The organism is Mycobacterium neumannii, assembly GCF_002245615.1.
Taxonomy (GTDB): Bacteria; Actinomycetota; Actinomycetes; order Mycobacteriales; family Mycobacteriaceae; genus Mycobacterium; species Mycobacterium neumannii_A.
Genome location: NZ_NKCO01000011.1, coordinates 110,834 through 159,082 on the forward strand (window position 1 = coordinate 110,834; position 48,249 = coordinate 159,082).

Annotated in this window: 44 protein-coding genes and 1 pseudogene (1 of these 45 running past the window's edge); 28 read left to right on the top strand and 17 right to left on the bottom strand. The window is 67.0% G+C overall.

Annotation, left to right across the window (positions count from 1 at the left end):
- Positions 1-207, top strand: partial view of an acetoacetate decarboxylase family protein gene (locus CEX88_RS14940; protein WP_094294055.1) — the end only. Its footprint begins 513 nt before the window's first position; 207 of the gene's 720 nt are visible here — the last part of the coding sequence; its start codon lies off the left edge, out of view; it ends in the stop codon at positions 205-207.
- Positions 204-1,412 carry a cytochrome P450 gene (locus CEX88_RS14945; protein ID WP_094294056.1) on the top strand — a complete coding sequence of 403 codons (1,209 nt, stop codon included), beginning with the start codon at positions 204-206 and terminating at the stop codon, positions 1,410-1,412. Before CEX88_RS14940 ends, CEX88_RS14945 begins: the two co-directional genes overlap by 4 nt.
- Positions 1,413-1,517: 105 nt before the next feature.
- On the opposite strand, the gene CEX88_RS14950 is transcribed toward CEX88_RS14945, so the two are convergent.
- The gene (locus CEX88_RS14950) at positions 1,518-2,318 is read right to left on the bottom strand and encodes a crotonase/enoyl-CoA hydratase family protein (protein WP_064347973.1); all 801 of its coding nucleotides are present in this window, start codon (positions 2,316-2,318) and stop codon (positions 1,518-1,520) included.
- A gap of 69 nt (positions 2,319-2,387) precedes the next feature.
- Between CEX88_RS14950 and CEX88_RS14955 the strand changes: the two genes are divergently transcribed.
- Positions 2,388-4,040 (top strand): acyl-CoA synthetase, encoded by a 1,653-nt coding sequence (locus CEX88_RS14955; RefSeq protein ID WP_094294057.1) that lies wholly within the window; start codon positions 2,388-2,390, stop codon positions 4,038-4,040.
- 5 nt (positions 4,041-4,045) lie between these two features.
- Positions 4,046-5,167: an NAD(P)H-dependent flavin oxidoreductase gene (locus CEX88_RS14960; RefSeq protein ID WP_094294058.1), complete on the top strand. Its 1,122-nt coding sequence runs from the start codon at positions 4,046-4,048 to the stop codon at positions 5,165-5,167.
- A 90-nt stretch (positions 5,168-5,257) separates the two neighbouring features.
- Here CEX88_RS14960 and fadD17 read toward each other — a convergent pair whose 3' ends face one another.
- From fadD17 to CEX88_RS14975, 3 genes are read right to left on the bottom strand one after another with little or no spacing between them, the layout of a single operon-like run.
- Positions 5,258-6,763, bottom strand: a complete 1,506-nt coding sequence (gene fadD17 / locus CEX88_RS14965) for a long-chain-fatty-acid--CoA ligase FadD17 (RefSeq protein ID WP_094294059.1) — start codon at positions 6,761-6,763, stop codon at positions 5,258-5,260.
- A 1-nt stretch (position 6,764) separates the two neighbouring features.
- On the bottom strand, positions 6,765-7,862 hold the full coding sequence (locus tag CEX88_RS14970) for an acyl-CoA dehydrogenase family protein (protein WP_094294060.1): 1,098 nt from the start codon (positions 7,860-7,862) through the stop codon (positions 6,765-6,767).
- An 8-nt stretch (positions 7,863-7,870) separates the two neighbouring features.
- Positions 7,871-9,052, bottom strand: a complete 1,182-nt coding sequence (locus CEX88_RS14975; protein WP_094294061.1) for an acyl-CoA dehydrogenase family protein — start codon at positions 9,050-9,052, stop codon at positions 7,871-7,873.
- 145 nt (positions 9,053-9,197) lie between these two features.
- Here CEX88_RS14975 and CEX88_RS14980 point away from each other — a divergent pair, with 145 nt between their 5' ends.
- The 12 genes from CEX88_RS14980 to CEX88_RS15035 all read left to right on the top strand — a co-directional run bounded on the left by CEX88_RS14980 (position 9,198) and on the right by CEX88_RS15035 (position 21,141).
- Positions 9,198-9,389, top strand: a complete 192-nt coding sequence (locus tag CEX88_RS14980; RefSeq protein ID WP_064399180.1) for a ferredoxin — start codon at positions 9,198-9,200, stop codon at positions 9,387-9,389.
- 45 nt (positions 9,390-9,434) lie between these two features.
- Positions 9,435-10,349: a 3-oxoacyl-ACP reductase gene (locus tag CEX88_RS14985; protein ID WP_094294062.1), complete on the top strand. Its 915-nt coding sequence runs from the start codon at positions 9,435-9,437 to the stop codon at positions 10,347-10,349.
- A 263-nt stretch (positions 10,350-10,612) separates the two neighbouring features.
- The gene (locus CEX88_RS14990; RefSeq protein WP_064347984.1) at positions 10,613-11,377 is read left to right on the top strand and encodes an MlaE family ABC transporter permease; all 765 of its coding nucleotides are present in this window, start codon (positions 10,613-10,615) and stop codon (positions 11,375-11,377) included.
- 28 nt (positions 11,378-11,405) lie between these two features.
- Positions 11,406-12,248 carry an MlaE family ABC transporter permease gene (locus CEX88_RS14995; RefSeq protein ID WP_094294063.1) on the top strand — a complete coding sequence of 281 codons (843 nt, stop codon included), beginning with the start codon at positions 11,406-11,408 and terminating at the stop codon, positions 12,246-12,248.
- A 9-nt stretch (positions 12,249-12,257) separates the two neighbouring features.
- On the top strand, positions 12,258-13,460 hold the full coding sequence (locus CEX88_RS15000; protein WP_094294064.1) for an MCE family protein: 1,203 nt from the start codon (positions 12,258-12,260) through the stop codon (positions 13,458-13,460).
- Positions 13,460-14,497: an MCE family protein gene (locus tag CEX88_RS15005; protein WP_094294065.1), complete on the top strand. Its 1,038-nt coding sequence runs from the start codon at positions 13,460-13,462 to the stop codon at positions 14,495-14,497. The genes CEX88_RS15000 and CEX88_RS15005 overlap by 1 nt, the downstream gene beginning before the upstream one ends.
- Positions 14,487-15,548: a virulence factor Mce family protein gene (locus tag CEX88_RS15010; RefSeq protein WP_064428214.1), complete on the top strand. Its 1,062-nt coding sequence runs from the start codon at positions 14,487-14,489 to the stop codon at positions 15,546-15,548. Before CEX88_RS15005 ends, CEX88_RS15010 begins: the two co-directional genes overlap by 11 nt.
- Positions 15,545-16,990: an MCE family protein gene (locus tag CEX88_RS15015; RefSeq protein ID WP_094294066.1), complete on the top strand. Its 1,446-nt coding sequence runs from the start codon at positions 15,545-15,547 to the stop codon at positions 16,988-16,990. Before CEX88_RS15010 ends, CEX88_RS15015 begins: the two co-directional genes overlap by 4 nt.
- Positions 16,987-18,147 (top strand): MCE family protein, encoded by a 1,161-nt coding sequence (locus CEX88_RS15020; RefSeq protein ID WP_094294067.1) that lies wholly within the window; start codon positions 16,987-16,989, stop codon positions 18,145-18,147. Before CEX88_RS15015 ends, CEX88_RS15020 begins: the two co-directional genes overlap by 4 nt.
- The gene (locus CEX88_RS15025; protein ID WP_094294068.1) at positions 18,148-19,896 is read left to right on the top strand and encodes a virulence factor Mce family protein; all 1,749 of its coding nucleotides are present in this window, start codon (positions 18,148-18,150) and stop codon (positions 19,894-19,896) included.
- A 19-nt stretch (positions 19,897-19,915) separates the two neighbouring features.
- Positions 19,916-20,623, top strand: coding sequence for a mammalian cell entry protein (locus tag CEX88_RS15030; RefSeq protein WP_094294069.1), 708 nt, complete (start codon positions 19,916-19,918; stop codon positions 20,621-20,623).
- The gene (locus CEX88_RS15035; protein ID WP_094294070.1) at positions 20,623-21,141 is read left to right on the top strand and encodes a mammalian cell entry protein; all 519 of its coding nucleotides are present in this window, start codon (positions 20,623-20,625) and stop codon (positions 21,139-21,141) included. The genes CEX88_RS15030 and CEX88_RS15035 overlap by 1 nt, the downstream gene beginning before the upstream one ends.
- 20 nt (positions 21,142-21,161) lie before the next feature.
- On the opposite strand, the gene CEX88_RS15040 is transcribed toward CEX88_RS15035, so the two are convergent.
- The 4 genes from CEX88_RS15040 to CEX88_RS15055 form a co-directional block, all read right to left on the bottom strand.
- Positions 21,162-22,625 (bottom strand): alpha,alpha-trehalose-phosphate synthase (UDP-forming), encoded by a 1,464-nt coding sequence (locus tag CEX88_RS15040; RefSeq protein WP_094294071.1) that lies wholly within the window; start codon positions 22,623-22,625, stop codon positions 21,162-21,164.
- The gene (locus tag CEX88_RS15045; RefSeq protein WP_090279904.1) at positions 22,626-22,790 is read right to left on the bottom strand and encodes a hypothetical protein; all 165 of its coding nucleotides are present in this window, start codon (positions 22,788-22,790) and stop codon (positions 22,626-22,628) included.
- Positions 22,791-22,841: 51 nt separating this feature from the next.
- Positions 22,842-23,198 (bottom strand): hypothetical protein, encoded by a 357-nt coding sequence (locus CEX88_RS15050; RefSeq protein WP_202931505.1) that lies wholly within the window; start codon positions 23,196-23,198, stop codon positions 22,842-22,844.
- 99 nt (positions 23,199-23,297) lie between these two features.
- On the bottom strand, positions 23,298-23,651 hold the full coding sequence (locus CEX88_RS15055; protein ID WP_094294072.1) for a hypothetical protein: 354 nt from the start codon (positions 23,649-23,651) through the stop codon (positions 23,298-23,300).
- 244 nt (positions 23,652-23,895) lie between these two features.
- Here CEX88_RS15055 and CEX88_RS15060 point away from each other — a divergent pair, with 244 nt between their 5' ends.
- From CEX88_RS15060 to ctaD, 7 genes and pseudogenes are all read left to right on the top strand, one after another.
- The gene (locus CEX88_RS15060; protein ID WP_094294073.1) at positions 23,896-24,828 is read left to right on the top strand and encodes an enoyl-CoA hydratase; all 933 of its coding nucleotides are present in this window, start codon (positions 23,896-23,898) and stop codon (positions 24,826-24,828) included.
- A 44-nt stretch (positions 24,829-24,872) separates the two neighbouring features.
- Positions 24,873-25,709 (top strand): SDR family oxidoreductase, encoded by an 837-nt coding sequence (locus tag CEX88_RS15065; protein WP_094294074.1) that lies wholly within the window; start codon positions 24,873-24,875, stop codon positions 25,707-25,709.
- 44 nt (positions 25,710-25,753) lie between these two features.
- On the top strand, positions 25,754-27,280 hold the full coding sequence (locus CEX88_RS15070) for a PucR family transcriptional regulator (protein ID WP_094294075.1): 1,527 nt from the start codon (positions 25,754-25,756) through the stop codon (positions 27,278-27,280).
- Positions 27,281-27,431: 151 nt separating this feature from the next.
- The gene (locus CEX88_RS15075; RefSeq protein WP_094294076.1) at positions 27,432-28,697 is read left to right on the top strand and encodes an NAD(P)/FAD-dependent oxidoreductase; all 1,266 of its coding nucleotides are present in this window, start codon (positions 27,432-27,434) and stop codon (positions 28,695-28,697) included.
- Positions 28,698-28,819: 122 nt separating this feature from the next.
- Positions 28,820-29,310 (top strand): annotated as a pseudogene (locus CEX88_RS15080) (GreA/GreB family elongation factor).
- 20 nt (positions 29,311-29,330) lie between these two features.
- Positions 29,331-29,816, top strand: a complete 486-nt coding sequence (locus CEX88_RS15085; protein ID WP_094294077.1) for a GreA/GreB family elongation factor — start codon at positions 29,331-29,333, stop codon at positions 29,814-29,816.
- A 176-nt stretch (positions 29,817-29,992) separates the two neighbouring features.
- Positions 29,993-31,681: an aa3-type cytochrome oxidase subunit I gene (ctaD, locus tag CEX88_RS15090; RefSeq protein ID WP_094294078.1), complete on the top strand. Its 1,689-nt coding sequence runs from the start codon at positions 29,993-29,995 to the stop codon at positions 31,679-31,681.
- A gap of 30 nt (positions 31,682-31,711) precedes the next feature.
- On the opposite strand, the gene CEX88_RS15095 is transcribed toward ctaD, so the two are convergent.
- The 6 genes from CEX88_RS15095 to CEX88_RS15120 form a co-directional block, all read right to left on the bottom strand.
- Positions 31,712-32,698, bottom strand: coding sequence for an NAD-dependent epimerase/dehydratase family protein (locus CEX88_RS15095; protein WP_094294079.1), 987 nt, complete (start codon positions 32,696-32,698; stop codon positions 31,712-31,714).
- 76 nt (positions 32,699-32,774) lie between these two features.
- Positions 32,775-33,245 (bottom strand): (2Fe-2S)-binding protein, encoded by a 471-nt coding sequence (locus tag CEX88_RS15100; protein ID WP_094294080.1) that lies wholly within the window; start codon positions 33,243-33,245, stop codon positions 32,775-32,777.
- Positions 33,238-34,113 (bottom strand): FAD binding domain-containing protein, encoded by an 876-nt coding sequence (locus CEX88_RS15105; protein ID WP_094294081.1) that lies wholly within the window; start codon positions 34,111-34,113, stop codon positions 33,238-33,240. The genes CEX88_RS15100 and CEX88_RS15105 overlap by 8 nt, the downstream gene beginning before the upstream one ends.
- Positions 34,110-34,817, bottom strand: a complete 708-nt coding sequence (locus CEX88_RS15110) for an SRPBCC family protein (RefSeq protein WP_094294082.1) — start codon at positions 34,815-34,817, stop codon at positions 34,110-34,112. The genes CEX88_RS15105 and CEX88_RS15110 overlap by 4 nt, the downstream gene beginning before the upstream one ends.
- A gap of 14 nt (positions 34,818-34,831) precedes the next feature.
- Positions 34,832-37,195 (bottom strand): xanthine dehydrogenase family protein molybdopterin-binding subunit, encoded by a 2,364-nt coding sequence (locus CEX88_RS15115; RefSeq protein WP_094294083.1) that lies wholly within the window; start codon positions 37,193-37,195, stop codon positions 34,832-34,834.
- Positions 37,196-37,269: 74 nt separating this feature from the next.
- Complete coding sequence (locus CEX88_RS15120) at positions 37,270-38,391, bottom strand: XdhC family protein (RefSeq protein WP_094294084.1); 1,122 nt, start codon at positions 38,389-38,391, stop codon at positions 37,270-37,272.
- Positions 38,392-38,524: 133 nt separating this feature from the next.
- Between CEX88_RS15120 and CEX88_RS15125 the strand changes: the two genes are divergently transcribed.
- Complete coding sequence (locus CEX88_RS15125; RefSeq protein WP_231987574.1) at positions 38,525-39,397, top strand: alpha/beta fold hydrolase; 873 nt, start codon at positions 38,525-38,527, stop codon at positions 39,395-39,397.
- Between the two features lie 4 nt (positions 39,398-39,401).
- Complete coding sequence (locus CEX88_RS15130) at positions 39,402-40,865, top strand: WS/DGAT/MGAT family O-acyltransferase (protein WP_094294085.1); 1,464 nt, start codon at positions 39,402-39,404, stop codon at positions 40,863-40,865.
- Here the strand turns inward: CEX88_RS15130 and CEX88_RS15135 are convergent.
- Entirely contained in the window at positions 40,822-42,066 is a 1,245-nt protein-coding gene (locus tag CEX88_RS15135) for a cytochrome P450 (protein ID WP_094294086.1), read from the bottom strand. The genes CEX88_RS15130 and CEX88_RS15135 overlap by 44 nt on opposite strands.
- A 94-nt stretch (positions 42,067-42,160) precedes the next feature.
- Here CEX88_RS15135 and CEX88_RS15140 point away from each other — a divergent pair, with 94 nt between their 5' ends.
- Entirely contained in the window at positions 42,161-42,820 is a 660-nt protein-coding gene (locus CEX88_RS15140; RefSeq protein ID WP_094294087.1) for a M15 family metallopeptidase, read from the top strand.
- A gap of 207 nt (positions 42,821-43,027) precedes the next feature.
- The gene (locus tag CEX88_RS15145) at positions 43,028-44,329 is read left to right on the top strand and encodes a spinster family MFS transporter (RefSeq protein ID WP_094294088.1); all 1,302 of its coding nucleotides are present in this window, start codon (positions 43,028-43,030) and stop codon (positions 44,327-44,329) included.
- On the opposite strand, the gene CEX88_RS15150 is transcribed toward CEX88_RS15145, so the two are convergent.
- Together CEX88_RS15150 and CEX88_RS15155 are read right to left on the bottom strand one after the other, a co-directional pair.
- Positions 44,297-45,973 (bottom strand): alpha-amylase family protein, encoded by a 1,677-nt coding sequence (locus CEX88_RS15150; protein ID WP_068198662.1) that lies wholly within the window; start codon positions 45,971-45,973, stop codon positions 44,297-44,299. The two genes, CEX88_RS15145 and CEX88_RS15150, sit on opposite strands and share 33 nt — an antisense overlap.
- Complete coding sequence (locus CEX88_RS15155; protein WP_066841012.1) at positions 45,970-46,944, bottom strand: TIGR03885 family FMN-dependent LLM class oxidoreductase; 975 nt, start codon at positions 46,942-46,944, stop codon at positions 45,970-45,972. Before CEX88_RS15155 ends, CEX88_RS15150 begins: the two co-directional genes overlap by 4 nt.
- Before the next feature lie 69 nt (positions 46,945-47,013).
- Between CEX88_RS15155 and CEX88_RS15160 the strand changes: the two genes are divergently transcribed.
- A complete protein-coding gene (locus tag CEX88_RS15160) occupies positions 47,014-48,048 on the top strand; it encodes an NADP-dependent oxidoreductase (protein ID WP_094294105.1) in 1,035 nt (344 codons plus the stop codon).
- The last annotated feature ends 201 nt before the right edge of the window (positions 48,049-48,249 follow it).

Here is a 48,249-nt window from a genome sequence, read left to right on the forward strand (position 1 = left end):
TCTCGCGACGGCGTGGTGCGCCGGACCGTCGGCGAGATGAAGCTGAGCGACGTGCGCTACCGGCCGGGCGGAGCCAGGGTCCGGCTCGGCGAACATCCCTATGCGAAGGAGCTGGCCTCGCTAGGCTTTCCCAAACGCGCTTTGTTCTCCGGTTCGGCTGGGAACGTGGAGATGTCGTTCGCGGATGCAGAGGAGCTTCGATCGTGACCGTTACGGCGCCGCAGACCAAACCCGATGTCGATCTGACCGACGGCGCCTTCTACGCCGGCGACTCGCGGTCGGTCTACAAGTGGATGCGCGAGAACGAGCCGGTCTTCCGCGACCGCAACGGATTGGCTGCTGCGGCAACGTATGCCGCCGTGATCGAGGCCGAGCGCAACCCCGAACTGTTCTCCAACGCCGGTGGCATCCGACCCGACCAACCGGGTGTCGAGATGATGATCGAGATGGACGATCCGCAGCATCTGCTGCGACGCAAGCTCGTCAACTCCGGCTTCACGCGTAAGCGGGTCAAGGACCTCGAGGGCTCGATCGAGAACCTGTGCGACACGCTGATCGACAACGTGTGTGAGCGCGGCGAGTGCGACTTTGTCTGGGACATCGCGGCGCCGCTGCCGATGGCCGTCATCGGCGACATGCTCGGGGTCCGTCCCGACGAGCGCGAGATGTTCCTCAAGTGGTCCGACGACCTGGTGGGTGCCCTCAGCAGCACCGCGGACCCGGAGGAATTCCAGGTCACCATGGACGCCTTCGCGGCCTACAGCGAATACATGATGGGCATGATCGCGGCCCGTAAGGAGACCCCGACCGACGATCTGGTGAGCGTGTTGGTGCACGCCGAGGTCGAGGGCAGCAAGCTCGAGGACCATCAGATCGTCACCGAGGTGCTGCTGCTGTTGATCGGCGGCGACGAGACCACTCGGCACACCCTGTCCGGCGGCACCCGACAGTTGCTGTTGCACCCCGATCAGCATCGGCGCCTCGCGGGCGATCTGTCGTTGCTGCCCAACGCGATCGAGGAGATGTTGCGCTGGACGGCGCCGGTGAAGAACATGGCGCGGACCATCACCGCCGACACCGAGTTCCACGGTACGGCCCTCAAAGAGGGCGAGAAGATGATCCTGCTGTTCGAGTCGGCCAACTTCGACGAGAAGGTTTTTGAGCGTCCTGAGTCTTTTGATATCGAGCGCTATCCGAACAACCACCTCGCGTTCGGCTTCGGCACGCACTTCTGCCTCGGTAACCAGCTCGCGCGACTCGAGCTGTCGATCATGCAGACCAAACTGCTGCAGCGACTGCCCGATCTGCGGCTGGCCTCCGGAGACGAGTTGCCGTTGCGCCCCGCCAATTTCGTGAGTGGTCTGGAGAAGATGCCGGTGGCGTTCACGCCGACGGCGAAAGTGCTCGGCTGACGGTCCTGCCCGGTCTGCCCGTCGGCCACCGATTGTGAAACGACCGACGGAAATCCGCGAAACAGCGACGCACGTTTCACAATTGGAGGCGGCGACGCCGCGGTCCTACTTCATCTGGAAGTTCGGGGCCCGCTTCTCCTTGAACGCCCGCGGGCCCTCCTTGGCATCCTCGCTCAAAAACACCGGGATGCCGTTGGCGGTGTCGGGCTTGAACGCCTCGTTCTCATGCATGCCCTCGGTCTCGCGGATGGTCTTGAGGATCGCCTGCACGGCCAGCGGCCCGTTGTTGTTGATCACCTCGGCGATCTCCAGCGCCTTGTCCAGCGCGGTGCCGTCGGGCACCACATAGCCGATCAGCCCGTACTCCTTGGCCTCAGCGGCGGTGATGTGCCGTCCGGTCAACAGCAGATCGCACGCGATGGTGTACGGAATCTGGCGCACCAGGCGCACCGCCGAGCCGCCCATCGGATACAGGCTCCACTTGGCCTCGGAGATGCCGAACTTGGCGCTCTCGCCCGCGATGCGGATGTCGGTGCCCTGAAGGATCTCGGTGCCGCCAGCGATGGCCGGGCCCTCGACGGCGGCGATCAGCGGTTTGGTCAGCCGGCGGCCCTTCAGCAGCGCGTCGATGCGCGACGGGTCGTAGCTGCCGTCCTTGAACGAGTCGCCCGGCGGCTTGGCCGTCGCCGCCTTGAGGTCCATACCCGCGCAGAAGTAGCCGCCGGCGCCGGTCAGGATGCAGGTGCGGATCTCGGGATCGTTGTCGACGCGGTCCCAGGCGTCCACCATGATCGAGAGCATCTCGGTCGAGAGCGCATTGCGTGCCTCGGGCCGGTTGAGCGTCAGGATCAGGGTGTGTCCGCGCTGCTCAATGAGGGCGTCGGGGCCCTTCTGGGGATCACTCACGAGGGTTCGCCTTCCAGCGTCGATGCCACAGACTTGTCTGGAAATGTAACACGTTCTAGTTTAGGTCTCGTGGCCCTGAACATTGCCGATCTCGCCGAGCACGCCGTCGACGCCGTGCCAGACCGTGTCGCCCTCATCTGCGGCGACGACCAGTTGACGTACGCCCAGTTGGAGGAGCAGGCCAACCGGTTGGCCCACTACCTCATCGACCAGGGCGTCAAGAAGGACGACAAGGTCGGCGTGTACTGCCGCAACCGCAACGAGATCGTCGTTGCGATGCTCGGCATCGTCAAGGCCGGCGCCATCCTGGTCAACGTCAACTTCCGATACGTCGAGGGCGAGCTGAAGTACCTGTTCGAGAACTCCGACATGGTCGCGCTGGTACACGAGCGCCGCTACGCCGACCGCGTCGCGAACGTGCTTCCCGAGACCCCTGCCGTGAAGACCGTACTGGTGGTGGAGGACGGCAGCGACGACGACTTCGAGCGTTACGGCGGCGTCGAGTTCTACACCGCACTCGAACAGGCCTCGCCGGAGCGCGATTTCGGCCCGCGCAGCGAGGACGACATCTACCTGCTCTACACCGGCGGCACCACCGGTTTCCCCAAGGGCGTGATGTGGCGCCACGAGGACATCTACCGGGTGTTGTTCGGCGGCACCGACTTCGCGACCGGCGAGTTCGTCAAGGATGAATACGACCTTGCCAAGGCGGCTGCAGAGAACCCGCCGATGATCCGCTACCCGGTCCCGCCCATGATTCACGGCGCCACCCAATCGGCGACCTGGATGTCGCTGTTCTCCGGCCAGACCACCGTGCTGGCACCGGAATTCGACGCCGACGAGGTCTGGCAGACCATCGAGAAGCACAAGGTGAACCTGTTGTTCTTCACCGGCGACGCGATGGCGCGCCCGCTGCTGGACGCGCTGACCAAACTGCACGACGCCGGCCACGAGCCCGATCTGTCGTCGCTGTTCCTGCTCGCGAGCACGGCCGCGTTGTTCTCGACCAGCATCAAGGAGAAGTTCCTCGAACTGCTGCCCAACCGGGTGATCACCGATTCGATCGGATCCTCGGAGACCGGCTTCGGCGGCACCAGCATCGTGGCCAAGGGGCAGTCGAACACCGGCGGGCCGCGGGTCACGATCGATCACCGCACCGTCGTCCTCGACGAGGACGGCAACGAGGTCAAGCCGGGATCGGGTGTGCGCGGGTTGATCGCGAAGAAGGGCAACATCCCGGTCGGGTACTACAAGGACGAGAAGAAGACGGCCGAAACGTTCAAGACGTTCAACGGGATTCGCTACGCCATCCCGGGTGACTACGCCGAGGTCGAGGCCGACGGCACCGTCACGATGCTCGGTCGCGGCTCGCAGTCGATCAACAGCGGCGGCGAGAAGATCTACCCCGAAGAGGTCGAGGCCGCGCTCAAGGGTCATCCCGACGTGTTCGACGCGCTCGTGGTCGGGGTGCCCGACGAACGCTACGGCCAGTGCGTCGCGGCGGTCGTGCACCGCCGCCCGGGCACGAACCCGACACTGGCCGAACTCGACACGTTCATCCGCCGGGAGATCGCGGGATACAAGGTGCCGCGCAAGATCTGGTGGGTCGACGACATCCATCGCACACCGGCCGGTAAGCCGGACTACCGGTGGGCCAAGGACATCACCGAAGAGCGCCCCGCCGACGAGGTGCACGCCAACCATGTGGGATCGGCGTCGTGACGGGAATGCGCACTGAGCTGTGCGATCGGTTCGGCATCGAGTATCCGATCTTCGTCTTCACGCCGTCGGAGAAGGTTGCCGCCGCGGTCAGCAAGGCAGGCGGTCTCGGCGTGCTGGGCTGCGTGCGGTTCAACTCGGCCGACGATCTCGAAGACGTGCTGTGCTGGATGGACTCCAACACCGACGGCAAGCCCTACGGCGTCGACGTGGTGATGCCCGCCAAGGTGCCCCAGGAAGGCACGGCGGTCGACATCAACAAGCTGATCCCGCAGAGCCACCGCGACTTCGTCGACAAGACGCTCGCCGATCTCGGAGTTCCGCCGCTGCCGGAGGACGGGGACCGTAACGAGGGTGTGCTCGGGTGGCTGCACTCTGTGGCGCGTTCACACGTCGAGGTCGCCCTCAAGCACCCGATCAAGCTGATCGCCAACGCCCTCGGGTCACCACCCAAGGACGTCATCGACCAGGTGCACGCCGCTGGAGTTCCGGTCGCCGCGCTGGCGGGCAGCGCCAAACACGCTCAGCGCCACGTGGACAACGGCGTCGACATCGTGGTGGCGCAGGGGCATGAGGCCGGTGGTCACACCGGTGAGATCGGTTCGATGGTGCTGTGGCCGGAAATCGTTGACGCGCTTGGCGGTAAGGCCCCGGTGTTGGCCGCCGGCGGTATCGGCACCGGCAGGCAGGTGGCCGCGGCGCTTGCGCTCGGTGCCTCCGGGGTGTGGATGGGATCGGCGTTCCTGACGGCGGCCGAGTACGACCTCGGGCACCGCAAGCCCGGCGGCATCTCGACGATCCAGGAGGGGTTGCTGCGGGCGACGTCGGCCGACACCGTGCGCCGGCGGATCTACACCGGTAAGCCCGCCCGTCTGCTCAAGACGAAATGGACCGACGCCTGGGATGCGCCCGAAGCCCCCGAGCCGTTGCCGATGCCGCTGCAGAACATCCTCGTCAGCGAGGCGCATCAGCGCATGAACGAGTCGGACAACCCCGACACCGTGGCGATGCCGGTCGGCCAGATCGTGGGGCGGATGAACGAGATCCGCCCGGTCGCCGACATCATCGCCGAATTGGTGGCCGGCTTCGAGGAGGCCACCCGTCGGCTCGACGGCATCCGCGGAGACTAGCTTTCGGCCGAGCGTGGGCTCGAGTCACGCTAATTCGCGGACTGCGTGACACGACCCCACTTTCGGCGCAGGAGGAGTCACCCACCAGCGCTAGCGCGGAATCGGATACACGGGTTCGGAGCAGCCTGTACCCTCGGCCGCCAACTGACGTTTGATCACCTTGAACGTCTCGGTGCGCGGCAGCGCCGTGCTGACCCGTACGAAGGCGGGCCACTGCTTGGGCCCGAGATCGGTTTGTTCGCATAGGAATTCGCGGAACGCATCGGCATCGAAAGCCACACCGTCGGTGAGGGTCAGTGCGGCCATCACCTGGTCACCGACGTCGGGTGCGGGTATTCCGTAGACCGCGACCTCCACGACGTGGGGGTGCCGCAGCAGCACCCGCTCGATCGGTGCCGCGCCGAGGTTCTCGCCGTCCACGCGCATCCAGTCACCCAGCCGGCCCGCGAAGTAGGCGTAGCCCTTCTCGTCACGGTAGGCCAGGTCGCCACTGTGGTAGACCCCGCCGCGCATCCGCTCTGCGTCGGCCTCCGGATCGTTGTAATAGCCCTCGAAACGCCCTGCGTCCGAGACGTTGACGAGCTCACCGGTGACACCGGGCGGGCACGGTTCGCCGGTGTCGACATCGACGATCTCCGTTCCCGGCGGGAGCGGGCCCAGCGAGCCGGGCGGAGTGTCGGGCGTGCGGGCGATCGCGATACCACCCTCGGTGGAGCCGAAGCCGTCCATCACCACCGTGCCGAACCGCGTCGCGAACCGCTCGACGTCGGCGGGCGCACCCTCGTTGCCGTACACCGCTCGCAACGGATTGTCCGCGTCGTCGGGGCGCTCGGGTGTCGCGAGAACATACGACAGCGGCTTGCCGACGTAGTTCGCATACGTCGCACCGAAGCGACGGACATCGGGGAGGAACTGTGAAGCGGAGAACTTGCGGCGCAACGCCAACGAACTCTGCGACGCCAGCGCCACCGCCCAGCCGACCAGCACCGCGTTGGAGTGGAACAGCGGCATCGACACGTAGCAGACATCGCCGGGTCCGAGGTCGAAGCGCTGCGTCATCGTCACACCGGCCACCGCGACCTTGCCGTGGCTGCACTTGACGGCCTTCGGGTCCCCGCTCGTACCCGAGGTGTAGATCAGCATGAACAGGTCTGCGGGTTCGGCGTCGCGCACGACGACCGGCTCGTCGGCGAACGCCGCCACCTCGGCCGCCCAGCCCGGCGAGTCGACATCGATGTGGTCGATACCGCCGATCACGTCTTGTGATCCCGAATCAGCAAGCACGAGTTGGCAATCGGCATGCGCGATGTCACGCTGCAGCGCCGCGCCCCGGCGGACGGGGTTGAGGCCGACCGGCACGATCCCGGTCAGCCCCGCGGCGGCCAGGACCGCCGAGAAGAACGGCGTGTTCTGCAGCAGCACCCCGATGTGAGGGGGCCGGTCCGGATCGAGACGGACCCGCAACGCGGCGGCGACGGCCGCGGCGTACCGCAGGTGCTCGCGCCAGGGGGTGAAGGTCTCCTCGAAAAGCACGCCGCGATCGTCGAAGTCGACCAGCGGCGCCAGCAGTTCGGCGACCGTGGGCAGCCTGTTCACATCACGCGGGCGTATCGGCCAGCTCCCGACCGATGCGCAGCAGTTGACCCGTCGCGCCGCCCACCGCGAACTCGGTCTGCTTGGCCGCCAGGAAATATCGGTGCACAGGGTGGTCGATGTCGATCCCGACTCCGCCGTGCACGTGCACGGTGGTGTGGGCGACGCGGTGGCCGGCGTCGGCGGCCCAGAACGCGGCGGTGCTGACGTCGACGTCGGCGGGCAGATCCTCGGAGAGCCGCCATGCGGCCTGGGTCAGGGTTAACCGCAGGGCCTTGACGTCGATGTAGCCGTCAGCCAGTCGTGACGACACCGCCTGGAAGCTGCCGATCGGCCGGTCGAACTGTTCGCGTTCGCGGGCGTACTCCGCGGTGAGCTCCAGCGCGCGTTCGAGCACTCCGAGCTGAAAGGCGCTGCGGCCCAGCGCGGCCCGCACGGTCAGCCACGCCGCGACGTCACCGTCGCCGACGACCCGGCCGACGTCGACTTCGGTGCCCTGCAGCTCCACGTGGGCGACGCTGCCGTGACCGGTGGTGCTCAACGACTCGATCGTCACGCCGGGATCGGTCGCCGCGACCAGGAAAACCTTGAGGCCCGAGTCTGTTTCGGCCGGGATCAGGAACGCATCGGCGACCGGACCGTAGGGGACCTGGGTGCGGGATCCGGTGAGCCGGTAGCCCGCACTGGACGACTGCGCCTGCACCGGGCCCTGACCCATCTCGCCGTCGAGCGCGACGGTGAGGACCTTGTCACCCTTGATCGCGGGCACCGCCCACTCCTGCTGCAGTGCCTCCGAGGCGAACCTGGCCAGCGCGCCGGCGCCCAGCACGACCGACTCGAGGTACGGCACCGCCGACAACTGCCTGCCGAGCGCGACCAGGATCGCCACCTGCTCGAGCGCCCCGAATCCGCCACCGCCCACCGACTCCGGAGCGGCAGCCGAGAGCACATCGGCCTCGATCAGCTTCCCCCACAGCGTCTTGTCGAACCTTTGGTCGAGGCCGTCCAGTTCGCGCTGGCGCTCGGGGGTCACGACGGAGTCGACGATCGTGCGGACCAGTCCGCCGAGATCCTCTGACGCTTCGGTTGTCTTGAAATCCATGTCGAGTCCTATCGGTTCACTCGGGGCAGGCCGAGCGCGACCATGCCGATGATGTCGCGCTGAATCTCGTTGGTGCCGCCGCCGAACGTCAGGATCAGGCAGCTGCGGTGCATCCGTTCGATCCGCCCGCGCAGCAGGGCCCCCGGCGTGCCCGGCCGCAGCGTGGCCGCGGTGCCCAGCACCTCCATCAGCAGGCGGTAGGCCTCGGTGGCCAACTCGGTGCCGTACACCTTGGCAGCCGACGCGTCCGCCGGGGAGGGCGCGGCGTCGTCTGCTGAAGCCAGTTCCCAGTTGATCAGCTTGAGCACCTCGGCCTTGGCGTGCACCCGGGCCAGGTTGAGCTGGACCCACTCCGAATCGATCAGCCGGTTGCCATGCACATCCTTGGTGTTCTGCGCCCACTCGCGAACCCCGTTGAGCGCCAGAAAGATCGGTTGAGCCGACACCAGTGCGACCCGCTCATGGTTGAGCTGGTTGGTCACCAGCTTCCAGCCGGCGTTCTCCTCGCCGACCAGGTTGGTCGCGGGCACCCGGACGTCCTGGTAGTAGGTGGCGCTGGTGTCGACGCCTGCCATGGTGTGCACCGGCGTCCAGGAGAACCCCTCGGCGGTGGTGGGGACGATCAGCATCGAGATTCCGCGGTGCTTCTTGGCCTCGGGATTGGTGCGCGCGGCCAGCCACACGTAGTCCGCGTAAGCGATCAGGCTCGTCCACATCTTCTGGCCGTTGATGACGTAGTCGTCGCCGTCGCGGACCGCGGTGGTGCGCAGCGACGCCAAGTCCGTGCCTGCGCCCGGTTCCGAGTAGCCGATCGAGAAGTGCAGATCCCCCGCGGCGATCTTGGGGAGGAAGAACTTCTTCTGCTCCTCGGTGCCGAAGTGCATGATCGTCGGCGCGACGCTGTTGATCGTCAGGAACGGCACCGGCACATTCGCGATCGCGGCCTCGTCGTTGAAGATCAGCCCGTCGATGGGAGGGCGCTCCTGGCCGCCGAACTCCTTGGGCCAGGACAACGTCAGCCAGCCGTCCTTGCCCATCTGCGCGACGGTCTCGCGGTAGACGTTGCCGCGTCCCATCTCGCCGTCATTGGATGCGAGCGCTTCGGCGCGCTCGGGCGTCATCAGCTTGGTGAAGTAGGAGCGCAGCTCGCGGCGCAGCTCTTCCTGCTCTGGGGTGTAGCCGATCCGCATCGCCTTGTCCTAACTTCTCTAGAGGCACGAAGTGGCGTACCGGGAGCCAGCCCCGATTCCCTCCCGGTTGTAACACGTTCTAGTCTTGGGGTCCAGGCCGGTGCCACACTGGGCTCGGAGCAGCTTTGACCGCGAGGAGGTTGTGATGAGGGTGGAAGTGGACCGGGACCGGTGCGAAGGCAACGCCGTTTGCGTGGGAATCGCGCCCGACCTGTTCGATCTCGACGACGAGGATTACGCGGTGGTCAAGCTTGATCCGGTACCCGCCGACCAGGAGGACCTGGCCGAGCAGTCCATCGCGGAGTGCCCGAGAGCGGCGCTGCTTCGCCGAGACTAGAGGCATTCATAAATTGACGACGCACGCGGGCACCCGAGGAGTGGCATGAGTACAGACCCCAACGACCTGTCCGGCCGCGTGGCGGTGGTAACCGGCGCGGCGGCAGGGCTGGGGCGCGCGGAGGCCATCGGCCTTGCCCGGGCCGGCGCGACCGTCGTCGTCAACGACATCGCCCCCGCGCTCGACAAGTCCGACGTGCTCGACGAGATCTCCGCGGCGGGCGCCAAGGGCGTCGCGGTGGCCGGTGACATCAGCGAGCGCTCGACCGCCGACGAACTGGTCGAAACGGCCGACGGACTCGGCGGCCTCGGCATCGTCGTCAACAACGCGGGCATCACCCGCGACCGCATGCTGTTCAACATGTCCGACGAGGACTGGGACGCGGTGATCGCCGCGCACCTGCGCGGGCACTTCCTGTTGACCCGCAACGCGGCCACCTACTGGCGCGCGAAAGCAAAGGAAAACAACGGTCAGGTCTACGGCCGGGTCATCAACACCTCGTCGGAAGCCGGGCTGGTGGGACCGGTCGGGCAGGCCAACTACGGCGCCGCCAAGGCCGGGATCACCGCGTTGACGCTGTCGATGGCCCGTGCGCTGGAACGCTACGGCGTGCGGGCCAACGCGATAGCACCTCGCGCCCGCACCGCGATGACCGCGGACGTGTTCGGCGAAGCGCCGGAGTTGACCGAGGGTCAGATCGACCCGCTGTCGCCCGACCACGTCGTGAAACTGGTGCGCTTCTTGGCCTCCCCGGCGGCCGAAGGGGTCAACGGTCAGCTCTTCATCGTCTACGGTCCTACCGTGACACTGGTGGCAGCGCCGACGGTCGAGGCACAATTCAGCGCCGAAGCCGATGCCTGGGACCCGTCGAAGTTGTCCGCAACCCTCCAGGAGTACTTTGCTGGACGCGATCCGCAGAAGTGCTTCTCGGCCACCGCGCTGATGAATCAGCAAGACTGACGGTCTCGTTCGTTACGGCCGAGCTCGACTAGAACACGTTCTAGAATGAGCTGGGTCACACTTGCCCTGACCAGCACAAAAATCACATTTGTGACTCCATTTTCGGGGCTTTGACACTCCGAACGTGTTCTAGTTAGTATGATCCGGCTCACCGAGAGCAACGCTGAGCCAAGGGGTGGGAAGTCCGCCGTGACAACGTATTTCACCTCTTCGCCACGAAGACGACGCGCCGAACATCCCTTCCCCCGAGAACGGAGCAAAGGTTGATCGAACAGCTCGCGGCACCGGCACGGGCCGTGGGCGGGTTCGTCGAGATGTCGTTTGACACGTTCGCCAAGACGTTCCGGCGGCCGTTTCAGTTCCGTGAGTTCCTCGACCAGACCTGGATGATCGCGCGGGTTTCGCTGGTTCCGACCCTGCTGGTGGCCATTCCTTTCACGGTGTTGGTCGCGTTCACCCTCAACATCCTTCTGCGCGAGATCGGCGCCGCCGACCTGTCCGGCGCGGGTACCGCCTTCGGCACCATCACCCAGCTCGGGCCCGTCGTGACCGTGCTGGTGGTGGCGGGCGCGGGCGCGACCGCCATCTGCGCGGACCTGGGCGCGCGCACCATCCGCGAGGAGATCGACGCCATGCGGGTGCTGGGCATCGACCCCATCCAGCGGCTGGTGGTGCCGCGCGTGCTCGCCTCGACATTCGTGGCGCTGCTGCTCAACGGCCTGGTCTGCCTGATCGGCCTGTCCGGTGGATATGTGTTCTCGGTCTTCCTGCAGGGTGTGAACCCCGGCGCGTTCATCAACGGGTTGACGGTGTTGACCGGCCTCGGTGAGCTCGTCATGGCCGAGATCAAGGCGCTGTTGTTCGGAGTGGTGGCCGGGCTGGTGGGCTGCTATCGCGGGCTGACCGTCAAGGGTGGCCCCAAGGGCGTGGGCACCGCGGTCAACGAAACCGTCGTCTACGCGTTCATCTGCCTGTTCGTGATCAACGTGGTGATGACCGCGATCGGCGTGAGGGTGCTCGAGCGATGAACGCTTGCGTGAAGAGCAAAGGGCTGCGATGAGCTACGACGTCACCCTTCGCTTCCGGCGCTTCTTCAGCGGTGTGCCGAAGATCGTCGACAACATCGGCGAGCAGGCGCTGTTCTACGGCGAGACGATGCGCTACCTGCCCAACGCGGTGCGGCGGTACCGCAAGGAGACGGTCCGCAACATCGCCGAGATGACGATGGGCACCGGCGCGCTGGTGATGATCGGCGGCACGGTCGGCGTCGCGGCCTTCCTGACCCTGGCGTCCGGCGGCGTCATCGCCGTTCAGGGCTACAGCTCACTGGGCAATATCGGCATCGAGGCGCTGACCGGCTTCCTGTCGGCCTTCCTCAACGTCCGCATCGTGGCCCCGGTGATCGCGGGCATCGCGCTGGCGGCGACGATCGGCGCGGGCACGACCGCGCAACTGGGCGCCATGCGGGTGTCCGAGGAGATCGACGCCGTCGAGGCCATGGCCGTGCACTCGGTGTCCTACCTGGTGTCCACCCGCCTGATGGCCGGCATGGTCGCGATCATCCCGCTGTATTCACTGTCGGTGCTCGCCGCCTTCTTCGCCGCGCGATTCACCACGGTGTTCATCAACAAACAGTCCTCAGGCCTCTACGACCACTACTTCAACACCTTCCTGGTGCCGACGGACCTGCTGTGGTCCTTCCTCCAGGCGATCGTCATGGCGGTCGCGGTCATGCTGGTGCACACCTATTACGGCTACACCGCGTCCGGCGGCCCCGTCGGCGTCGGCATCGCGGTGGGCCAGGCCGTGCGGACCTCGCTGATCGTCGTCGTCACCATCACCCTGTTCATCTCACTCGCCGTCTACGGCGCGTCCGGCAACTTCAACCTCTCCGGGTAGGCGGGGACGATGTCAGACACCGAGGCCAAGCGCAGCCACGTGAGGATCGCCGCGGCGATCCTCGCCACGATCCTGCTCGCGGCGACGGTGTTCACCTACCTGGCCTACACGGCGGCCTTCACGCCGGTGGACACCGTGAGCGTCACCGCTCCGCGGGCGGGTCTGGTGATGGAGCGCGACGCCAAGGTCAAGTACCGGGGCGTGCAGGTCGGCAAGGTCGAGGCGATCGAGTACGCCGGCGACGAAGCCAAGCTGACGTTGGCCATCAACCGCGGCGAGATGCGCTACATCCCGTCCAACGCCAACGTGCGCATCGGCAGCACGACGGTTTTCGGCGCCAAGTCCGTCGAGTTCCTGCCGCCGGCGCAGCCCTCGGGTCAGCAGCTGAAGGCCGGCGCGACCGTGGCCGCCAAGGATGTGCAGCTCGAGGTCAACACGCTGTTTCAGACGTTAAGCGATGTGCTCAACAAGATCGACCCGATCAACCTGAACGCCACGCTGAGCGCGGTGGCAGAAGGCCTGCGCGGCAACGGTGACGATGTCGGCGCGCTGCTCGCCGGGCTGAATTACTACCTGCAGCAACTCAATCCAAAGCTGCCCACGTTGCAGGAGGACCTGCGCAAGACCGCGGTAGTAGCCAACATCTACGGCGACGCCGGTCCAGATCTGGCTCGGATCATCGACAACGCGCCCGCGATCAGCGACACGATCGTCGACGAGAAGGACAACCTCAACGCGGCGCTGTTGGCCGCTACTGGGCTGGCCAACAACGGCACGGCCACCTTCGAACCCGCCGAGGACGACTACATCGCGGCGATCCAACGACTCCGTGCGCCTCTGAAGGTGGCCGGTGAGTATTCCCCGGTGATCGGCTGCATGTTGGAGGGCACGGCGCTGGCGGTCGACCGGTTCGCGCCCGTGATCGGCGGCATTCGGCCCGGTCTGTTCGTGGCGTCGAACTTCCTTCCCGGTTCGCCCGGCTACACGTACCCCGAAAGCCTGCCCATCGTGAACGCCACCGGTGGCCCTAACTGCCGTGGTCTGCCCAACGTTCCGAGCAAGCAGTTCGGCGGATCCTGGTACCGCTCACCGTTCCTGGTCACCGACAACGCCTATGTCCCGTATCAGCCGAACACCGAGTTGCAGTTCGACGCACCGTCGACGCTGCAGTGGCTGTTCAACGGGGCCTTCGCAGAACGGGACGACTTCTAATGCGCGGCGACAAGACGTTGCTCAACGTCAGCATCTTCACCGTGGTCATGCTTCTGGTGGCCGCGGGGCTTGTGGTGGTTTTCGGCGAGTTCCGGTTCACCGCCGAGAAGGGCTACCACGCGACCTTCACCGACGCCTCCCGGTTGAAGGCGGGTCAGGACGTGCGGATCGCCGGGGTCCCGGTCGGAACCGTCGGAGACGTGAAGCTCAACCCCGACAACACGGTCGACGTCTCGTTCGATGTCGACAAGCGCTACCAGCTCTACACCTCCACGCGTGCGGTGGTCCGCTACGAGAACCTGGTGGGAGACCGCTATCTGGAGATCACCTCTGGACCTGGTGAGCTGCGAAAGTTGCCGCCCGGCAGCACCATTCCCAAGGAGAACACCCAACCCGCGCTCGATCTGGACGCGCTGCTTGGCGGTCTGCGGCCGGTGCTCAAGGGTCTCGACGGTCAGAAAATCAACGAGGTCAGCAACGCGGTGATCGAGCTGTTGCAGGGCGAGGGCGGTGCGCTGTCGAACCTGCTGTCGACCACCAGCGCGTTCGCCCAGAACCTGGCGGCAAGGGACCAGCTCATCGGTGACGTCATCGGCCATCTGAACACCGTGCTGGCGACAGTCGACGAGAAGGGCACGCAGTTCGACGCCAGCGTCGACCAACTGCAGCAGCTCATCACGGGTCTGGCCGAAGGCCGCGATCCGATCGCCGGCGCCATCGAGCCGCTCGCGTCGGCGGAGAACGACCTGACCGACATGCTGCAGAAGTCCCGCAGGCCCATTCAGGGCGTCCTCGAGAATGTCCGTCCCTTCGCCCAGCGGATGGATGAGCGCAAGGCCGACGTGAACAAGGTGATCGAGCCGCTCGCGGAGAACTACCTGCGGCTCAACGCACTTGGCGCCTACGGGTCGTTCTTCAACATCTTCTATTGTTCGACGCGATTGAAGATCAACGGGCCGGCGGGCAGTGACATCCTGATCCCGCTGGGCGGTCCGCCCGATCCGTCGAAGGGGAGGTGTGCGCCGAATGTCGAGTAGAGCTGGTGATTCGAACCCGTTGCGCACAGGCATCTTCGGGATCTTCCTGGTGGCTTGCCTGGTGCTGGTGTCGTTCGGCTACAGCAGCCTGCCGTTCTTTCCGCAGGGCAAGCCCTACGAGGCGTACTTCAGCGACGCGGGCGGCATCATTCCTGGCAACGACGTCAACGTGTCGGGCATCAAGGTCGGCAAGGTCACCGGTGTCGAGCTGGCCGGAGACGCGGCCAAGGTGCTGTTCACGGTCGACCGCGACATCAGGGTGGGCGACCAGTCGATGGTCTCGATCAAGACCGACACGGTGCTTGGGGAGAAGTCGTTGGCGGTGACCCCGCAGGGGACGGGTGAGGCGACGGTCATTCCGTTGGCGCGCACCACGACCCCGTACACGCTGGCCACGGCGCTGCAGGACCTCGGGCAGACCGCGGGCGAGCTGGACAAGCCGCGGTTCGAGCAGGCGCTGCAGGCGATCACCGACTCGCTGCGCGACGCCACCCCGCATCTGCGCGGTGCGCTGGACGGGGTGGCGAACCTGTCGCGCAGTCTGAACAAACGTGACGAGGCGCTCGCGCAGCTGCTCGGCCACGCCAAGCGGGTGTCGGACACACTGGCGCAGCGCGCCGGGCAGGTGAACCAGCTGATCGTCGACGGAAACCAGCTGTTCGCCGCGCTCGACGAACGGCGCCAGGCGCTGAGCAATCTGATCGCCGGGATCGACGATGTGTCAGAACAGCTTTCCGGTTTCGTCGCCGACAACCGCCGTGAGTTCAGGCCCGCGCTGGAGAAGCTCAACCTGGTGCTCGACAACCTTCTGGAGCGGCGCGAACACATCAGCGAAGCGCTCAAGCGGTTGCCGCCGTACGCCACGGCCCTGGGCGAGGTGGTCGGCTCGGGCCCCGGATTCCAGATCAACCTGTACGGTCTGCCGCCGGCACCGATTGCCGAGGTGCTTCTCGACTTCTACTTCCAGCCGGGCAAGTTGCCCGACAGCCTCGCCGACATGCTGCGCGGATACATCTCCGAGCGCCTGATCATCAGGCCGAAGTCACCATGACCCAAGCGACTTCGACCTTGACCCGCAGCCGCTGGCTGCGGCCGACACTGGCCGCCCTGCTGGTGATCACGCTCGCCGTCGGCCTTTACCTGGTGTGGCCGACGCGGGTCGGCAACAAGGTGACGGCGTACTTCACCTCGGCGATCGGGCTCTATCCCGGCGACGAGGTCCGCATCGTGGGCGTCCCTGTCGGCACGGTCGACTCGATCGAACCGCGGGTCGGCGACGTGAAGGTCACGATGACGCTGGATCACGGGATTCAGGTCCCGGCCGACGCCAAGGCGCTCGTGATCGCACCGAATCTGGTGTCGGCCAGGTTCGTTCAGCTCACACCGGCCTACACCGGCGGCACGGCGATGGCCGACGGCGCGGAGATCGGGCTCGACCGCACCGCGGTGCCGGTCGAGTGGGACGAGGTCAAAGAGCAGCTCACCGCACTGAGCGCGCAACTCGGGCCCAAGCCCGGTTCGATGCAGGGCCCGCTGTCGGTCGTCGTCAACCAGGCCGCCGACACCTTCGACGGCAACGGGGACACGTTCCGCAAGGCGCTGCGGGAGCTCTCGCAGACCGCGGGCCGGCTCGGCGACTCGCGCACCGACCTGTTCGGCACGATCCGCAACCTGCAGGTGCTGGTCAACGCACTGTCGAACAGCAACGAGCAGATCGTGCAGTTCTCCAACCACGTCGCATCGGTATCGCAGGTCCTCGCGGACAGTTCGGCGGGCCTGGACAACACGCTGGCCACGCTGAACCAAGCGCTGGGCGACGTGAGGGGCTTCCTCAACGAGAGCAACAGCGCACTGATCGATCAGGTCACCAAGCTGGCCGACTTCACGAGCATCCTGACCGAGCGCAGCGAGGACATCGAACAGATCCTGCACATCACGCCCAACGGCCTGTCGAACTTCTACAACATCTACAACCCGGCCCAGGGCACGGTGGGCGGCCTGCTGACGCTGCCGAACTTCGCCAACCCGGTGCAGTTCATCTGCGGCGGTGCATTCGAGGCGGCTCCCACACCGGACAACTTCAAACGCACCGAGATCTGTCGCCAGCGCATGGGCCCGGTGTTCAAGCGCATCGCGATGAACTTCCCGCCGTTGCTGTTCCACCCGATCAACAGCATCACCGCCTACAAGGGCCAGATCATCTACGACACCCCCGCAACCGAGGCGAAGTCCGAGACCCCGATGCCGTATCTGCAATGGCAACCCGCACCCGGGGTCACACCGCCACCGGTGTCGGCGGACATGGACCTCAGTTCGCTGATGGTGCCCCCCGCACCGGACACGGCTCCCGGTACCGCGCATGCCGGTGGACCCCTCGCGGAGGCTCCGGCCGCGCACGCTCCGGTCGAGGGGCCAGCCGAGGCGGCCGAACCCGGCGATCCCGTCGCCCCCGTGCCGATGCCTGCCCCGCTGCCGGGTGGAGGTGCACCGTGATCCGCAAGATCGGGGCGATCCTGTCGCTGGCCGTGCTTCTGGCCGGCTGCTCCTTCGGCGGGCTCAACTCCCTGAACATGCCGGGCACCGCCGGGCACGGCCCCGGTTCCTACAAGATCACCGTGGAACTGCCCGATGTCTCGACGCTGCCGCAGAACTCGCCGGTGATGGTCGACGACGTCACCGTCGGAAGCGTCTCGGGTATCGAGGCGGTGCAACGTTCCGACGGTACGTACTACGCCGCGGTCCAGTTGTCGCTGGACGAGAACGTCAACCTGCCCGAGAACGCGACCGCGAAGGTGGCGCAGACCTCGCTGCTCGGTTCGCAACACATCGAACTGGCCCCACCCGCCGACGGTCCCGGCGTCGGGAAGCTCAAGAACGGCTCGCACATCCCGCTGGACCGGACCGGCCGCTATCCGACCACCGAGGAAGTTCTGTCCACTCTCGGCGTCGTGGTCAACAAGGGCAATCTCGGTGCGCTACAAGACATCACGGACGAGACGTACAACGCGATCGCCGGACGGCAGGGCTCGTTCGCCGACCTGATCCCGCGGCTTGCCGAGCTGACCAGCTCGCTGGACCGCCAGACCAACGACATCATCGCCGCGATGGAAGGCATAGACAGGTTCGCCGGGATCCTCGCGCGTAGCAAGGACAGCCTGGGGCTGACGCTTGACCGCCTTCCGGCGGCGTTGCAGGTGCTCAACGACAACCGCGCCAACATCGTCGAGGCGTTCACGGCGCTGCGGAGCTTCGCCACCATCGCGTCCCGTGTCCTCGAGCAGACCAAGGACGACTTCGCCGCGGACTTCAAGGATCTCTACCCGGTGGTCAAGGCGTTCAACGACAACGCCGACTTCTTCATCAAGGATCTCGAGCTGTTGCCGACATTCCCGTTCCACTACAAGTACCTGCGGAACGCGGTCCGCGGTGACTACCTGAACGTGTACACCACCTTCGACCTGACCCTGCGGCGCACGGGTGAGTCGATCTTCACCACATCGTGGGGATTCGACCCGAACATGAAACGGATGCACGAGCTGATCACGCCACCGGACTTCATGACGGGATCGCTGGCGAACCTGTCCGGCCAGGCCGCCGACCCGTTCGAGATTCCGCCGGGCACGGCGACCCAGCATGGGGAGGGGCCCTAGATGCTGTCGCGCCTGACTCGTATCCAGCTGTCGATCTTCGCCATCGTCACCGTGTTGACGGTGGGCGCGATCTCGATCTTCTATCTGCAGCTACCGGCCGCGGTCGGCATCGGCACGTACCGGGCGACCGCGAATTTCGTTGCCGCAGGCGGGCTGTACGAGAACGCCAACGTCACCTACCGCGGGGTGACGATCGGCCGGGTCGAGTCGGTCGGTCTCTCCGATGACGGTGTCGTCGCCAAGATGCGCCTCAACAGCGGTACACCCGTGCCCGAGAACGTCACCGCCACGGTCAAGAGCGTGTCCGCGGTTGGCGAACAGTACGTCGACCTGGTGCCGCCCGCGGACGCGTCGAGCGCCACGCTGCGCGACGGATCCAACATCGGCGTTGATCGCACGGCGATCGGACAAGACATTGCGGGCCTGCTGGAGGAGGCGCAGGCGCTCGTCACGAGTGTCGGGGACAGCCGCATCCAGGAGCTGCTGCGCGAAACCTTCAAGGCCTTCAACGGGTCCGGACCCGAACTGGCGCGGATGATCCAGTCGGCGCGCATGCTCGTCGACGAGGCCAACGCCAACTACGGCCAGGTGAACCAGCTCATCGACCAGGTCGGTCCGTTCCTCGACGCGCAGATCCGCAGCGGCGACGACATCCGCTCGCTGGCCGACGGGCTGGCCCGCTTCACCACCGAGGTGGCCAACGCTGACCCGCAGTTGCGCTCGACGCTGCAAACCGTGCCCGGGGCGGCGGCCGAGGCCAACGAACTGTTCAGCGGCATCCGGCCGTCCTTCCCGGTGCTGGCCGCCAACCTCGCGAACTTCGGCCGCATCGGCGTCATCTACCGCAAGTCGCTCGAGCACGCGCTCGTGGTGTTCCCGGCGTTGATGGCGGCGCTGCTGACGGTCGGCGGCGGTCTGCCCGCCGACGAGGGCGGCAAGCTCGACTTCAAGATCGACCTGCAAGACCCGCCGCCGTGCCTGACCGGGTTCGTACCGGCGAGCGAGATGCGCAGCCCGGCCGACGAGACGCTGCGCGAACTGCCCAAGGACCTGTACTGCAAGGTGCCGCACAACGATCCATCCGTCGTTCGTGGCGCGCGCAACTACCCCTGCCAGGAGTTCCCTGGCAAGCGTGCGCCGACCGTGCAGCTGTGCCGCGACCCGCGCGGTTACGTCCCGATCGGCAACAACCCGTGGCGCGGTCCGCCGGTCCCGCTCGGAACACCGATGGACGTGATGGAGGACGACACCCCCGAGGACGGCCGCAACATCCTGCCGCCCAACAAGTTCCCCTACATTCCGCCGCAGGTGGATCCGGACCCCGGCCCACCGGCGGTGCAGCTGCCGCCCGGCGTTCCGCCGGGGCCGGGCCCCGCGCCGCATGCGCCGTTCCCGCTTCCGGTGCCGCCGAACGAGGTCCAGCCGAGCCTGCCGCCCGCGTGGCCGTTCTTCAGTCCGCCGGACCATGTGGTGCCGCCGTACGGCCGCACACCACCGCCCCCGCCGGCAGGCACCGTTCCGCCGCCTCCGGCGCCGCCGGGGTCTCCGCCACCGGCCGGTGGTCCGCCGCTGCCTGCGGAGGCGCCGCCGATGGCGTCGGGTTCGACCGGACCGCGTTTCACGACATACGACCGGAACGGGCAGTTCGTCGACCCCCAGGGCGGAACTGGCGTCATCGCGGCCGCGACTGACAAACTGGCGCCTGCAGAAAACTGGGTCGATCTGATGTTGGCCCCAAGGCAGGCGTAATGACGGAGGTTCGGCTTCGGTGAGCACGAGCGAAGCGACGAGCGAAACGGCACCGACGGAGACCAGGTCGAGGTCGGCGCGGCGTCGGCGGGCATCGCGGGCCGCCGGCCCGGCGAGCGGTGACTCCACGGCGACGGCCGTTCGGGTCGAGGCGCCCAAACCGGTGACGGTCCGGCTGGCGAAGCCGGCGGCCCCGCCGCCCCGCAGACAACCCAACCGAAGGCTCGTCGCGACGGTCTTCCTGGCCGCCGCCGCCGTCGCCACGGCCGTGCTGGTGGGGTTGGGCGCTTTGATGGTCGTTCAGCAGCGCGACACCGACGCGACGCTGGCGCGCGAGCAGCGCTTCGTCGACACGGCATCGCAGCTGGTGGTGAACATGTTCAGCTACGAGCAGGACACCATCGACTCCAGCGTCGACCGGTTCGTCAACAGCACCAGCGGACCGCTTCGCGCGATGATGACCGAAGGCAACAACACCGAGAACCTCAAGATGCTGTTCCGCGACACCAACGCCAGCGCCGAAGCCGTGATCAACGGCGCAGCCCTGGAGAAGGTCGACGAGGTCGCGAACAACGCCGCGGTGTTGGTGTCGGCGCGGGTCACTGTGACCGACCTGGACGGCAACAACCAGCCGTCGCAACCGTATCGGTTGCGGGTCATCGTGCACGAGGACGACAACGGGCACATGACGGCCTACGACCTCAAGTACCCCGACGGTGGGAACTGATGCCCGCATCGTCAAGTAGCACCAAGTCGCCGTGGACCGCGCGGATCATCGGCGCGCTGTCGGTTCTGTTGGCGGTCGCGTTCGTGGCGTCGGCCGGTGTCGGTGGCTGGCTCTACTGGAACCGCGTTGAGCAGCGCGGCGAGCTGGCCGCGCGCAGCGAGTTGGCGCCGTTGGCCGAGCGACAGATCCCGAAGGTGTTCGGCTACGACTACCAGACCGTGGAGCGCACGCTCAACGAGGTCTACCCGATGCTCACCCCGGATTACCGCCAGGAGTTCCGCGACCGCGCGGACAAGGACATCATTCCGCAGGCGCGCGAACGCCAGTTGGTCAGCCAAGCCCACGTCGTCGGGGTCGGCGTGCTCGACGCGCATCGTGAATCGGCTTCGGTGATGGTGTATTTGAACCGCACCGTCACCGACAAGTCGAAGGAACCCGTCTACGACGGCAGCCGCCTGCGGGTCGACTATCAGAAGGTCGACGGCAAGTGGCTGATCCAGTACATCACCCCGATTTAATCGGGAGCAGGTTACTGGCTTCAGGACCGCCCGTCGGCGGACTCCGTGGAAGCCAGCGCATCGAGGAACGCCCGCGCCCACCGGTCGACATCGTGTGCGAGCACCTGTCTGCGTAGCGCCCGCATGCGGCGCCTGCCCTCTTCCGGCGCTTGGGTCAGCGCGGCCTCGATGGCGTCCTTGACACCCTCGAGATGATGCGGATTGGCCAGGTAGGCCTGACGCAATTCCGCTGCCGCACCGGTGAACTCGCTGAGGACCAACGCGCCGCCCAGATCGCTGCGACACGCCACGTACTCCTTGGCGACGAGGTTCATGCCGTCGCGCAGCGGGGTCACGAGCATGACGTCTGCCGCGACGAAGAACGCGATCAACTCCTCGCGCGGCACCGGGCGATGTAGATAGTGCACGATGGGATGGCCGACCTCACCGTATTCGCCGTTGATGTGGCCGACCTGGCGTTCGATGTCCTGGCGCATCTCGATATAGCTCTCGACCCGCTCCCGACTGGGTGTCGCAAGCTGGACGAGTACGGTGTCCTCGCGGCTGGCCCGGGCCTCGGCGAGCAGTTCCGACAGCGCCCTGAGCCGGACGTCGATGCCCTTCGTGTAGTCGAGACGGTCCACACCCAGAAGGATCTTGCGGGGATTGCCCAACTCGGTGCGGATCTCCTTGGCGCGCTGGCGGATCGACCGGGACCGTGCCTGCTGGTCGAGCGAGGTCGAGTCGATCGAGATGGGGAAGGCGCCGACCTTCACCGTGCGGAAGCCGAAATTCACCTCACCGAACCGCGACCGGACCCCGATCGTCGCCCGAGAAGTGTTGGCGCCGACCAACCTTCGGGCCAGGATGAGGAAGTTCTGCGCACCACCGGGCAGATGGAACCCGACCAGATCCGCACCGAGCAGGCCCTCGATGATCTCGGTGCGCCACGGCATCTGCATGAACAACTCGACCGGCGGGAACGGAATGTGCAGAAAGAACCCGATGGTGAGGTCCGGACGCAGCATCCGCAGCATCTTGGGCACCAACTGCAGTTGGTAGTCCTGGATCCACACGGTGGCGCCCTGCGCGGCGTGTTTTGCGGTGGCTTCCGCGAAGCGCCGGTTCACCACCACGTAGGTGTCCCACCACTCGCGGTGGTAGATCGGCTTGACGATCACGTCGTGGTAGAGCGGCCACAGGGTCGCGTTCGAGAAGCCTTCGTAATAATTCGCGACGTCGTCGGCGGACAGCTTGACCGGGCACAGGGTCATGTCGTCCTGTTGGATCGGCTCGTCGTCGGCGTCGGGTACGCCGGGCCAACCGATCCACGCCCCGCGCCGGCGGCGGAGCAACGGTTCCAGGGCCGTGACCAATCCGCCCGGACTTCTCTTCCAGGTGGTGCTGCCGTCAGGCAGCCGCTCCATGTCGATCGGCAGGCGGTTGGCCACCACCACGAAATCGGCGTTGCCGGAGTCGGCCCGTGGACCGCCCCCTGAAGTCACTTAGGCCTCGAGTTTCGAGGGCCCAATGCCGAGCATCGAGAGAAACACCCGGCATTCGTCGGCGTCTTTCGCGTACGCGGCGACGACGCGTCGCGCCTGGCGGGCGGTGCTGTCGGCGAGTGGTTCGACGTCGCCGAGCTCAGCGGGGTCTGATTTCGCAGGCATACGACAACTGTATGCGAAAGGGTGACCGCGCCGGTCGGTTAACCCCTTTGACTAGGGGCTGTGGCTGAAGACGGGGGCCGGGGGCGGTGTCACCGTCTGCGCCTGGGCTTCCTCTTCCAGGCCGATGCAGCCGCCCTGGTTGTGGCCGATGCACGGGATACCCATGACCTCTGGGACGTCGGGGTTACCGGGTTGTGTGGTGAACACCGAGCCGGCGTTGGGCACCGTGTGGGGTACGCAGTTGCCGGTGAACTGGTCCGGTTCCTCCCCGCCCGAACAGCCCTGAGCCTGCGGCGCAACCGGGGCCGTGGGTGTGAGGAAGACCGAGGCCACCGGCGCCGCAGCGATCGCAACCGCGAAGCCGCCGGCAAGGATCAGCCGTTGTACAGGAGACTTCAAGCTCGCCATTGTCACGCTTTCTGTAGTGATCAACCGTGCTCTTGGCAGGGATTCTATGGAAGCCGAAAGCTTTCTGCACAGCTTCGCAAAATGGCCAGCCTGCCCCGACTACGGGCTGGCGCTGATGGTGGAGCGAGGCTGCGCGGGTGGGCCCGCCGCGGCTTCGTCCTCGGCCAACCCCAGACAGGCGCCGGCGTTGTGCCCGATGCAGGGGATGCCTTGAATCTCCGGGACATCCGGGTTCGCCGCGGTGGTCTGGAAGAGAGGGGGCGAGTTCGGGACCATGAACGGCACACACGTCATGGTGAATTGGTCTTGCTCCTCACCCCCCTGACAGCCCTGAGCCAGCGCAACGCTCGGTTCCGACATCACGTGCAGGGCGGCCATGGGACCTGCTGCGGCCGCGACCACGAAAGCGCCGGTGAGAACGAGTCTCCGGAGCCGCACCGAATAATTCGCCATTCCGCGATTCTAGGAGCCGATCGGTTGATTCGTGCATCTTTGCACCGCTGGCGGGCCTCGAACCGCCGAAGGTGGATAGCTGCACGAGTGCCGGTTGGGCCGTGACAGCCTTACCCAGCAACGGAATACGCCGCACCGACTGCCATCTGTAGATCCACTCACCGGTGCTGTGGCACCGCTGGTCAAGCGATGCGGGCCGCACCGTAATGTGCAGGTGGTCGAACTACAAGCGAGGTGATCCGCGATGGCGAGCCCTGATCTGACGAGCGCCGATTCCGGAGGCGGTGCAGCGCAACAGGTGACGTACGAAACCCTCGACGACGGCCAGATCGCCCGCATCTGGCTGAACCGTCCGGACGCGCAGAACGCCCAGTCCCGCACGCTGTTGGTGCAGCTGGACGAGGCGTTCGGCCGCGCAGAAGCCGATGACAATGTGCGGGTGGTGATCCTGGCCGCGCGCGGCAAGAACTTCTCGGCGGGACACGACCTCGGGTCGGAAGAGGCGATGCTGGAGCGCAAGCCGGGCCCGGGCCAGCATCCGACGTTCCAATCGCAGGGCGCCACCGTGCCGGCGATCGCCGAGCGCACGTATCTGCAGGAGTGGCACTTCTTCTTCGAGAACACCCGCCGGTGGCGGGATCTGCGGAAGATCACGATCGCGCAGGTGCAGGGAAATGCGATATCGGCCGGGCTCATGCTCATCTGGGCGTGCGATCTGATCGTCGCCGCCGACGATGCCAAGTTCAGCGATGTGGTCGGCGTGCGGATGGGAATGCCCGGCGTCGAGTACTACGCGCACCCATGGGAATTCGGCGCCCGAAAGGCCAAAGAACTTCTGCTGACCGGTGATTCGATCGACGCCGAGGAGTCATACCGCCTCGGCATGGTGTCGAAGATCTTCGCGCGCGACGAACTCGAAGACAAGACACTCGAATTCGCCCGCCGGATCGCCGAGCGGCCGACGATGGCGGCGTTGCTCATCAAGGATTCGGTCAACGCCGCCGCGGATGCGATGGGCTTCACCGAGGCATTGCGCCATGCGTTCCACATTCACGAACTCGGGCATGCGCACTGGGCGGCGCACAACGAGAACCGCTACCCGGTCGGGCTGCCGCCGAATGTGCCGGACTGGCGCACACTCGGCCCACCGAAGCCCGCCCGCCCTGACGAGCCGTGACGTATAACTAGAACCTGTTCTAGCTATAGCGAAGGGGTTTTGCGGTGGAGTTGTCCCTGACGGGTCGGACGGTGTTGGTGACGGGCGGCGGCAGCGGCATCGGCAAGGGTGTGGCTGCCGCTGTGGTGGCAGCCGGCGGTAACGCGATGCTCGTCGGCCGCAACGCCGACAGGCTGTCCACCGCGGCCGACGAGATCAAGGCCCAGGGCGGTCCTGGTTCCGTGCTCTACGAGCCGGCCGACGTGACGAACGAGGACGAGGTGGTACGGGTCGTCGAGGCCACCACGGCATGGACCGGCCGCCTCTACGGTGTCGTGCACTGTGCAGGCGGCAGCGAGACGATCGGGCCGATCACCCAGATCGATTCCGAACTGTGGCGACGCACCGTCGATCTGAACATCAACGGCACCATGTACGTGCTCAAGCACTCGGCGCGCGAAATGGTACGTGGTGGCGGCGGATCGTTCATCGGCATCTCGTCGATCGCGGCGAGCAACACGCACCGCTGGTTCGGCGCATACGGCGTTTCCAAGGCGGGCATCGACCACATGATGCAGCTCGCCGCCGACGAACTCGGCGCCTCCTGGGTGCGCGTGAACTGCATCCGGCCCGGCTTGATCCGCACCGAGCTTGTCGCACCGGTACTCGAATCCCCGGAGCTCAGCGGCGACTACGCCGCCTGCACGCCGTTGCCGCGGCCCGGTGAGGTGGAGGACATCGCCAATGCCTCGCTCTTCCTGCTCAGCGACGCCGCCAGCTTCATCACCGGTCAGGTCATCAACGTCGACGGCGGTCAGTTGGTGCGGCGTGGACCCGACTACTCATCGATGCTCGAGCCGCTCTTCGGGGCAGAGGGTCTGCGGGGAGTCGTCTCCACCTGACCAGTGAAGCCCCCACCCTCCTGACAGCGCGGTAACGTCGGCCCGTGGTCACCTTGGACCGACTGGTCAACGTGCTTGGGAGCTACGGCGTGCGCCTGCGCTTCTGCCCGATCCCGCGCTCGACGGAGTTGGGCAGCGTGGTGATGCACGAGGTGACCGAGGGCCGCACGATCACCGGCGACGTGCTGCTGGCGATCGGCGCGCGAACGGTCAACGAGGCGCTGCGATGGGCGGTTTCGGCGCGCGCGATGGTGGTGCTGCTTCGAGACGGCGACAACGACACGACATTCGCGGGCATGGTCGAGGGCGTCGCGGTGCTGGTCGTCGATCCGGCGGTGCCGTGGAGCGAACTCTCCGCGATCGTCTACGGGCTGGTGCTGGAGGGCAGGGAGACGGAATCCGGCCGCGGCCCAACGGATTTGTTCGCGCTCGCCGACAGCTTGGCCGAGTCGGCGGGCGGTGCGGTGACCATCGAGGACCCGCTGTCACGCGTACTCGCGTACTCGACGATGCAGGAGAACGCCGACCGCGCCCGTGTCGCGACGATCATGAACCGGCAAGCGCCGGAGTGGTTGCGTGAATACTTCGCGTCGCAAGGCGTGTTCACCCATCTCACCTCCTCGGACGATCCGATGTTCGTCGCGCCCAACGCCGATCAGGGCCTGTCCGGGCGCACGGTTGTCGCGGTGCGGTCGGGGCGAGAGCTGATGGGCGCGGTGTGGGTCTCCTCTCCGAAGCCGTTGGTGGACCCCGAACTAACGGCGCTGACCGACAATGCCAGAACCGTCGCCCTTCACCTGTTGCGCTCGCGCGCCAGTGCCGATCTCGAACGGCAGGTCGAATCCGATCTGGTGCTGCGGCTACTCGACGGAAGTGCCGACGCCGCAGCGTCGGCCAGCAGGCTGGGGCTGTCGCAGGGGCCGGTGCGGGTCATCGCCGTGCAGGCGTCGATCGGCGGTGAACGGGATGCGGCGCTGCTGTTGGCGTTCGAACGCGCGACCGCCGGCTTCGGTTGGTCGCGTCCGGGTCGCAGCGCGCTGGCCGGCAACACGATCTACACGTTGATGCCGGGCGAACGGGTCGTAGGTGCCCGCAAGTGGGTCGACGCGTTGAAGGCCGCGCTGCCGGACCGGGTGACGGTGGTGGCCGGCATTAGCAAGGCGGCCGTGGCCGTCGACCTGCCGGCGGCGCGGCAGGAGGCCGATGAGTGCCTGGCGCTGCACGAGGTCGAGCCGCACGACGCCGTGCCGCCCGCCTACGACGAGTCGTGGGACGAGATCCTGCTGCAACGTCTGCGGACCGCCGCACGCGCGGGACGTACGCCGGACAGGGGACCGGTCGCCGAGCTGCGCCGCCACGACCAGGACCACGCCTCCGAGTACATCCCGACGTTGCGGGCGTATCTGGAGGCGCTGGGCGATCCCGCCCAGGCAGGGCTTCGCCTCGGCGTCCACGAGAACACCGTCCGCTACCGCCTGCGCAAGATGGGCGAGGTCACCGATCTGCCGCTCGAGGACGCCCGCAAGCGGCTCGCCATGATGATCGAACTCGCCGCGATGGACACCGACTGAGCCGCCTCCATCGGATCCGGTCCGACCAGGTCATTGTCGGATCACCACAACGGCCCCCCGGCGGATTGTCCTGCACGGGCAAGTCGGAACGCGCCCGTCCGGCCGACCATGGAGTCAACGAACAGACTTTTTCGGTGATGGAGGGATGGCAATGGTCGGCGGCGAGCGGATTGACGGTGGACCGCGGTCTGCGATCGTGGTCGGCGCCGGCATCGTCGGCTTGTCCACGGCGTGGTTCCTGCAGGAGCGCGGTGTCAACGTCACCGTCGTGGACCGCAGCGGGGTCGCCGCAGGCGCCTCGTGGGGCAACGCCGGATGGGTCGCGCCCGCGCTGACGCTGCCGTTGAACTCGCCGAAGACGCTGCGGTACGGCCTGCGCTCGTTGCGTGACCGCAACGCCCCGCTGCACATCCCGTTGACCATCGACGGCGCATTGTGGCTGTTTCTGATCCAGTTCGCCGCGAACTCCCGTTCGTCGGTGTGGAACCAGGCGGTGGCGGCCAACGTGCCGCTGAACCAGGAATGCATCGAAGCGTTCGACGTCTTGATCTCGAACGGGGTGGACGCCCCGGTGACCGACGCCCCGATCACCGCGATCTTCCGCACCACCGAGGACGCCGAGAAGATGATGCGGGAACTGCGTGCCCTCGAACGCGCCGGACAGGAGCTGTTCGTCACCGGCTTGTCCGGTGAGGCGTTGCGCGAGCAGGTGCCGTTGGCTTCGCCTGCGATCACCGCCGGCATCAACATCAACGGTCAGCGCTTCGTCGACCCGGGCCGTTTCGTGCAAGCCCTGGGCCGTGCGGTCGAGGAGCGTGGCGGAAGCATCCTGACCCATGACGTGCGCGGCGTGTTCAGTTCCGGTAACGGCGTGGTGGTGCAGCCCTACAGCGGAAAGCATCTGACCGCCGACAGCGCGGTGATCGCGACCGGCGCGTGGATGTCGCGGCTGGCAGGGCACCGGCTGCGCGTGCCCGTAGAGTCTGGTCGCGGTTACTCGTTCACCGTGCCGGTGGATCGCCCGATCCCCGGACCGATCTATCTGCCGGACGCACGCATCGCGTGTACGCCATACAAGGGCGCGCTGCGAGTGGCCGGCACGATGGAGTTGCGCGATCCGCACGAACCGGCGATCCCCGAGCGCGTCGGTGCGATGGTCGAATCGGCGAGCCCGCTCCTGGAGGGAGTCAGGTGGGCCGAACGCAGCGACATCTGGGTGGGTCCGCGGCCGATCACCCCGGACGGCCGACCGCTGATCGGTGAGATGTCGCGCAACGTCTACGTGGCAGGCGGGCACGGCATGTGGGGGTTGGCTCACGGTCCGGTCACCGGCCGGCTCCTGGCCGAACAGATCACGACCGGCAAGCAACCCGAGGCGCTGCGGCCCTTCGATCCTCTCCGCCGCGCAGTCGCATAGGCCGAGCACACGATTCTTCTGCCCTTCGCGGGCACTGCGAGTCGTCAGGGGCGGCGCTGTCACAGCCCGTGGCCCGCCCCTGACGGCAACACCCTTCGAGAAAGGACCGAAACATGACGAGCATGACGAGCACCAACCGCGTCTGGATGACGCGACGTGCCTACATCAAACTTCAGGCCGAACTGGCCGAGCTGAGGGCCAAACATCGATCCGAGGTGTCCGACGACGCCACCGACGATGACGCCACCCGCACTGCGGAGGACCGAATGCGGTCCAACCGGATCCACCGGATTGAAGACCTGCTCGCAAACGCCGTCGTCGGCGAGAACCCGCCCGACGATGGCGTGGCCGAGCCGGGCATGGTCTTGACCATCCGCTATGACGACACCGGGGTGACACCGAGACGTTCCTGCTCGGGATCCGCGGTATCGAACCCGCCGAGATCGAGGTCTACTCGCCGCGGTCGCCGCTGGGCGTCGCGATCCTCGGCGCACGACCGGGGGATCGGCGTACGTATGAGGCCCCCACCGGTAAGGAGTTACGAGTGACGCTCCTGGAAGCCACGCCCTACGAGGGCGCCATCGACTCGGCAGCCGGCCGACTCCCAGCTTGATTGCACGGAAGGACCGAAAAATGACAAGTGCGCAGCGGATCTGGATCTCGCGGGCGGCCTACGAGCGGTTGCAAGAAGAGCTCGCCACACTGCGCGAGCTGTGCGCGAACGCGGTAGGCGACGAAGAAGCCGACGAGAACGCGAGCGCGATCAAGCGGGCACGTCAAGCACGTATCCAGCAGATCCACGAGATGCTCATCAACGCTGTCGTCGGTGAAGATCCGCCGGACGACGGTATCGCCGAACCGGGCATGGTCGTCACGGTGCGGTTCGACGACACCGCTGAGATCGAAACGTTCCTGCTCGGCGTGCGCAGCGCCGAGCACGGCGACATCGAGGTGTACTCCACCCAGTCGCCGCTGGGCGCGGCCATCCTTGGTGCCCGCCCCGGTGAGCAGCGCGGCTTCCGGACACCGAGCGGAACCGAGCTGTCGGTCACGATGCTGACGGCGGTGCCGTACGGCATGCACAGCGACGACGGGACACCTGTGAACGCGGCCGGCTGACCGCCCCGGCCGCGCCGCTTCGCTGAATGGCTTTCGATCCGTTTCGGCGCTACCTAAGATCGAGGTCACGACATTTGGGTACATGACCCCTGGCCCCGCGCCGAAGGGAGCGTTACGTGACCGCCGAAGTGACCTCAGTTCCTCAGCTGGAGGTGCGTCGCCCGTTCCCGGCCCGAATGGGCCCGAAGGGCGCGCTGATCTACAAGCTCATCACCACGACCGATCACAAGCTGATCGGCATCATGTACGTGGTCACCTGCTTCGTGTTCTTCTTCATCGGCGGGTTGATGGCCCTGTTCATCAGGGGCGAGCTGGCGATGCCGGGGCTGCAGTTCCTGTCCAATGAGCAGTACAACCAGTTGTTCACCATGCACGGCACGATCATGTTGCTGTTCTATGCGACGCCGATCGTGTTCGGGTTCGCCAACCTGGTGCTGCCGCTGCAGATCGGCGCGCCCGACGTGGCGTTTCCGCGGCTCAACGCGTTCTCGTACTGGCTGTTCCTGTTCGGCGGGCTCATCGCGGTCGCGGGCTTCATCACCCCCGGCGGTGCGGCCGACTTCGGTTGGACGGCGTACGCACCGCTGAGCAACGCCATGCATTCACCGGGCGCCGGCGGTGACCTGTGGATCATGGGCCTGGCCGTGGCCGGTCTGGGCACCATCCTCGGCGGGGTCAACATGATCACCACCGTGGTGTGCATGCGCGCACCCGGTATGACGATGTTCCGGATGCCGATCTTCACCTGGAACATCCTGGTGACATCGGTCCTGGTGCTGATGGCCTTCCCGATCCTGACCGCCGCACTGCTCGCCCTGGCCGCCGACCGCCATCTCGGCGCGCACGTCTACGACCCGGCCAACGGCGGACCGATCCTCTACCAGCACCTGTTCTGGTTCTTCGGCCACCCCGAGGTGTACATCGTGGCGCTGCCGTTCTTCGGCATCGTCACCGAGATATTCCCCGTCTTCAGCCGCAAGCCGATCTTCGGCTACACCACCTTGATCTACGCCACCCTGGGCATCGCTGCGTTGTCCATCGTGGTGTGGGCGCACCACATGTACGCGACGGGCGCCGTACTTCTCCCCTTCTTCTCGTTCACCACCTATCTGATAGCCGTGCCCACCGGGATCAAGTTCTTCAACTGGATAGGCACGATGTGGAAGGGCCAGTTGACCTTCGAGACACCGATGCTGTTCTCGATCGGGTTCATGCTCACCTTCCTCCTCGGTGGACTCACCGGCGTGATGCTGGCCAGCCCGCCGCTGGACTTCCACGTCTCCGACACCTACTTCTTGATCGCGCATTTCCACTACGTGTTGTTCGGGACCATCGTGTTCGCGACCTATGCGGGGATCTACTTCTGGTTCCCGAAGATGACCGGCCGTCTGCTCGACGAACGGTTGGGCAAGCTGCACTTCTGGCTCACGTTCATCGGTTTCCACACCACGTTCTTGGTGCAGCACTGGCTGGGTAACGAAGGCATGCCTCGTCGCTACGCCGACTACCTACCGGCCGATGGGTTCGTACCGCTCAATGTGGTGTCGACGATCGGGGCGTTCATCCTGGGTATCTCGATGCTGCCGTTCGTTTGGAACGTATTCAAGAGCTGGCGCTACGGCGAGCCGGTCACGGTCGATGATCCGTGGGGATATGGCAACTCGCTGGAGTGGGCGACGTCGTGTCCGCCGCCCCGACACAACTTCACCGAGCTGCCCCGGATCCGTTCGGAGCGGCCGGCTTTCGAGCTGCACTATCCCCACATGGTGGACCGGATGCGCGCCGAGTCGCATATCGGTAGGCACGCCACGGCGGGTGAATCGCCGTCCGGTTTCGGCCCCCGCACAGAGCCCGACCGCAGCTGACCGGTCGGCTGCTCAGCCGGTCCGAACCGGTTACGGAACCGATTGCTGCCGTTCGAAAGTCGCGATGATGGCCTCGACCGGCGACCGCCACGTCACGCCGAGGTCGCCGGTGGTGGCAGAGTCGTCGGTCGGCGTCGCGGCGGTGAGCAAAAGTGCCGCCTCATAGGTGAGACCGTCGCCAAGGTCGACGACGCCGGACAGCGCCTCTCCGACGATGCTGAGGCCCCGAAACATGCCTTGGCTGATCGGAATTCGCCGGAATCGACGCTTCGTGCCCTTCTCCAGGGCCGAGATCATGTCGTCGAACGCGATCAACTCGCCACCGCACACGTAGCGGCGTGGTCCGCGGCCGGGAACGAACAACGCGGCGTGCACGTCGGCGACATCGCGAACGTCGATCATCTGCATCCCTCCGCGCAGTCGCGGCGCGACGCCCCATCGGACCAGGGGCGCCCAGCCACGCTCGGTGACGCCCGCGGCGGTGTGGAACGCCGGACCCACCACACTCGACGGGTAGGTGATGACGACCGGCGCGCCCTGCTCCTGGAGCCGCCGTGCCACGCGATCGGCGTAGGCCTTGGTCTGCGCGTAGGGACTGCGACCGGGCGCGGTCGGCGTATCGGGACCGATCACCCCGTCGGGTGGCGGGAACAGCGCGCTGTAGCTGCTGACCAACACGACGGGGTCCAACCCGCCGGCCACCGCGCGCGTCAGCACCGCTTCGGTGGCATGGGCGTTCACTTCCCACATCAGCGTGCTGCGGCGCTTGTCGGTGCCGACGACGCCGGCGCCGTGCAGCACCGCGTCGCAGCCGTCGAGGAGCCCCTCGACTGTGGCGGTCTGCCGGATGTCGCCGCTGACGGTCTCGACGTCACCGATTTCGGCGAGTTTGGCCAGGACCGGCGCGCCTTCCGCGTCGGGCGCGATGAGCAGGCGCACGCGGTGGCCGGCAGAAAGCAGGGCACGCACGCAGTGGGCGCCGACGTAGCCGGTGCCCCCGGTGACGGCGATCAGCATGGTTCTCCTCGGGTCTCGAAGAAGGTGCCGATCGTATCGGAGTCGTCGCGGCGGCCCGCCGACGACATGGGCGGCCTCAGGTCATCTCGGCGGCACGGTGTACCGCGTTGACGATCCCCTGATAACCCGTGCACCGGCAAAAGTTGCCCGACAAACCCTCGCGGATCTCTTCGTCGCTGGGCTTGGGATTGTCACGCAGCAACGCGGTGATAGAGGTGACGAAGCCCGGGGTGCAGAAACCGCACTGCAGCCCGTGGCATTCGCGCAGGGCGGCTTGCACCGGCGACAGTTCGCCGTCGGCGCCGCCGATGCCCTCGACGGTGGTGACCTCCATACCCTCGGCCTGCACGGCGAAGATCAGACAGGCGCGCACCGCGTCGCCGTCGAGCAACACCGTGCAGGCACCACAGGCGCCGTGCTCACACCCGAGGTGTGTCCCGGTCAAGCCACACTTCTCACGCAGGAAGTCCGCGAGTGTCAGGCGCGGTTCCACGGTCGCTGCGAACGTGCGCCCGTTGACCGTCACTTCGACCGGCATCTCATGCATCGCGTGCCTCCGTGATGGCGCCGGACCAGGCGCGGGCGACCATCGTCGCCCCGACCTTGGCCCGGTAGGTGGCCGACCCCTGCAGGTCGGATGGGATGTCCTCGAGCCCGGACAGTGCGAGCCGCCCGACTTCTTCGGCGCTGATCTCGTCGACCGGTCGACCGGTGACCGCCTCTTCGGCGGGGCTGCCCCGCAGCGGTGTCGAGCCCAGACCCAACAAGCCGACGCCGCAACGACTTACCCGGTCATCGTCGTCGAGTTCGACCGCCACCGCGGCGCCGGCGATCGCGAAATCACCGTGGCGGCGGGCGAATTCCTCCAGCGCGAAACCCGACCGCCCACCCCAGACGGGGAAGTGCACCGCGGTCAACATCTCCCCGGGCGCCAGCGAGGTCTCCCAAAGACCGGTGAAGAAGTCTTTCGCCGCGATCTGCCGGAATCCCGTCGACGAGACGACATCCATCTGCGCGTCGAGCGCGAGCGCGACCGCCGCGTACTCCGCCGCGGGATCGGCGTGCGCGATGGCGCCGCCGAGTGTGCCCCTGGTGCGGATCTGGAAGTGGCCGATGTGCGGGGTGGCCAGCGTCAGCAGCGGAACCGATTCCGCCACTTCGTCATCCATTCCGACGAACGAGTGCGGGGTGCCCGCCGCGACGCGTACCGCGCCGTCGACCAGGTCGATGCTGCGAAGCTCGTCGATGCGGGAGATGTCGATGAGGTTGTCGAAGTGCGTCAGGCGCATCGCCAGCATTGGCACCAGACTCTGCCCGCCCGCAAGGATTTTCGCGTCCTCGCCGTATTCGGCGAGCATGTCCACCGCCTCCTTCACCGATTCGGGGCGGTGGTAGGTGAACGGAGCGGCTTTCACGGCCGCAGCCGCTCGGTCGGCGCGCTCAGCAGTCGCAGCAGGGCGGACTGCAGGTCGTCGGCCAGTACGGCAGTGGGGCTCTTCCTGCGGCGCCGCCCGATCAGGAAGCCCATCGCCAAGCCGCCGGCGACGGCGGCCGCGACGGGTGCGGCCCGCTTGGCCATCGGCAGCGCAACGACTTTGAGCATGTCGATGGAATCGCCGGCATCGGGCTGAGCCGCAACCGCGGCCGTCTCCGTGGTCGGTGCGGTCGTCGCGGCGCCGCCGAGAAGATCCGATTCGAGGTTCTTGGCGAATTGTCCGATCAGGTTCGTCGACACGTCGGCCAGTACGCCGCGGCCGAACTGAGCGGCCTTCCCCGAGATGGTCAAGTCCGTGGTGATCGTGACGCTGGTCGCGTCACCCTCGTCCTTGAGTTGCGCGGTCACGAGCGCGGCCGCGTTACCACTGCCGCGGGTCTCCTTACCCTGCGCCTTGATGACAACGCGGCGAGCGGCCTTGTCGCGCTCCTCGAACGAGGCATCCCCCTTGTAGGACACCGTGATCGGACCGACCTTAACCTTCACCGCGCCGGTGAAGGCGTCGCCGTCGACCGACAACAGCTGAGCACCCGGAATGCACGGCGCGACGCGTTCGACGTCGTTGAGTGCCTCCCATGCCGTGTCCACCGGCACGGCGACCCGGAATTCGTTGTTGAGTTCCACTGTGGCTGCGTTCCTTACTTCTGGGCGTTCTCGATGGCCTCGACGATCGCGGCGGGGCTGGCGGGTAGGCGGGTCAGCGTGACACCGAGCGGTGCCAGGGCATCGTTGATCGCGTTGATGACGGCAGGTGTCGAACCGATCGCGCCGCCCTCGCCGACGCCCTTGTATCCGCCGACGCCGGGTCCGGGGATCTCCACGTGCCCGTACTCGACCGGGGGCACCTCGGTGGCCGTCGGCAGCAGGTAGTCGACGAAAGTGCTCGACAGCGGGTTGCCGTCGTCGTCGTAGGCCATATCCTCGAGCAGCGCACCGCCGATGCCCTGCACGGTGCCGCCGGCGATCTGACCCTCGACGACGTTGGGGTTGATCATCGGGCCGACGTCCTCGCTGACGATGTAGCGGGTGAGGGTGACCCGCCCGGTCTCGATGTCGACCTCGCACGTGCAGGCATGGGTGGCGTTCGCCCAGTGGATCATCGCCTCCGGTGGTGAGGCGAACCGCGCGGTCGCCTCCAACGACGACGAGACACCGGGCGGCAACTGCTGCGGCTCGTAGTACGCCCGGTAGGCGAGATCAGCGAAAGTCACGCTCTTGTCCGGGTTTCCGGCCACCACGGCGCGCGAGCCGGTCAGCTCCACCTCGGCCTCGTCGACCTCCAGGCGCGGTGCGGCCATCGCGATGATCTGCTTGCGCAGCAGCGCTCCCGCCTCGGCGACCGCACCCGCAGTCATCGGACCGCTGCGGCTGCCCTGGGTGCCCGCGCCGTACGGGGTGACCGCGGTGTCGCCCTGGATCGTCGACACGTCGGCGATCTCGGCGCCCAGCGCGTCGGCGGTCAACTGCACGACGGTGGTCTCGAGGCTGTTGCCGGTCGACCCGCCGTTGACGTAGACGTTGATCTTGCCGGTGGGCTCCATCCGGATGGTGCAGCCCTCGGTGCCCAGGTGTCCGGTCGCGGCGCCGGTCGGTTCGATGTAGGCCGAGAACCCCAGGCCGATGTAGCGGCCCTCAGCCAGCGCATCGGCCTGTTCCTTGCGGAAGCCCTCGTGGTCGAGGATCTTCACCGCCTGCTCGAAGGTGTCGGCGGGCGCGACGTGGTCGTAGGGCATGCCGTTGGGGTTGAAGTAGGGCATCTCATCGCCGCGCAGGATGTTGCGCCTGCGCAGTTCGACGGGATCCATGTCCAGCTTGCGCGCGGCGATGTCGAAAAGCACCTCGCGGGCCAGGGTTTCGTACTGCCAGGGGCCGCGGTACGCGTGCAGGCCGGCGGTGTTGGAGAACACGGTCTTGTAGTTGAAGCTGGCCTTCGGCACCCGGTACGGGCCCGGGAAGAACATGCCGACCGCGGCGGTGGTCAGCACCGGGTACGGGGTGGGGTAGGCGCCGACGTCATAGGCGAAGTCGATGTCGACGGCGAGGATGGTGCCCTCTTCGTCGAGGGCCATCCGCGCGGTGCCGTCGACGTGGCGCGCCTGACCCGCCGACATCAGGTTCTCGCGGCGGTCCTCGATCCACTTCAGTGCCGCGGAGCTCAATTGCGCGTTCGACGTCGCCGGGACCTTCCGAGCCGCCAGCATGATGCACATGTCCTCGCGCATCGGCACGACCTTCTGGCCGAAGCCACCGCCGGTGTCGCGCATGATGACTCGCACGTTGTGCGCAGGAATGCCGAGCAGCCGCGCGCAGAACGCGCGCAACTCGTGGGGCGTCTGCGTCGATGCCCACAGGGTCAGTTCCTCGGTCGCAGGCGTCCACTCCACGACCATGCCGCGGCACTCGATAGGCACCGGCGCGTGGATCTGCTGATAGACGTTCGCCGACGCGACGCAGGCGGCGGTGGCGAACGTCTCCTCGTCGGGCGGCGCTCCGCCCATGCCGCCCGCGACGTTGTCGGGGTAGGCCTCATGCACGACCACCGACGACCCGACGGCTTTCGTGAAGTCGGCGACCGCAGGCAATGGCTCGTAGTCGACGTCGACGAGATCGACTGCGTCCTCGGCGAGATAGCGGCTGTCGGCCACGACGAGCGCGACCGGATCGCCGACGAACTTCACCTCACCTTCGGCCAGCGGCGGGCGCGGGGTGTCGGGGATGTCCTTGCCCGCGACCGCGTGCCAGGCCTCCTTGACGTCGGGATTGAGGTCGTCGGCGGTGAACACCGCGTGCACCCCCGGCATGGCCAGCGCGGCCGACGCGTCGATGCCGTTGATCTTCGCCCTGGCGAACGGGCTGCGCACGAAGCACGCGTGCAGCATCCCCGGCCGCACGACGTCGTCGACGAAGGTGCCTCGGCCGGTGAGAAGCCGGTTGTCCTCGACGCGCGCGACTCGGGTTCCTGCGTAACGGGTCGCGACCTTCTCCGCTGAAGCAGAAGTCACCGGTTCACCCTTCTCCTCGCCGTGTAAAGAGTGACGTTATCGCATTCGAGAACGACATTTCCATAGGCGTTGTCTCATCCCTCATGGTGGATGCGTCCGGCCGTGTCGCTCAGCGGACGGCCGCCGCCGCCCCACCTGCGGGCGATGATTTCGGCCGCGATCGACACCGCGGTCTCCTCGGGTGTGCGCGCGCCGAGGTCCAGGCCGATCGGGCTGGCCAACCGGGTCAGATCGGCGTCGGTGAGGCCGCACTCGCGCAACCGGCGCAACCGGTCGTCGTGCGTGCGGCGCGATCCCATCACGCCGATGTAACCGACCTCGGGCAGGCCGAGTGCGACCTGGAGCACGGGGACGTCGAACTTCGGATCGTGGGTGAGTACGCAGATCGCGGTGCGGGCGTCGATGGCACCCTGCTCCGCCTGCTCTGCGAGGTAGCGGTCGGGCCACATCACCACGACCTCATCGGCACCGGGAAAGCGGGCGGGTGTGGCGAATACGGGACGCGCGTCGCACACGGTGACGCGATATCCGAGCAGGGCGCCCTGCTGGGCGAGCGCGGCGGCGAAATCGATCGCCCCGAAGATCAGCATCCGCGGCGGCGGCGCGTGGCTGGCGACGAACACCTCCATGCCCGTCTCCTGGCGCTGGCCGTCGGGGCCGTACGACAACACGCCCGTGCGACCGACGGCGAGCAACCCGCGCGCGTCGTCCGTGACGGCGGCGTCGACGCGCGCCGAACCCAGCGATCCGTCGACCGAATCCGTGCCGATGACCAGGCGGCGCCCAATCCGGTCGGCGTCGGGGTGCGCGATGACGGTGGCCACGGCGGTGGGACGGTGTGCGGCGATATCGTCGGCGACCGCCTGCAACTGCGGGAAGCTGTCGCGTGACACCGCCTCGGCAAAGATGTCGATGATGCCGCCGCACGTCAGCCCTACGGCGAATGCGTCGTCGTCGCTGATGCCGTAGCGCTGCAACTCGGGGCGCCCCGAGGCAACGACCTCGTTGACCAGTTCGTAGACGGCGGCCTCGACGCAGCCACCGGACACCGAGCCGGCGACCGAACCGTCGGGGCTGACCACCATGGTCGCGCCGGGCTGCCGCGGCGCCGAGCGGATCGTGCGCACGACGGTGGCCACACCGGCGGCGCCGCCGGACCGCCACACGGTCAGCAACTCCTCGAGCACCTCGCGCACGCTCGCAGTCTAAGCCCGAGACGCTGTGCAAGTGCTCAGCGGTAAGGGGCGGGAACGCCGGACGGCACGGAATGTTCGCTCTATCGTTGGAAGCATCGCCTGGAATCTGCCCACACCACTGTCCATTCCGCGGTTGCCGTCGTTACCCGCGTTGGCGTCGGCTGCCCACGTCCCTGAGGGCCGGATGGTGGAGCTCCCCGGCCGCGGTACGACGTACGTCGTCGACTCGGGGCCGTGCGACGGCCCCGTTTTCATGTTGTTGCATTCGGTGGCATGCACGGGTGTCATGACGTGGTATCCCGCGCTGGATGCACTGCAGGAATTCGGCCGCGTGGTCGTGTTCGACCAGCGCGGTCATGGTCAGGGCATCACGGCGCACCGGTTTCTGCTCGAGGACTGCGCCGACGATGTCGCAGCCCTGGCCGATGCCCTGGGCATCCCGACCTTCGTGCCGGTCGGGTATTCGATGGGTTCGCTTGTGGCCCAACTGGTCTGGAAGCGCCATCGGGCACGCGTCGACGGGTTGGTGTTGTGCGCCGCGGCGGCGGCGGTCAACCGTGCCAGCTACGAGCGGATCGCGACGGGCGTGTTCGCCGCGCTGCTCGAATCGCTGAGCCCGCCTGCGAGGCGACTCTCACCCGCCGCGATGGTGGGCCCCGGCGCGTTGCAGAACCACCAGTGGCTGCTCAACCAGGTGCGTAGTACCTCGCCCGGTGCGATCACCCGGGCCCTGGCCGAAGTCATCCGCTTCGATTCGACGACATGGATCCACGAGGTCGACGTCCCCACAGCGGTGGTGGTGACGACGCGCGACCGGGCGTTCGGGGTGCGACGGCAGCGATGGCTGGCGAGCCGGATACCCGACGCCGAAACCGTCGACGTCGCCGCCGGCCACGCCGGATGCACGTTCGCCTCCGACAAATTCGTCGAGGCGCTCGTGACCGCGGCCGAGTTGGTCAGCAGACGCCTTCCGCCGATCGGGCGGTACAAGACCGCCGAAGGCTAGCGACGTGAAGCGCCTCAGCGGCTGGGACTCGCTGCTGCTGTCCAGCGAGACGCCGAACGTGCACCAGCACACGCTCAAGATCGCCGTGGTCGACACCTCGCAGTTCGAGGGCGAGCCGACCTTCGACGCATTTCTGGAGACGTTCCGCGAGCGCCTTCCTGACCTCGATCCCTTCCGGTACGAACTCGTCGATGTTCCGCTGCACCTGCATCGGCCGGTGTGGCGGCAAGGCGCCGACATCGACTTCGGCTACCACGTCCGGAAAGTGGCCGTTCCTGACCCGTACGGGCGCGCGGGACTCGACGCGCTGATCGGTCAGATCGCGAGCACGCCCCTGGATCGCAGCCGGCCGCTGTGGGAGCTGTACTACGCCGAAGGTCTCGCCGAGAACCGCGTGGCGGTGATCGGCAAGGTGCATCACGCGTTGGCCGACGGCGTCGCGTCGGCGAACCTGATGGCCCGTGCGATGGAATGGCCCGGCACCGGCGCGGGTGGTCCCCGTTCGGGAGTCGACTCCGAATCACTGTCGGCAGCAGCTCTGCTCGCGTTCGCGGTACGGGACCACCTCCGCCAACTCGCGGGCCTGCCCGGCGTTCTCAAAGAGGTTGTCGTCGGCGCCTACCGCCTGCAGCGGCGAGCGCGTGCGCGCCGTCGCCATCCCGAACTCGCCGAACGGTTCAAACCGCCCCCCACCTTCCTTAACCGCAAACTCTCGGCCGGGCGCGCGTTCGCGACCGCCACCCTCTCACTCGACGAGGTCAGAGCGACGAGCAAGCAGCTCGAGGCGACCGTCAACGACGTGGTGCTCGCGATCGCCGCCGGCGGACTGCGCACGTTGCTCATCGAGCGTGACGGGAGCGCCGACGACGCGCTGATCGCCTCGGTTCCCGCCGCGACCGACACCTCGCCGGACCGCATCACCGGCAACGAGTTGAGCACCATGCTGGTGTCTTTGCCGGTGCAGATCGTCGACCCGTTGGAAAGGCTGCGCCTGATCCGCACGGCCACGCGGATGGCCAAGGAGGACAACGAGTCGCTGGGCCCCGCCACCGTGGGCAAGGGGCTGCGGTACGTACCGCCCGCGGCGGCGCGCGCCACCTTCCGATGGATGTCGCGGCGCGAGGCGCCCAACCAGTTGTTCAACCTGATCGTGTCGAACGTGCCCGGGCCCCGCGAGCGCGGCCGGATCGCCGGAGCCGTCGTCACCGAGATCTACTCGGTCGGTCCACTGGCCGCCGGTTCGGCCATGAACATGACGGTGTGGAGCTACGTCGACCAGCTCAACGTCTCGGTGCTCTGCGACGACCTGGCGTTCGACGACGTCCACACCGCGACGGACGCGCTCATCGCCGCCTTCGCCGAACTCCGCGCGGCCGCCGGCCTTCGCCAGACCACCACCGAGATGGCCGGAGCTCTGCCGCAGGTCAGCGTGCGTCGAACTCGATCGGAAGCGTCGCAGGGCCGGTGATGCCGACCAGCGGCTTCCACATCGCGGGGCCTGCGCGGCGCAGATTGCGCACGCGGCTGCTCATCACGACCAGCGCCTCGGCCAGTTCACGACGGGCCAGGTTCGCGCCGAGGCAGTAGTGCGCGCCCGCGCCGAAGGTCTGCATCGGCGCGGCACCCTGCCGAGTGATGTCCAGACGGTCGGCGTCGTCGTACACGGCCGGATCGCGGTTCGCACTTGCCGAGTTGATCAGCACGAAGGTGCCCGCCGGGATGGTCACGCCGCCGTAGGTGACGTCCTCGACCGTCATCCGCATCGCACCGAACACCACCGGGTAGAACCGCATCAGTTCCTCGACGGCGTTCATCGCGAGCTCGGGGTGCTCGGCCAGCAGCTCCCACTGATCGGGGTGGTCGCACAGCACGTCCACCGCGGCCGCGAGCTGGTTGCGGGTGGTGTCGGTGCCCGCCATCAGGATTCCCGCCGCGAGCATGCGCAGTTCCTCGATGCTCAACCGGTCCCCGTCGTCCTCGGCGCGGATCAACTCCGAGATCAGGTCGTCGGTGAGCGTCGTGCGGCGCTCCGCGACCATCCCGTCGATGTAGTCGTCGAGTTCGGCCCACGCCTGCAGGATCAGCGGCGCGTGTTCGGCCGCGTTCCATTCGAACAGCTTGAAGAAGTCATCGGCCCACTCGGAGAACAACTTCCAATCCTCGCGCGGGGCGCCGAGCAGCTCGGCGATGACCGGAACCGGATACGGACGTGCGATGTCCTCCACGACCTCGCACTGTCCCGACGCCACCAGTGGATCCACCAGATCCGTGATGACTGTGGTGATCGTCGTCTCCAGCCGTCCCACCGAGCGCGGCGTGAACGCCTTGCAGACCAGGCGCCGAAGCCGCGAGTGGGTTTCACCGTTGACGCTGAGGAGCGTCGTGACGGCGCGATCCCACAGCGGGCCGGAGGTGATGCCCTGGGCCTCCAGACCGAGTCCCGGCGGCACGCACATGCGGTGGTCGCGCAGGGCCGACCGGACCGTCTCGTAGCTCAACAACTCGGGCCCGTGAGCGCCCATCGCGACCGGTCCCGCGTTGCGGGCCTCGGCGATCCGCCGGTGTGCTTCGTATGCGTCGGTCGCGTCCTCATACGAGAGGGTCGGCAGGTCGGCCTCGAAGACCGTCGGGCTTGGCCGGTCCGTGTCCACGTTGACGGTGACGCTCATGGTGACCTCCTCGGCGTGACGACACTTCGATGCTCGGCTGCGCCGGGGAAGCGGACTAGCGTAGGCGACTACTCCAGTCCGGAAGTGAGGCGATATGCGTAGTGCCTGGGCGGGTCCGGCGTTGGCCGTCGTCCTCGCGTGGCCGGCAGGCGTGGCGTCGGCGACACCGGATGCACCCGTGCCCCCGGTGTCCGATGCGGCGCGGGCGGCCGGGCTCGTCGATGTCCGCACCGTCGTGCCCGACGCGGTGATCGACCTGCGGTACGCGACGGCGGACAACTTCGTCGGCGAGCGGCTGTATCCGGCCGATGCGCGCTGCCTCGTCGACGAGTCGATGGCGCCCGGCTTGGCCGCGGCCGCCGACGTGTTGCGCCCCGGCGGCGAGGTGCTGGTGTTCTGGGATTGCTATCGGCCGCACGACGTTCAGGTGCGGATGTTCGAGGCGGTCTCCGATCCCGGATGGGTGGCCCGGCCGGGGCCCTATGCGAGCAGCCATGAAGCGGCGTTGTCGGTCGATGTGACCTTGGCTCGTGACGGCACCCTCGTCGACATGGGCACCGGTTTCGACGAGTTCACCGCGCGCGCCAACGCGTATGCCACCGACGGGGTCAGCGCGGCGGCACAGGCCAACCGCAAGCGGTTGCGCGACGCGATGGCCGCGGGCGGGCTCACCGTGTACACCGGCGAGTGGTGGCATTTCGACGCGCCGGGTGCGGACCGGCAGCGCCCGATACTCGACGTCCCCGTGAACTAGCTGCTGGCCAGGTCGTCAGGCGGCGGCCGGATCGGCGGTCATGGCTTGGCAGTACGAGCACAGGTTCGGCCCGAGTGTCGGGTAACCACATCCGCCGCAGATCGCGACCGCGGTAAGTTCATCGGCTTCGGGCATGCCGGTTATTTACCCTCTTGCAATCCAATTAATCCCGTAGTTGAGACGAAGTCTGGGAAGCTGCCCCACGACATGGCTACTGCAGAGCTCGCCCCGGCCAGCGGCACCCACAGCACGCGGCGAGCCTGGGCTGCGGTCGCGTTGCTCGCGCTCGTCGGGACGCTGAACTACGCGGACCGGTTCCTGCCCGCGGTCCTCGCCGAACCGATCAGGGCGGAACTGGAGCTGTCCGATACCGCGCTCGGCGTGATCAACGGGTTCGGCTTCCTGGCCGTGTACGCCGTGCTCGGCCTGCTGATCGCCCGGATCGCCGACCGCGGTGCGTTCGGGCTGGTGGTGTCGACGTGCCTGACGTTGTGGGGCGCGATGACGATGCTGGGCGGTGCGGTGCAGTCAGGCTTCCAACTGGCGCTCACCCGCGTGGGCGTGGCGATCGGGGAGGCCGGCAGCACACCTGCCGCACACGCGTATGTGGCGCGCAACTTCGCGCCCCAACGTCGTGCCGCGCCGCTGGCGGTGATCACGCTCGCGATTCCGCTCGCCAGCGCGGCCAGCCTGATCGGCGGCGGTCTCCTGGCGCAAACCTTGGGCTGGCGGATGGCGTTCGTGGTCATGGGTGCGATCAGCGTGGCGTTCGCGCCGCTGGTCCTCATCGCGCTCGGGCGCAGGCAGTCGATGCCCGCCACGACGGGAGTCGACGACATCGATGTCCCCGCCAAGGCCTGGGATCTGCTGCGCAAAGGCAGCTTCGTGGGCGTCGTCGTGGGAGCGTCGTGCATCTCGGTGGCTGGTTACTCGTTGACGGCGTTCGCTCCCGCGTATCTGGTGCGCACCCGCGGTATGGAGTTGGGCGAGGTCGGGGTGCACTACGGCATCGCCAGCGGGCTCACGGGCATCCTCGGCCTTCTGGTCGTCGGCCGGGTCGCCGACCGGTTGTCGGCCTCCGATCCGCGGTGGCTGCTGTGGCTGGTGGCCGCGATGACCGCCGCGATGCTCCCGTTCTCGGCGTTGGCGTTCACGGTGGGCGACCGGACGCTGTGCATATGGTTCATCTCGCTGAGCTACGTCGTCGGCACGGCGTACATGGCGCCGTCCATCGCGGCCATCCAACGACTGGCCCGAGCCGAACAGCGCGCGACGGCTTCGGCGATCTTCCTGTTCTTCGGCGCCCTCGTCGGGTCGGCGGGCCCGTTCCTCACCGGCGTCATCAGCGACGCGCTCTCCGACGACCTCGGTGCGATGTCGCTGGGGCGGGCGCTGCTGATCGTGCCGGCGTTCCAAGTGGCCGCGATCGTCTGTTACCTCCTGGCGAGTCGGAGGTTCGTCCGCGAGATCGTCGACTCAGATGATCGGCGGGTCGTCGGGGCGCACTAGCCGCAGCCACCGGTAGCCGTAGGGTTCCAGGCCGATCTCGATGCGGCCCTTGTCGTCGAGCTCGTGTTCGGTGAGATCGTCGAGCAGGTCGACCAGCTTGCAGCCCGGCGCGTCGTCGAGTCGGATCGGCACGAGGCAGCCTTCGGCGCCGAAATTGTGCAGCGCGACCATCGCCCATCCCGACTTCTCGCGGCAGACGTGGGCCAGCACGGCGGGATTCGGTTGGTCCAGGATCTCGGGCGTTGACCATCCGATCTCCGGCTGCGACCGGTACGTGTAGATCAGATTGCGCATGAACCACCAGAACGACTGGTGGTCGTGGCGCTGGTCGGCGGCGTTGACCCGATCGGGACCGAACATGCCGTCGGGCTGGGGCCGGGGCAGCTTGCGCTTGGCCGCCTTGGAGAAGCCACCGTTGACACCGCTGGTCCACTGCATCGGAGTGCGCACCGCGAAGCGTCCCTCGACGTCGAGGTTCTCGGCCATGCCGATCTCCTCTCCGTAGAACAGGACCGGGGTGCCGGGCATCGAGAACATCAGCGAGTAGACCATCCGCATCCGCCGCTCATCGCCGCCGAGCATGGCCGGTAGCCGCCTGCGCAGGCCGCGGCCGTAGAGCTGCATGTCCGGGTCGGGCCCGAAGGCGTCGAAAATCTCCTGGCGCTCGTCGTCGCTCAGTTTGTCGAGGGTCAGCTCATCGTGATTGCGCACGAAGTTGGCCCACTGGCTCGTGATGTCGAGCGGCGGTCGTTGCATCAGTGCCTCGGCGATGGGTCGGGCGTCGCCGCGCGCCATGGACAGGTAGACGTTCTGCATGCCGATGAAGTCGAACTGCATGTTGAGCCCGTCTCCGTCGGGGCCGCCGAAGAACGACTTCTGGTCCGGATAGCCGACGTTCACCTCGCCGAGCAGCACCGCGTCGCCGACCCGTCGGGTGACGAAGTTGCGCACGTCGCCGAGGTACTCGTACGGGTCGAAGACCCCGGGATCGCCGGGTGCGCCGTCGCGGGCGAAGAGGAACGGGACGGCGTCGACCCGGAAACCGGATACCCCCAGCTCGAGCCAGAAGCCGAGCACCCGCGAGATCTCCTCCTGCACAACCGGATTGGCGATGTTCAGGTCCGGCTGGTGTTTGAGGAAGTGGTGCAGGTACCACTCGTCGGTCTTCGGGTCGCGCTCCCAGAGGCTGTCCTCCTTGTCGGGGAACACGACGTCCTTCTTGCTCGACTTGGGTTTCGTCGCGCTCCACACGTAGTAGTCGCGATACGGGTCGTCGGTGCTGCGGCAGGCGGACTTGAACCACGGGTGGCGGTCCGAGGTGTGGTTCATGACGAAGTCGACGATCACCCGGATCCCGCAGGACTTGGCGGTGCGCACGAGTTCGACGAAGTCACCGTGCGTTCCCAGTCGCGGGTCGACACCGAAGAAGTCGACGATGTCGTAGCCGTCGTCGACGCGGCCGGTGGGGTAGAAGGGCATGAGCCACAGACACGTCACACCCAGGTCGGCGAGGTACTCGATGCGCTCGGTCATGCCGCGGATGTCGCCGCAGCCGTCGCCGTCCCAGTCGTAGAAGGTCTCGACGTCGGCGCAGTAGAAGACCGCGTTCTTCCACCACAGGTCGCCGGTCTCGATCTTCCTCACGCGGAGACCGCCGTCGGATTGAGCCGGGGCAGCACGTGTTCGCCGAATGCGTCGATGAAGGCGGTCTGCTGTTGTCCGACGAAGTGCAGGTACAACTCGTCCCAGCCCTGCTCAAGATCCTGCTGCAGCCACTCGACATGCTTGCCCAGATCGCTTGAGATACGGACCGATTGGTGCATCTGCTCGGGGGTGACCTTCTCGCCCATGACGTCGAACGCCTCGACCGTCTCGGTGTCCCAGCAGACCGGGGGATCGAACACGTTGCTGCGCCACTGGTCGTGGGCGATCGCGAGCGCCTCGTCCTCCGACGGGGCCCAGCTGAGGTGAATCTGCAACCGCGCGGGCCCGCGGCCGCCGGCGTCACGGTAGGCCCGAAGGACCTTCTCCAGCGCTTCCCTCGACTGGTTCACGGTGACGAGCCCGTCCGCCCAGGAGGCATGTCGGGCGGCGGTTTCCGGCGTGACGGCGGGGCCGACGAGATCGGGGATCTTGTCGGGTCGGGTCCACAGCCGCGCGCGATTGACCTGGACCAGCCCTTGGTGGCTGACCTCGTCACCGCCCAGCAACCGTCTGATCACGTCGACGCACTCGACGAGGCGCTGGTCGCGCACCTCTTTGCGCGGCCATTCGCCGCCGGTGATCCGCTCGTTTGAGGCCTCACCCGAGCCGAGCGCCGCCCAGATCCGGCCCGGGAACATCTGCGCGAGCGTCGCGATGGCCTGGGCGACGATCGCGGGGTGGTACCGCTGCCCCGGCGCGTTGACCACTCCGAACGGCAGCTGCGTCGTGGCCAGTGCCGCGCCGAGGAAGGCCCACGCGAACCCGGACTCACCTTGTCGCTCACTCCACGGGCTGAAGTGGTCCGATGACATGGCTGCGGTGAAACCCGCCTGTTCGGCGCGCTGGACGTCGCACAGCAATTGCGCCGGACTGATCTGCTCGTGCGAGCAGTGGAAACCGATGACCGTCATGGGTCACCGCGTACCCGTTCTTCGCCGCTCTTACGTGAACGTCAGCCGATGGACGGTAGGTTCGCCTTCGTGGCCGAGCTGATGAACCGCCAGATCGTGTTGCGCCGCAGGCCCGTCGGGCTGGTCCAGCCCGCCGACACCGAGTTGATCACCGCGCCTGCGCCCGAGCCCGCCGACGGTGAGGCGTTGGTGCGCACGACCTACGTCGGCATCGACGCCGCCGCCCGCACCTGGCTGAACGACCAGCCCGGCTATCTGCCTCCTGTGCAGCTCGGGGAGGTCATCCGCGCGGCAGGCATCGGTGAGGTGGTGGCGTCCCGATGCGATGCGTACGCCGTCGGCGATGTGGTCACGACGCTGACGGGTTTTCAGGAATACGTGATCAGCCGCGACGACATCTTCACCACGCCGGCGCCCGGTCCCGACGTCGACCAACTCGCGGTGATGTCGGTGTACGGGCCGACCGGCGCGACGGCTTATTTCGGAATGGTCGGGATCGGCAAGCCACAGCCGGGGGAGACCGTGGTGGTGTCGGCGGCCGCGGGTGCCACCGGTTCCGTCGCGGGCCAGATCGCCAAGATCGCCGGGGCCCGGGTGGTCGGCATCGCCGGGGGACCGGACAAGTGCCGCGCGGTCGTGGAGGATTTCGGGTTCGACGCGTGCATCGACTACCGCGAGGCCAACCTGCCCGCGGCGCTGAAGGAGCACTGCCCCAAGGGAGTCGACGTGTACTTCGACAATGTCGGCGGGCCGATCCTCGACGCGGTGCTCGGCCGCCTGGCGCACAAGGCGCGGGTGGTGTTGTGCGGTGTCATCTCGAGCTACCTGACCGGTGAACATCCCGGCCCGGCCAACTACGTCAACCTGTTGTCGAAGACCGCGCTGATGCAGGGATTCAACGCGCTCGACGAATGGGGGCGGTTCGACGAGGCTTTCGGGCCCCTGCGCCGCTGGGCGGACGAGGGACGACTGGTGCACCGCCAGACGATCTTCGAGGGCATCGAGTCCTGCGTCGACGCCATGAACGGCTTGTTCACCGGCGCCAACATCGGCAAGATGTTGGTCAAGATCAGCGAGCCGGGAAGCGGGAAACTTGCCTCGTGAAACGGTTGGTTGGTCGCGAATCAAAGCGGGTATGACGAACGTCGCAATTGGTGGACACACACTGAGGAGTGGTGGCATGGGCGCTCGACGAATCGCTCGGATGCTGAGTCTGGTGGTGCCGTTCGCGGCTGTCTCTTCTACCCATCTGACGCTGCCGATGAAGGCATACGTCTATCGCCTGGTGGTCTCTGCCGTACTAAA

What these genes read in the sequence shown, in the direction of transcription:
- CEX88_RS14960 (WP_094294058.1), top strand. Translation starts at nt 4,046, where the DNA reads ATGCGCACTGAGCTGTGCGATCGGTTCGGCATCGAGTATCCGATCTTC.
- CEX88_RS14970 (WP_094294060.1), bottom strand. Translation starts at nt 7,862, where the DNA reads ATGGATTTCAAGACAACCGAAGCGTCAGAGGATCTCGGCGGACTGGTC.
- CEX88_RS14975 (WP_094294061.1), bottom strand. Translation starts at nt 9,052, where the DNA reads ATGCGGATCGGCTACACCCCAGAGCAGGAAGAGCTGCGCCGCGAGCTG.
- CEX88_RS14980 (WP_064399180.1), top strand. Translation starts at nt 9,198, where the DNA reads ATGAGGGTGGAAGTGGACCGGGACCGGTGCGAAGGCAACGCCGTTTGC.
- CEX88_RS14985 (WP_094294062.1), top strand. Translation starts at nt 9,435, where the DNA reads ATGAGTACAGACCCCAACGACCTGTCCGGCCGCGTGGCGGTGGTAACC.
- CEX88_RS14995 (WP_094294063.1), top strand. Translation starts at nt 11,406, where the DNA reads ATGAGCTACGACGTCACCCTTCGCTTCCGGCGCTTCTTCAGCGGTGTG.
- CEX88_RS15000 (WP_094294064.1), top strand. Translation starts at nt 12,258, where the DNA reads ATGTCAGACACCGAGGCCAAGCGCAGCCACGTGAGGATCGCCGCGGCG.
- CEX88_RS15005 (WP_094294065.1), top strand. Translation starts at nt 13,460, where the DNA reads ATGCGCGGCGACAAGACGTTGCTCAACGTCAGCATCTTCACCGTGGTC.
- CEX88_RS15010 (WP_064428214.1), top strand. Translation starts at nt 14,487, where the DNA reads ATGTCGAGTAGAGCTGGTGATTCGAACCCGTTGCGCACAGGCATCTTC.
- CEX88_RS15015 (WP_094294066.1), top strand. Translation starts at nt 15,545, where the DNA reads ATGACCCAAGCGACTTCGACCTTGACCCGCAGCCGCTGGCTGCGGCCG.
- CEX88_RS15025 (WP_094294068.1), top strand. Translation starts at nt 18,148, where the DNA reads ATGCTGTCGCGCCTGACTCGTATCCAGCTGTCGATCTTCGCCATCGTC.
- CEX88_RS15035 (WP_094294070.1), top strand. Translation starts at nt 20,623, where the DNA reads ATGCCCGCATCGTCAAGTAGCACCAAGTCGCCGTGGACCGCGCGGATC.
- CEX88_RS15045 (WP_090279904.1), bottom strand. Translation starts at nt 22,790, where the DNA reads ATGCCTGCGAAATCAGACCCCGCTGAGCTCGGCGACGTCGAACCACTC.
- CEX88_RS15050 (WP_202931505.1), bottom strand. Translation starts at nt 23,198, where the DNA reads ATGGCGAGCTTGAAGTCTCCTGTACAACGGCTGATCCTTGCCGGCGGC.
- CEX88_RS15055 (WP_094294072.1), bottom strand. Translation starts at nt 23,651, where the DNA reads ATGGCGAATTATTCGGTGCGGCTCCGGAGACTCGTTCTCACCGGCGCT.
- CEX88_RS15060 (WP_094294073.1), top strand. Translation starts at nt 23,896, where the DNA reads ATGGCGAGCCCTGATCTGACGAGCGCCGATTCCGGAGGCGGTGCAGCG.
- CEX88_RS15075 (WP_094294076.1), top strand. Translation starts at nt 27,432, where the DNA reads ATGGTCGGCGGCGAGCGGATTGACGGTGGACCGCGGTCTGCGATCGTG.
- CEX88_RS15085 (WP_094294077.1), top strand. Translation starts at nt 29,331, where the DNA reads ATGACAAGTGCGCAGCGGATCTGGATCTCGCGGGCGGCCTACGAGCGG.
- ctaD (WP_094294078.1), top strand. Translation starts at nt 29,993, where the DNA reads ATGGGCCCGAAGGGCGCGCTGATCTACAAGCTCATCACCACGACCGAT.
- CEX88_RS15095 (WP_094294079.1), bottom strand. Translation starts at nt 32,698, where the DNA reads ATGCTGATCGCCGTCACCGGGGGCACCGGCTACGTCGGCGCCCACTGC.
- CEX88_RS15100 (WP_094294080.1), bottom strand. Translation starts at nt 33,245, where the DNA reads ATGCATGAGATGCCGGTCGAAGTGACGGTCAACGGGCGCACGTTCGCA.
- CEX88_RS15135 (WP_094294086.1), bottom strand. Translation starts at nt 42,066, where the DNA reads ATGAGCGTCACCGTCAACGTGGACACGGACCGGCCAAGCCCGACGGTC.
- CEX88_RS15140 (WP_094294087.1), top strand. Translation starts at nt 42,161, where the DNA reads ATGCGTAGTGCCTGGGCGGGTCCGGCGTTGGCCGTCGTCCTCGCGTGG.
- CEX88_RS15145 (WP_094294088.1), top strand. Translation starts at nt 43,028, where the DNA reads ATGGCTACTGCAGAGCTCGCCCCGGCCAGCGGCACCCACAGCACGCGG.
- CEX88_RS15155 (WP_066841012.1), bottom strand. Translation starts at nt 46,944, where the DNA reads ATGACGGTCATCGGTTTCCACTGCTCGCACGAGCAGATCAGTCCGGCG.